The organism is Pseudomonas sp. W15Feb9B (genome assembly GCF_000828175.1).
GTDB lineage: Bacteria > Pseudomonadota > Gammaproteobacteria > Pseudomonadales > Pseudomonadaceae > Aquipseudomonas > Aquipseudomonas parakoreensis.
In genome coordinates this window covers 1-54,869 of sequence record NZ_JTKF01000062.1, presented here as the reverse complement: position 1 = coordinate 54,869, position 54,869 = coordinate 1, and the positions used below count along the sequence as shown (strand labels likewise).

The window sequence follows — 54,869 nt, the reverse complement described above, 5'->3', positions numbered from 1 at the left end:
CTATCGGCTGTATTCGCGCCTGGGGGTGAGCAAAGGCAACATCGCCAAGATTCTCGGTTTGAGCCTGGCCACCAACTGGTTCGGCTACATGACGATCGCCGGCGCGGTGTTCAGCAGTGGCCTGGTGAGCATGCCGCCGGGCTGGAAAATCAGCAGCGATGCGCTGCAGTGCATTGGCGTGCTGTTGCTGCTGCTAAGTGCCGGTTACCTCGCCGCGTGCCAGTTCTCCAAGCGCCGCGAGTGGTCGATTCGCGGGGTGGAAATCAACTTGCCGTCCCTGCGCATGGCCGTTCTGCAACTGCTGCTGGGTGCGCTGAACTGGTCGTTGATGGCGGCGGTGATTTTCACCTTGCTGCCGGGCAAGCTGGATTATCCATTGGTGCTTGGCGTGCTGTTGATCAGTGCGATTGCCGGGGTCATCACGCACATTCCGGCGGGGCTCGGGGTTCTGGAAGCGGTGTTCGTCGCGCTGCTGCAGCACGAAGTTTCGCGGGGCAGTCTGGTGGCGGGATTGCTGGCGTATCGGGCGATTTATTTTCTTTTGCCGTTGTTGATCACCGTGGTGATGTACCTGCTGGTCGAGGCCAAGGCGAAGGCGTTGCGGATCGAGAAGAAGCCCTAGTCATCCTTCGCCACAGGGGGATGTGCTCAGCCGGACTGAATGATGCTCAACCGCTCCCCGACCACCATCTCGGTAATCCAGTCCACCAGAATCGAGGTGTAGGCCTGCTGCGAAACCGGGTCGCTCAGCGCATGGTCAGCACCGTCGATTATCCGGTGCGTCAGCGAATGCGTCTGCTGACACGCGGCGCGATAACTCATGATCGTGGCGTGGGGCACGTAGTCATCGGTTTCCGATTCCACCAACAACACATCCCCGGTGAACTGCGAACAGGCGTGCAAGGCGCGGTTACTGTCGGCACGCACCAGCGTCGCCCGATAGTCGCGCAGATCAGCCTTGTCCAGATCACGCTTGGGCGTATGCCATTGTTCGTCGCGATACAGCGCCGGCACCCGCAACGCCAGCCAGCGCACCGGGCGCAATGAGGTGAGAATCGACGCGAGATAGCCGCCATAACTGGTGCCGACTACCGCAATCGCCGAGGTGTCGAGCGCCGGATGCGCCAACAGGCGATCGTAGGCCGCGAGCAAGTCACGCAGGTTGTCTTCGCGCGTGACCCGGGTCAGCGGAATGCCGGTGCCACCGGTGTGTCCGCGCAGGTCGAAGGTCAGGCACACACAACCCAGCCCGGCGATGCCCTTGGCGCGTTCCAGATCACGCTCCTGGCTGCCACCCCAGCCGTGCACAAACAACACGCCGGGGACTTTCGATTTGGGACTGAGAAACGTCCCGCTCATCTGTTCGTCATCAATGTCGATCTGAATGCTTTCGCTTCTAGCCGTCATAGGATTTGACCGTTACGTATTTGAGGAGAAAGTCGCTGTTCTCGGCCGGGCCGCGATAGATTTCGATGGCGTCCGCCGGCAGGCTTTGATCACCGTAGGTTTCTACGGTCGAGACACGGATCGCCCGCATCTGCGGAGCGTTGACGAAGCTCTGCAGCGCTGCCAGTTCAGCGCTGCTGGCACCGCCCATACGCCAGGATTGTTCGAGCACACCGCTGCGCGGTTTGCCATTGCTGTCCAGGCCTTGAGCGATGTCGTAGTTGCGCCGCGAGGCGTAGAAATCTGGATAAGCCTCATCCGCCGCCCGGTCGAAAATCTGCGCCTGCTTGATGGCCAGTCGCACGTCATCCGGCAAGTCCAGCGCCAGCAGATCTTCGTAGCCGCCCTGCACTACCAACAGATTCGAACCACCATAGACGTCTTCGCCATGGGCATCCTTGGTCAAGTATTGATCACCGCAGTAGCTCAGCACTTTGTCGCCGATGAATGACTGGCCGACGCTGTGGGTGACGACCTTGCTCAAGTCCTGCTCCAGCACCACGCCATCGCGAAACAACGCTGCTGCATCCACTCGAGCGAGGACCTCGTCGAACGCGTCGAGGCTGTTGATAACTTCCTGACCGCGACCGGCACAAGCGTGAATCGGCTTGAGGCGAATGGGGCCGCTGTACAGCAAGTGCTCGGCGGCGGGCCGCGCGTCTTTCAGGGCAAACACGGTCAAGCCATCGAGCACCACGTCGCGCACTCGCTCGCAGAACTGCGGCGCCCAGCCTTGCGGCGCGTAGGCCAGATGGCTGCGCAGGCCGTGACTGATGGCTTTGGTGCAGATGAAATCGTGTTCGACGAATCCGCCCCATAAATCATCCGCGCTTTTGATGCCCAAGGCCTGTGCCTGTCCGGCGCCGACAATGGTTTGCGTCGGCAGCCAGTACAGATCACGGCCGCGGTGTTGTTCCGGGACGTAGCTGCCAGCAAATCTGAGCCCGAGAATCTGCGCCAGCCAACGGGCCAGCGCCTTGTTGGTCTGCACTTCATGGTGTGGCGCGCCAGCGCGCACCGAGTGCGCGACGACGATTTTTCTGCCTGGCGTCGGGGTCATGCGTCCCCCTTGCAGCGGATGGGTGAATGGAGTGATGAACGGTGCAGAGATCAGGCCAATCGGGGGGCTGTGGAAAACTTCGGTGAATCAAATGCTTGCCGAAAACGTGATGGCATCAGGCCCGTTTCAATCTGCACGACCGGGCGCCAGGGCCCGGTAATTTGCACGATTTCAGCAGCCCCAGATTTCAATGTGGGTGGGGGCTTGCTCCCACTGGTCATGGCGCGTCTGGACTATCCCGAGACACCAAACCGCGCCCGATAATCACTTGGCGTCAGCCCGGTGATTTTCTTGAAGATCGCGCGAAACGCTCCCGGGTCCTGATAGCCCACCGTCCATGCAATGTGGTCGATGGTGCCATTGGTGAATTCGAGCAGTTCTCGCGCCTTGCCAACCCGCAGATGCTGGCAATATTCGGTGGGTTTCAACCCGGTCGCGGCACGGAAACGACGCAGAAACGTGCGCTCCTCCAGCCCCGCCCGCTCTGCCATCGAGGTCAGCGAAACATCAGTGGCGCCGGTGCTTTGCAGCCAATGCTGAACCTTGAGAATCGCCGCGTCACCATGACTGAGGATCGGTGCAAAATTGCTCCCGCAGGCACTGGCGCTGTCGCTGTGCTCCATCACCAGAAAGCGCGCGGTGCCGCTGGCGATGCTCGGCCCGAGCAGCCGGTCGACCAGGCGCAAACCCAGCTCCGACCAGGCCATCAGCCCGGCAGTGGTGATCAAGTCGCCGTCATCGACAATCGGCGTATCCGCCTTGAGCCGGATGTTCGGATAACGCTCGGCAAACGCCTTGGCCGAGGTCCAGTGCGTGGTGGCGCTACGCCCGTCGAGCAGGCCGCTTTCGGCCAGCAGCATCGACCCCACACAGACACCGCCGAGGGTTGCACCACGGGCATGCTGATCACGTAGCCATTGCAACCATTGCGCTGAAACGCTGGCCGCAGAAAAGCTGCCGAGGGACGGTGGAATCAGCACTGCCAGCAAATGACTGTCAGCGCCGGGATGACTGTCGTACACCCGCTGCGGCGTCTGCCCGGCGTCGGCTTTCCAGTGACTGACGCGCAGCACCGGTAACTGCGCCGCCTGACGCTCGGCAGCTATCCGGTTGGCGACCGCAAACAGATCGTTCAGCCCATGCACCGCCGCCAGTTGTACGCCGGGGTACATCAGTACGCCCAGTTCCACCGTGGCGGCCCTTTCTGCGCCCATGTCAGTTTTCCCCTGCTTATTGTCGGTCCGGCCAATCCTCGAAACGTCGGCCAGCGCCAATACTGAATCCACTTCCAGCCCATGCATCGAGGACACACCCATGACCAGACAAGCGCTCATCGTAGTCGATATCCAGAACGACTACTTCCCCCAAGGCAAGTGGCCGCTGGTGGGGGCTGAAGCCGCCGCCGACAACGCCGCACGACTGCTCGCCGCTTTCCGCGAAGCGGGCGATCCGGTGGTGCACATTCGCCACGAATTCACTTCGGCCGACGCACCGTTTTTCACCCCGGGCTCGGACGGTGCAAAACTGCATCCCAAAGTACTCAATCGCCCGGACGAACCGGTGGTGCTCAAGCACTTCGTCAATTCGTTCCGGGAGACCGATCTGCAATCGATTCTCGATGAACAAGGCATCAGGGATCTGGTGATTGTCGGCAGCATGAGCCACATGTGCATCGACGGCATCAGCCGTGCGGCGGCGGACCTGGGCTACGGCGTCACGGTAATCCACGACGCCTGCGCCTGCCGTGACCTGGAATTCAACGGGGTCACGGTGCCTGCCGCTCAGGTCCACGCGGCATTCATGTCGGCACTGGGTTTCGCTTACGCCAGCGTGGTCTCGGCCGAGGAGTTTCTGGAGCGCTGATCCATCACGAAACACTCGGTAAAAACTTGCGCCCGCCACGTTGCGGGCGTTTTTTCGTCTGTCATGAAAATCTCACGCGTGAGCCATTGATGGCACTTTGAATTGGTTGTAGTGTGGCTCACGCGTGAGATGTTCATAACGGAGTCATTGCCATGAAAAGCCGCTCCCCCACTGTTGCGTCAGAGAGCCCAAAGGGAGAGCGCTCGAAACCGTCCGCGAAAAAACCGTCGAGCTTCTACATGAAGCAGATGCGCGCGGGCCTGGCTGCCGCCGGTTATGTGAAACACGAAACTTGGGTGCTTCCGGAAAACCGAAGCTTGCTCAAGCAGATGGAGCAACAGCTACGCCAACCGATTCTGGCTGGCTCATTCATGTCGGAGAATTACATGAGCGCAGGCAACAACTGGAACATCGATAGCCTCTTCAACGCCCTCAAGGCACTGGACGAGGTGGCTTCGCACGAGATCACACTGTCTCTGATCCAGAGCTCCGAACCCAGCATCAAGCTGGAAATGAACGAATTCGGCGGTCTGCCGATTCACATCGCCGTGGCCGGTCAGCAGATCATCGTCGACACCGTGCTGGTGGACATCGATTCGATCACTGACGTGCGCGCCTTCAACGACGCAGTGCTGCGCAGCCGGGAAATGTTCCCGCTGTCGTCGATCGGCATCGAGTCGATGCCCAACGGTCAGACCGTTTACAACATGTTTGGCGCTCTCAGCGCCGACTCGAGCCTGACCAACGTCGTCACCGAGGTGAAAACTCTGGTCGACAACGTGCAGCGCGCGAGCGAAGCCTTCGAACACTTCTTCAAGTAATCAACAGGGAATATCCAATGACTCAGTCCATCTGGAGCAAGTTGTTCACCGCTCTGCGCGGCGGCGCCAATGAAGTCGGCGAAGCGATCGTCGACCAGCAGGCCCTGCGCATCCTCGATCAGGAGATCCGCGACGCTGACACCGCGCTGTCGAACGCCCGCCGCGAGCTGGTCACCATCATGGCCAAGCACAAGCTGGCCGCCGACCGCGTGAGCGAGTACGACGCGAAGATCAAGGACCTGGAAGCCAAGGCGGTTGCCGCACTGAACGCCGGCCGCGAAGACCTGGCCATGGAAGTGGCCGAAGCGATTTCGACCCTGACCAACGACCTGACCGCCGAGAAAGCCCAGAGCGACGAATTCGGCACCTACGCCGAAAACATGCGCAAGGACATCACCAAGGCCGAGTCGCGAATCAAGAGCCTGCGCCAGCAAGTGGACATGGCCAAGGCCCGTGAAAGCGTGCAGAAGGCGCAGGTCAGCGCGTCCATCGCCAGCGGCGGCGCCAACGGCAAACTGGAAACCGCCGTCGGCACCCTGAACCGTCTGCAGGCCAAGCAGCAGCAACGCGCTGCCGAGCTGAGCGCCGCCGACGAACTGGCCGACGCTTCGACCGGCAACGACCTGGAGCGCAAACTGCGCGACGCCGGCATCACGCCGAACGAAGGCAGCGCCAATGCGATTCTTGAGCGGCTGAAACAGAAGTCCGCGCAGTAAAATCGCTCTCCTGTAGGAGCTGCCGCAGGCAGCTCCTACAGTTTTTTTGCACCCAGAATATTTGCATTGTGCCTGCTCGTTCGTCGCCCGGCCCGGTACACTAGCGACGTTTTTTTACCGACGAACACCTCCACCCGCCTCAAGGAATGTACCCATGGGATGGTTAAAAGATTTGCTGGGCACCAGCAACTGGCAGCCGGCTGCGCCCGCTCCGGTAGCCGGCGGCCCACTCGGAATGGCACAGGGCAAAGGCGTGCGATTCGATTCGACCCTGGCCTTACTGCTTGATGGCAGCACCTCGGTGCAGGTTCCGGCGGCAGAGGCAATCTGGAGCGCTGGCTGGATCGACCTTGGCCAATCCAACAAATTGCATCGCTACTACCTCAACAACGAGGATTTCTGGCTGCAGATCCACGTCACCGGTGACGACCAGATCGAGTCGGTCACCCTGTTCAACTACCTCAACTACGTGACCGTCAACAGTGACGCCGAACTCCAGCGCCTGGCCGGACCTGCAAGCCCGATCGGCCTGCCGACCTACACCCACGACGGCGTCCAGTACAGCCGCGAATGGGGCACCGAGCTGGGCCAGACCGAACTGGTCCCGCTGACCGAACACGTGGTCAATCCGGACGAGAGTTACACCATCGAACACCACTCCATGCTTTATGCGCGCGAAACCGGCCTGACCGATCGCCGCGAATTGCTGCTGTTCTCCGTCGAACAAGACGAAGAAGGCACCGTCAGCCTGAGCACCTCGCTGGGTATTTCGCTGTACACGACTGATCTGAGCACCATTTAAAAAGGAAGTTTTCCATGCTGGAAGTGCTGGCCGTTTCCCTGAACAAGACCGCGCTGGTCGGTTTCGTCGTCTACCTGATCGGCGCCGTGCTGCTGTTCATGCTGTTTCAGTTCGTCTACACGCGCATCACGCCCCACAAAGAATTTGAGCTGATCCGCTCCGGCAACATCGCTGCTGCGATCGCTTTGTCCGGCGCGATCATCGGTTTTGCGATTCCGGCCAGCAATGTCATCGCGTTTTCGGTCAACGTCCTCGATTTCGTGCTGTGGGCAGTGATTGCGGCGGTGGTGCAATTGCTCGCGTTCCTCGCCACCGGCCTGGTTCTCAAAGGCACCTCCAAGCGGATCGCCAACGGTGAAATCGCTTCGGGTATCTACGTGGCCGCAGTGGCCATCAGTGTCGGCATGCTCAATGCCGCGTGCATGACCCCGTCCAACTGATCGGCAGGAAGCCTTCGATGAAACGCAGCAAGTACGTTCAACTGTCCCTCGCCGCTTCGGTGGCGCTGGCGATTTCCGGCGAGGTTGCCGCGCAGGATCAGCAACGCTTCCAATCGGTCGAGGAGTGCGTCGGCGCCGAAGTGGCCGCCGATGTCTGCTCCAACGCCTACGTCGCGGCATTGACCGAGCACCGACGCATTGCCCCGGCCTACGCCGACAAGGCCACGTGCGACGCTGACTTCGCCGCCGACTGGTGCCAGAAGAACTCCGACGGCCGCTTCGTGCCCAAACTCGGCGGTTTCAAGGTACCGCAGAACGGCGAAACCCCGCAGGACCTGAATGCGCTTGCCAACGCGCAGATGCCTGCCGGTGAAGCAGCGGCTGCGCAGAACGCGCAAAGCACTTCCCACGCCTCTGGTGGCGGCGGCAACGGCTGGCTCACGGGCTGGCTGATCGGCAATGCGATGAGCAACAACGCCAACCGCACCGTTTACCGCGATCGCGACACGCGTCAGCCCTACAACACCTCGACGCAGTACCGCAAAATCGAATCGGCGCCGCGCAGTCAACCGGACTACGAGAGCAGCAAAAGCAAACCGGTGAACGTCGCCTCGTCGACCTCCCGTGGCGGCTTCGGCAGCCAGTCTTCCGCTCGCAGCGGTTGGGGTGGCTGGGGCAGCAGTTCCGGACGCTCGAGCAGCTGACCATGAAGAAGATCCACTGCGCCGAGCGCCCAGACTGGAAACAGACAGCCGAAAGCCTCGGCTTTCTGTTTCACACCATCGACGACGAGCCGTACTGGGACGAAAGCGCCTACTACCAGTTCACGCTCGCGCAGATCGAAAACGATCTGGAGGACCCGACCACCGAACTGCACGAGATGTGCATGGATCTGGTCGACCGCGTGGTGCACAGCGAAGAGCTGCTGGATCGCCTGAGCATCCCGGCGTCGTACTACGACATGATTCGTACTTCCTGGCTGGAAGGTCATCCGCATCTGTACGGACGCATGGACTTTTCCTACAGCGGCAATGGCCCTGCCAAACTGCTGGAGCTCAACTACGACACGCCGACCAGCCTCTATGAGGCGGCGGCGTTTCAGTGGGGTTGGCTGGAGCAATGCATCGAGCGCGGAATGTTGCCGCGCCACGCCGACCAGTTCAACAGCATCGACACCAAGCTGCATCAGGCGTTTGCCGAGTTGCAGCTCAAGCGGCCGTTCTACTTTGCGTCGATGAAAGACTCGGTCGAAGACAAGGGCACCACCGACTACTTGCGCTTGATCGCGGAAAAGGTCGGCATCGAATCCCGGCACATCGACATCGAAGACATCGGCCTGACCGCCGAGGGTCGCTTCGTCGACCTTGAGGATCGCTGGATCCCGCACCTGTTCAAGCTGCATGCCTGGGAATTTATTTTCCACGAGCCATTCGGTGCAGCAATCGCCGAAAGCGATACGCAGTTCTTCGAACCGGCATGGAAAGCGATCCTGTCGAACAAAGGTGCACTCCCACTGCTATGGGAACTGCACAAGGGCCACCCGAACCTGCTGGCGGCGCACCTTGATCCGAATCCGGCCAGTGCGGTGCCCAAGGGTTGGGTACGTAAACCGTACTTCTCCCGGGAAGGCGCCAATATCGAACTGCACACGGCAGAAGGTCTGATCGTCAAAGAAGACGGGCCCTACACCGATGCGCCATTCATCCTGCAGGAATTTGCGCCATTGCCGAAGTTCGACGACAGCTACACGCTGATCGGCTCTTGGGTGATTGGTGATCAGGCGGCGGGGATCGGCGTGCGGGAGGACAATAGTCTGATTACCAAGGATTCGAGCCGGTTTCTGCCGCACCTGATCCTCGACTGAGGCACACGCATCCGCTCCCACAAAAAAGGCCCGTCGTTTTGAACGACGGGCCTTTTTTATTCAGCGTGGATGCAGCATTCAATCAGAACGGTTGTACTCACCAAAAATCGTAAACAAGCCAGATTTTCCTTGTGAGTCAACGCATTGGTGATGAGGCACGTATCATCCGCCCAAGAAATGTAAACACAACCAAGATTTGAAGCTCTGTTGTTTACACTTTTCCCAGCCGGGCGCACGCCTAAGTCAGGACCAGAATGGCCGGATCTCCCAACCTGCAACCAGGCCAAGCTCGGCCGTGGTTCGGCCTGCTTTCCCTAAGCCGACCGTAGGCAGGGTCGACATCAACTGCTTGAACCGTACCTTCCAGTCGGAGGTGGGGTCGATTTTTTCGAGCAAAGCCTGGACGACGACTGCTCGGGCAAAAATGCGCCCTCGATCATTGTGACCGGGAAACTCACCGGCAATAGCCTTGGCGTATTTCGGCGCATCTGCGGTGATCGACGCGTTCCACAGCCTGCCATGGTGGGCGCAGACATTTCGCAGGATGGTCAGGCTTTTCAGCCAAGTCACCAACACGGACTCGTCGTACCCGAATTTGGCCGCTACAGTTTTGCGATGATCCAGGTGCAGATCACTGAACAGGCGCGAAAGCTGGCCGATGGTCATCGCCTCGAGAACCGTCCACACAGGCGGCAGGGCCGGCGTGTTGTAGTTATCGTAGTAATGCTTGATGGCCGCATTTTTTTCCGGAAGGCCCAGCACCTGTTTCATGACGTCGCGATGAGCTTTGCAATCCTTGAAGTGGATGGCGTCCATGTAGAAATGACTGCCGCAGGTCTTGTCCAGGGCCAAGGTGTTGATGATCGCTGCACGGAACGCGACCTCGATGCGATCAATCGCATCCAAGAACACGAGGCGTAGCCGGCGATCGAAGTCATAAAGCTGTAGGATGTCGTCGAACTGGACGGTGGCAAAGAACCGCTTTTGAGGGTCCTGCAGCGGCCGCATGTAGATCAGCAGGCGGTGATAGCCGATGAACTCTAGGGCGTGCAAGGCTTTGTCTCGCTGTCCGCGGGTACCTAAGCCTTTGAGTCTCAGGTGGCGCAGCAGAGCGTTGGGTGGCTTCGCAGGCTTGAGGAAATAGAGGGGGGCTTGCGGCATGCCAAAGCATCCTGCGGGGGCATGGGGGCCAGAAATAACTAACCCCCTGGTGCGCAGTACGGGACAAGTCCCGCCCGAGGCGTGGGGGCTATTCTTGGGATCAATGCTAACACGGTCCTACTGGTTGATCAAATTTGATCAATCTGCCAGGCAAAGCGAAGCCAAATCAATGGCTTCGCTTCTAATGTTTACGGTTCTGAAAAAGCTGGGTTTCAGAACGGTTGTGTATAACTATCAACTGTAAACAGCCGAAAACCTTAGATAGATCAAATGGTTGGCATGCACCACGCGGAGTAGCTACGCAATACCGTAAACACAGTCGGACTTTTTACCGGATTTGTTTACACGCGGCTCTATCGCTATATGTTACCAGCAGTGATTAGCAGTGGGACAAGCAATCAGCGTCCGACCGCTCGGGCCAAATCACAATTCGAAAATCCGACGACGACAGCGAACCGCCTGCCACATTAGCTAGGCGCTGAGTGCTGAGTGCTGAGAAATAAGCTAAGCGGTTAAGCTATGGGCAACTGATCATGCAGCACCACCGCCAAGTCGCGTCAACTCCTCCTACCTTCCCCCCTGGTGCCTTCGTTATCGAGTGGCACTAATCAGCTATTCCGTTCCATCCAAGGCGCCCTTCCCAACGGATCGGCGCCTTTTTCTTGCTCGTACAGATGGTCCATCTCCCCTGCAGCGAAATGCCAGATGCTGGCTACAGCACGTGCATCTTCGCTCGATTCGAAAACCTGATTCGGAGCATCCAAAATCGAGGCATAGAAGAAGAGGAAATGCGCGAGAACATGCACGCCAGCCTGGAGAGCGGCTTGGGCAAGCATGTACTGATCGTCAATTGAGCTTGACGAGTCTCTGACCTGGATCGCGCTGATGTAGCTTGAGTGAGCATACCCGCAGTAGTGGCTGTACATGCTCTCGAAGTATTTCTTGTGAAACCCCGCGCGGACAGCTTGATCAGTCCAGCTCCAGTCTACCCGCCACTCGCCTTTCAACACCCTTTTGCGCTGCTTCTCTGTGTAGTCACAATGGAAAAATGGGGAAGCCTGAACAACCAGTATCAGCTCATCTGCCTGGGTCTGCGTTTCAGCAACTCTCTGTCGCCCTTCAACTGTTGTTGGATGCAACCCCAGGCGGTCATTAAGCCCCGCAAGTATCCAAATCCTGTGTCGAAATCTGCGGTGATCGACATCGACGCTGCCAAAGATCCAGTTCATAGCGATGTAGGACTCAACACACGCTCGAATCACAACGATGACAGCAGAATGGTCGATGAACTGGAATACCTGCTCACGCCGATTGATGAACGCCGTGGGCTCAAGCAAGCTACGCGCTGAACACAGCTGTTTGAACAGCTTTACGGAAAGGGTCTGTAGATCAGCGATCCACTCATCGCCCTCTGTTCGAGCGAGATCAACTTGGGCATCAATCATGTCTGCCATCAAGTCGATCAACGTGTTGAAATCCGCCTCGATGCTCCTTCGGCCAATCATTCCATTGCCTCCAGATGCTTACGAAGCCGATACCGAACAGCTGCTTTTGTCAGGGCGGAGTCGAACCGAAAATCTACAACATCCACTCCATTTTCAGCACACAGTTTGCGCTTCAGCTCATCCCGTTCCACTACCCGCAAGTGAGCCTCTTCCCCACCGAAAACAGGCAGCGGCCTGAAGTGCTGCTCGCCCTGATGCTCTATCGCCAATCGCAACTCTGGCAGATAAATGTCGATACGCATCCTGCCCAGCCATTCTGGCGATGCCTCACGAAGAACTTGGCTATCGGGGAAGATCTCTCTGACGATACCGTACAGCGCTGACTCGCGCTGCCATCGACTTAAGCTCAGAACATGCATAATCTCAGCCCGAGCAGTCCTACGGTCAACCCCAAGATCGAACATCACTTGGTCGATGTAAGCTTCGAAATTTGTCTCGACGCTTGTGCCGAATCGCTCGTCCTCGGGCGACCCACGAGCAACGCAAAGATGGCACAGATCCGGCCTATAATCACACCCAGCGAGGTAATCACGCATAGCGTTCCTGCCAATACCCTCGGCATCAGAACTCGCTACAGCGGCCCTGTGAAAGAACATGGAACATTCGCACAGAAGTCGCTGGTTGGTAAGCATGTGATCGAAAGCCACAACACGGTGACCATATGCTCCGGCTTCAGGATCAAAATTGGCGATCAAGGGCTGAGAAGGGGCGGCCTGAAGAAGACGGTCAAGAACAGCTTGAATCACCTCAGTGCCAAGCTTGATGTGATTAATCCGCAGCACATGATTTGTCTGCCTCTTCAGCTCCTTTTTTTTGAGCTGATGAACTCTCGACACGCCACCGCCATAGTGAATCGGCAGAAGATCGAGACACCTCGAAGTGAGATTGACCTCATCAAAGCTGTCATGTGGCTTTGTGACTAGCGTGATCTCGGGATACCACGTCTCGTACCCAGTTTTCACAAGTACAGGTAGCGATGCGTATCGCTGCTGGAAGTACATCGAGTGAAACTTGACAGATGGCGGCTTGATCAGGACGCTCGAAAAGGATTCAGCGAAGCGCTGATGCAAGTGAGCGTCAAGAACGCGCTCGATAGCCAGAACCGGCGTCATTCCAGGCGTAGCGAGATCCTGCACAACTGGATCAACTAGGTCCATTCCGTTGAGAGCAACACCCACCATAACCTCACCCATCAGCCTTTATTTCTCGTGAACTGGCTTCAAAACTGAAATTAGCTGCCAGCCTCCAAGCGGTGTCTTCCTTACCAGGCTAAGCGTCTAATCATTGCAAATATCACTACTCCTGCGATGGCTGCGATGATTGAGGCCATCCATTCTGTTTTGCAAGTTCATCTAGGGCTTGCTGTGTATGAGCTTGCGCAGCATGAATCTGATCATGAATGTGGGGATTTACTGCTTTCATGTTGCTCGGGGCCAGAGCCCTATCTGGATTATCTGCAACTCGCTCAATGTGATGCACTTCAGCATTTTTCTGAAGCGCATTTCCGGAGACACAAGTTTCTGAGTTCTTCAGCACTTCTTGTTTGACTTTTGGCATCTCTCTACGTGCCAACGATTCCAGCTTAAGTCTGCGAACTTCAAGCTCTGGAGCATCTCGAACAGCATTGATGCATTGTTCAGAATACTTCAATTGCTCCAGCTGATATCCATCACGGGTCTCTTGAATACGGCGGCTAAGCTCTTGATTGAGATGTGGCATTTTAATGTAAAGATTTTTTCCATCTTCAATCTTCTGATCGTTGGGCAGCTCCGTTACAAATTTATTTGCGCCTGCGCTATCCGTAGCGAGCAACGTTTTGATTGCCCCACGCTCGAAAGCTACTTTTGCATCGTGAGTGAAAGCGCCCTTCTTTGTAACGGCTTTTTGAGTTCTCGCAACGTCTGACAGTTTTAAAATATCGGAAGGCTCTGGCAGCTTAACATTAAGGATTTCAGCAGATATCAGGGCCGGAACGTTATCCTCACTCATCGTCTGCGCTCTCAAATGTTATGCTCTCGTAGATCTTTTGAAGCTCTTGCATCGGACGGCTATCACCACTGAGCCTGTCACTATGAACAATCTGCGCGAGCGACTTGTACCATTTTTTAGCAAGAAGCTTGTTTTCGTACATCTCGTCAGTGATGCCAAGCCGAGCACTTCTTGCTGTACCATTTAGCTCGGTCAAGCAGAAAACGATTTCCGCTTGACGACTAACAAACGGATTGCTTTTTAAGTGAACAAGCGAAGAACGGATTGCATCAACAGCAGCAAAGAGCTTTTCATACGTATCCGCCGCTAGCTCAAAGGGGTGATAAACCTCATTGAGAACCTTGCAGATCTCTGCTTCGCTGCCCAGTCCTTTTAGAATCTCGATTGATTTTGCATCGAGGATTTCGGAAATGATTCCTTTTGATGATTCCACAACTGCTCTCTTTGTGAGTGATTGGCTTGCCTGTCAGCATGAGCCCGGAGCATCTGTGCAACAAGACCGGCACTGACAATTGTTACCAAAATCCCTTGCTGTTGAAAGCCATTCCTCCCTAGGGTCTAAACACGACACCTACCATTTCTCGACAGCCTTTTGCCAATAAATCAGACGATTTCAACACGTTCGCTTAAATGGCGGCCGCGAAAACTGAGTGCAACACCTTACCCTCCGGCAAGGTGCCGCGATGTCACATACCGAGCTCAGCATCGAAGATGCGCGCGACGATTCAAGTCGGGTAGTACCAAAATATCAGCCAGCGCGAAACAGCTCGGATGCTGGGGCGTAGTCCGTACACGATCAGCCGCAAGCTTCGCCGAAATCGATCAGTCAGGCCTACGAAGCTCAGGCCTCTGTGGGTACGCTCGTTGAGCGGGCCAGCGGGTATCTGATCCTGGTAAAAATGCACGACGCCTCCGCTACTTTGGCCATCTAAGGCTTCAGCTGTAGGTTTCTGAAATTAATGAGAAGAAAACGCCAAGCCTTTTGATCAACCGAGAGTCGGGAAAGAGATCCCTACGGGTCAGCCCGTCTTGAGAATAGGGAAGAGCATACGATCGATTTGACCACCACAATATTTTTGCTCTCACCACCCCGTATCCACGAGTTGCGCTACTTACCACAACCCGTTCCCGTCGCGTCCGCTGCAACCTGGCGCACCGAGTCACCCGTACCTTTGCGAGATAAAACTGGGTGATGACAGCAAATTGCTGAAAGAGGCAGCGAAAGACCTCCTGCTGATGCAAATGCTCAAACCGCATGACCACAAACAGCAGTCCTGAGCGCGCTTAGACTGGTCGCGCTTTTTTTGGAAATCTTTCCGACATATGATGGCACAATGCACATATTCAAATCCCAAGGAGGGGAATATGACATTCCGCCATCCCGACTACCCCCCATACATCCCAATTATTAAATGGCAGCCGGCCGAGCGCCGAGCACTCGACGAGATCGATGAGGAGCTGGTTGATTCCTTCTGGCCCTGCATCGAGGTCAGAGGTGTAACTCAGCACGCGCTGTTCCTTGCTCAGCTGCACCACTCTTGGGAAGGTTCCGCCCTTGTTGACTATGCCGACCCCACCGGGCGGCTGACGAAACACCGTCTACAGGAGTTCGAAGCCTTCTTGGTGCTGATCAGCGAGAAAGGGTATCCCATCATTCCGGTGGTCGACTCACGTGATGCGGTGGAGCTCAACCGCCAATTCGTAGAGCGGCTGGCCAATCTTGAGGCGGTGGTCATCCGACTTCGTGTCGAAGGCCTAGCCGTTGGTGCAGAGCATGTTCAGTTGGCTGATGTAGCTGCCAAAACCCTGAAGGACTTTAACGTCACCTTACGCTTGCTCGTTGATTTAGGAGCAAGTCCATCTGGTTGGAGTCAGCAAGAGATCATCTCTTTCGTGGCAGCCCTGCGAGACATGAAAGGGTGTGGCTATGAAACAGTTCACCTGGCATCGGGAGCCTACCCAGCTGACGTCACTCATGTAGCTTCAAAGGGTGAGTTCAAACGGCACGACTGGATACTTTGGAATGCGCTGAAGGCTGCCGGGCCGGACTTGCTACTAGGCTATTCAGACTATGGGATCCTTGCACCGAGTTGGACGGAAGAGATCCGGAAGAAAATAGGCAAGAAGGCGACGCTTCGCTACACCCGAAACGGCGATTGGCTGATTCTACGTGCGGATGGAAAACAGAAGCAGGACTCTATCGACCTGTCCACCATTCTGGTGAACACGTATGCAGCAGATTTCGAGGGAGCAACATTCTCCCTTGGAGATCGAATTATTGCTGATCGCGCGGATCCCAAAGTTCCAGATCACAAGAAACGGTCAAGTTGGTATCACATCCTCGAAGGGTGGATTCACCACATCGCCATCGTGATCAAGAAGCAATACTGAACAAGTCCTGAGGCGCCTCAGCGGGTGCACCTCCGCGCTTGAATAGGCACTGCCGCACTACCCCTCTGAGCTCATCAACGTCGTAGATCTCGGCCAAACGAGCTTGCAGAACGTACAGGCTCTTGCTCTTCAGCCCTTTGACGAATCCGATGCTTTCGAGCACCTGAAGGCACTCTTCTCGTTTAAGTAGCGTGGCCAGAACCTCTGCCTCTTGTCGCTTGTTAGGCTTGGCCGCACGCACCTGCTTGAACCCTGCCTCTTCATGCTCAGGGACGAGTAAGATGCCCCACCATTGCGGCAATATAGGCATAGCCTTCTTCAGGTGTCGCTCCGTCGTAACCAAGGTCACATGGTCAAAAACGCGCGCGTAACGGGAGCCCTGCCCCAGTAACCGCTTGAGCGAATCGCCTTCGCTCTTGATCTCGTAGCAGTGCATGTCGTGAACGTCGACGACATCAGCTCGAATCTCGCCGTTGCTCAGCTTGAGCTCCTCAAGGAGCAAAGTAGAGACGTCACCATGAGCACCGTCCAGGTGCTGGGCCAACGCTCTTTTGATCTGCGCCTCACGCATCATCTTGCCCTGATTGCAAATTAGTCCCTGCCGGACAGCTCACAAGTGTAATCCAACGAACTGGATCTGCCTTAATGATAAGTCACTTTACGTGATTATGCAATTATGCTATTAATTTAACATGAAATGCATAAAGCCACCTAGCCAGCTTAAGAACGAACTTCGCCAGTTTTTCGGGCGAAGCGGTCTTACTACGAGCCTAAGTATCGCCAAGGCAACAGGAATAAACCAATCTCAGATCTACAGAAATTTGTTTGGTCAACCAAAGCGCGTCACTGAAACGCTGAGGGAGCTATGCAATTATGCAAATATTTCGGTATATATCGAGCACGCTGATCCTCGCGACTCGTCGATTCTCATGGAAGCATTGGGCTTGGTATGGGATGGTTCCGAAATACACGCGAGGCGCCTGGCCGAATTGCTATTTGCACATCGCAAGGCCTGCTTGTGAAAATATCGGCCGCTGCAGTTAGCGAAAGGAGGAGCCATGGATGAAGAGTCGACCCCGGTCACTGTGAAGTCTGCATTCAGCAGCCTCAAGGCTGTTGGATACCCTCGCTCCTATATCGAAAAACTCTTGCCCGAATGGTGGGACAACAGCCTGTTCAAGACCAGCGCTGGCGCTCTTCAGTTCGCACTGATCCTCAAACAGCGACTGGGCTTGGATGCCAGCTTTGGACCGAATGGGGATTTGCAGATCCAAACTGACCCGCGTAACACGCGATTCAAGCGCCGCCGGGACACTAAAGAAGCCGAGCTTGTCGTAGCAGCCGGACTAGGCGTCGCTATCGCCAAGCTGGCGTTGTTTTGCACAAGCCCGCCTTACACACCACTGACGCGCGACCCAAAAATCTTGCGGGAGGAGATCCTTGCCGCGAATGACAAGGATTATGTGGATTTCGAGGGTATTTTGAAGCTGTGCTGGGCGCACGGGATCCCAGTGCTGTTCCTCAAGGAGTTACCGCGCGCAAGTAAGCGCATGACAGGCATGGCCTTGAGCGTGGCGGGGAGGCCCGCTATCGTTCTAGGCTATAACCATGCCGAACACGCTCGGCAGCTTTTTGTGCTTGCGCATGAACTGGGCCATATCGTCCATGAGCATATCGGTGCAGACGGCATCATAATCGATGAAGACATCTCAGGCGTGAGGGACACCCTCGTCGACTTCGAGAATCAGCGCAAGGATGTCGAGGAGCGGGAAGCAGATGGGTTTGCTCTATCGCTGATTCGCAGCGGCCACCCGAACCCAGTCGCGGCGATGGGTCGGCTTGGCTCCGCAGCAGCGATAGCGGCGAAATCCGTCGTACTAGGGCGCGAGCTGGGAATCGACCCGGGCCACCTGATTCTTTCATACGGGAAGGAACACAACGATTGGGCACGAGCGAGCCAAGCACTGGACTATAGCCCCTCGCAAGCTAGTGCAATCGACGTACTGGCCGAACATTTTCGTAATGGCGTCGACTTGAATGCGTTAAGCGTGGAGAACCAGGAGTACCTGCTGGCGATTCAAGGGTTCAATGAATGACAGCTTTGGTCCTGCTCGACAGTGATGCCGCCCGAAAGCTCTGCCAGTACCAGCTCCTCTCCGAGCTCACCAGGGCTCTGCAGTGTTCCTTCCAGAACTTTGCAGTCCTTCCGCAATTGAGATTTCAGCTGCGCCTCGCAGACCGCCAAGCCGCCATCAAGAAGCTGGGATCAGAGGAGGCATTTGCCCAGGCGCTGGACCTCGTCCAGCAAGCCAAAACCGTCGAGGTCCAGATTGAGTATTCAAACAGGTTGCTGGTACTGGACAGGCCCGACATTGACTCCGGAGAGGCAGTGCTTTTTGCCGCGCTGGTACAACACAACGATGCCCAGATGATAAGTGGTGACAAACGAGCCTTCGTTGCTTTGTCGAAGATTGACGGGGAGCCACTGCTCGACATGCTATGGGTTCGTTTCATCTGTTTGGAAGAAGCACTGCTAATAATTCTGGATAGCGAAGATTTCGACCAAGTATCGATGAAGGTGCGCGCACGCGCAGACGTCGACAAGGCGCTCAACCTTGCATTCGGAAGATCAGTGGCAGCTGAGCGCGCGTCCGTGCTGAGCGCCTTGTCCAGCTACATTAACGACCTGAAGAAAGATACGGGCAGAAAATATTTGGCCCCCTCCGAGAAGCCTCTGGTGCTTTGAAGTCTCACCCATGAGGCTGAACTGCGGGCTCTCGGGCAAAATTGCCAAGCTCTCTGGAAGAGCCTTTGATCAAAGCACAGATGACTCACCTAAGAGCCAGCGATAAAAGCGTGCTGCTGATACTTTCTCAAGATGCTCAGTGGGGGCAGGATGTGCGAACGAGAGGTCATCCATACTTTCGAACGCAGCCCGCGTCACGAATCTTCTATCGCTGAGTAGCTCACTGAATTTCAACTCCATATGGATCCATGCGGAGTCAGTCCGCACTTCATCTTCCCAAAACTTACCTTGTATCAGTGAGCTTTCAGAATCAAGAAATATGAAGTTGGATGCAGAGTCCATCATACGCTGCAAGGCGGTGGTCAAAATCATGTTAACATGTGAAGATGTGCGCATGACTTTTTCATAATCATAGTTCGAGCTGCCAGGTATCTTGCAGAATCGATCGTTGATAATTTTTAAAAGTTTCGATGAGCTACCCCAAACACAAGAGTCAACGAACACACCCATGCCTTTTGTATTTGATATGTCAATGGCGAGCTGTGTAGCTAGACTAACATCCTTGTGCGAATGCGAAATAAAAACATCGGCATTAACCTCGGGAAATAAGAGATCGATTACTTTTTTGGCATCGATCGTCACTGAGTCAACAAGATAGTCGGCCAGTTCGATCACTCTTTTCTTGTTAAGACTGAGGCTGCTAGAAACTTCTTCTTCGTCAATTGCATAACCTTCATCAAAGCGGAGTACATAACCACGATCCATAATACCATTACTCGCATTCTAAAAAATAGCTGACGCTTATTTAGAGTTAAAATCCAGGGGTTCTTGGCCGTACAAAATCCGGAGAGTTTCTGACCCAGTTTTTATAGCTTCTGTAATTCGGCGCCTCAATGATATAAGTACCATTCGGCGAAGAAACGACCGGACGCACAATTTTCAGATGCCCTTCGTCGTCAAGTTCAACATAAGGATAAAGACCCAAGAACTCCCGACCACGATAGTATTCCTTACCGTCTTGAAGTATCGGAAGAACAGCAACAGGGCCTTTCCGTCCGTCGAACCATCCAAGCTCCCAGCACATCCATAGCGACTGATCGGCTCCTTCTGTGTCCAGGAAGAGCATTGAGTCACTGACCGTCATTATTGCTCTAATATATTTTGCGTTGGCAGGGGAAACCTGGCTTCGGTCATTCATTGGGTTTTGAATCCAATCACAGAAAACCTTATACCCAAGCTCGGTGAGCAGATCATAAACTCCAAGAACTAACTCAGCATCTCTGATGGTTTGTGAAAGGAATATGTCGTAGTGCGGCTGAGGCGTTTGACTTACGCGCGATAGAATGCCTGAAGCCTCAACCCCCTCTTTCCGAGTGCGGCGATGCGCACGCGAGCGAATGTCCTTTTCGAAAATGAACATGTATTTATCCCATTCCTGGACCCGGCTCTGGATCTCGACGAGGATCAGACTTACGCCACATTCTCCTCTCTAGATGGCGCGGCTGATCTTTTATGTTTCGATACCGTTTCTCTTTGTTAGAGATATCAAGATGACGATGAAGCAAGGCAACATAGTCAAGATCTAGTGCCAGGTCCTGGTTGAGTTGTTCACGGGGCAGGCGCTCAGCTACTTTTCGTGCTGCTCCACCGGATGAGGCAATAGGAATAATCTTCGCCTTTGGATGGTATTTGCTAAAAAGGTCAAACTCATCAACAATTCCTTCCATACCTCCAATGAAAACCGCTGCAGAGTAACTCTCCCGAGCAAACATCTGCTCCCGCATGTGCAGGAGACTTTGCTGCAAGTTTTCCTTGGCGGGAACGTAAACAACATTGTTGAACTTTTCGTTGTCTTCCGGGAATTCGTCTACAAAATGATTGGACTGATAAAGCTTAACCCAGTCGCCATATTCAACGCCTAGGCTTTCTGCCGCAACGAAGATCATGGGAGTGATTGCAGGATGGCCGCCCCACACTAAAGGTCTTCTTCCGAGGGTCACATGAATGAGAGCAGTGACCGCTGCAACGATCGCGACTGAATCAGCCGTCGCTGCATATTCTGGCGACCTGAGCGGATCAGGTATGCTTGCGGAAAGGAAGATTGCGTTTTTCATTTTTCCTCCCACCCCCCCAGATCCCACGCAGCTCTGTTCATCTTGATTGATCGAACCGTGCGAATATTGTCGTCTAACCACTTTAAGTGAGCGACCCATGTATCCCTAATGCCAACGTCGTCATACACCAAGACTGGCACACCGCGCACGTCGGCTCTGCGTGCTTTTTCGGCTATATCATGGAGCGTTTCGGCAGTCGGGATTCCAGTAATCGGGTAAGCCCAAATTCTTTCGCCCGCCTCAAGGACAACAGAAATAGCACGGTGTGCACCGACACCTTGAACAGTTCCGCCAACCTGTTCGACGGCAGACCTGAACCGTCCTGTCATGGACATGAATCTAGCCGCAATGCTTCTGCTACGGAGCCGCTCGATTCCGAGTGCGATTTCGTCTGCCTTGGCCGGCACAATCGATCCGTGCATAAGATCATTAGGTACGAGCTGTATAGTTTCGGAAAGATTCAGCTGGCGGTTGGATACATGTCCTGGCCATAGGATTCTGAATATGTGGATTTCTTTAGCTCTGGCTCGACCGAGCTCATTACGAGTCCACTTGCTTTCAAAGTAATTTGGCGTGTCGAGCATGACGAGCACATCGGAATCACACAGTCGATGCCACAGTACTTCCTGAAAGGGTTCCCCTGGTCGTATGTCATGAGTGTCAAGGAAAACATCAAAGCCCCGAGCGATGAGTGAGTCATGCAAGTCTAATGCTGCGATTCTGGATTCAGTTCGTCTGTAGCTGATAAAAATGCGGCGCTGACGCCTCAAGAGGCCTACGCACTCGAGCAGGCTTGTTGCCAGATCAACCATGCCAGGGTCGTCGGCCCGGCGGTATAAGCCGTTGCACTGATGCAGAAACTCAGGGATGAGTGTAAGGAAATCCTGCCCACCAGCAATCGTCGGGATGATCGGCAGACTGTTCGTGATTGCATCGCTGGCAGGCTCATGGTCTAAATCTTGGTTTCCACCGAAATAAGCCACTGCAGTGGCGGCCTTTATATTGCGCTCAGAGAAGCTGACTCCGTCATGAATGATCAGCTCAGTCCCTAAGGCGAGGCCAAACTCGCTAACCATAGAATGGATAGTGTGAGTTAAGGTTTTTCGATCTTCCGGTGATATGCAACCTAGAATTGCAAGCTCATAGATGCTCACGCTGTTCAACGCCCTGCTGCTTTGGCTGCGGCCTCAATCCATGCGGGCATATTCTGGTACCCATTGTCATGAACCCAGTCATAGGTTTTATAAATTGAGGACAAAGGCGTGTTTCTGCCGCCGATATTCACTGACAGCCCATCCAGCGGATTGCGACCTTTTACATCACTACCTAACTGGGGATCTCGAACATTATGAATATCGATCGCCAGTATTCCTTTACCTAGCTGATAACTGCGTTTGATTTCATGGATTACCCATTCGCGAGCATAGGTTTCAGCCCCAAATAAGACGACGGTTACCGAAGTCCCGCTGAGCTGATTTTCGATCCACTTTTCGATGCCACCAGACCGGACCTTGGCTTTTTCGAACTCGGCTTTGTCATAAAACGGCTGTGCCTCACCGCCAGGTCGCACTACCCAAGAGCTACGAATCTGAACCACCCGCCGAACGTCGCGAGCATAGTGAAAGCTGAAGAAAACCTTTCTAGCCATGGGACCTCCTTGCACAAGATGGGTAGTCGGATCCGAGTTTATGGCTACTAGCCACCAAAAGTATAGTGAGGCATGCGGATTCCACGCCACTTGGACACTCATTCCACCATCATGTGAACATTTGTTCCGAGTTCGTTTGTACAGACAGGCAGTCGTCGCGAAGCGACGCAGGTTTGCATTGTTAAAAGTCGGCGCCCCCAAACAATTCTTATGAGTCAGAGATCGGCACAATGTAAACGTCCGGCGAAGTCACCTACCTGGTCCCAAGTATGGGCGATGGTGCTCGCCTATTTAAGTGGACCGCATTTTTACCCTCTCAAGCAGATCACCATGCGGCAGCGAACCTTTTACATTCTCAGGTGCCAGCTTCAATGCGTTGTTGCAGCTCTCTAACAAATTCAGAGGCACGCCCATTAGTGTGGACCAGATGGATCTCGGTCTTGGCACGCGTGAGCCCTACGTAAAAAAGCCGGCGTGCTTCTGCCAGTTCTCGCTCCATGTCGCCAGCGCGCGGAAGCCTTCCAACGTCGATTCCAAACATAAAAACCAAGGCGAATTCGCGCCCCTTTGCGCTATGGAGCGAAGATAAGTTCAGGCTGCCTGGCCCTTCGCCTTGGCCAGCCAAATCACCAAGACACATGCCATGGCTATCGCCGCCAGGCGAGATGCGATCGATGAATTGCGCCAATGTCGTCAATTCGTCTCTCAGCTCGGAGCATTTCCCGCCCAAGGGCGCAAGTAGATGGGTACGAAGGTCAACAAGCCATTGCAGCAGAGATGTCGTCTCGTCCCGAGTTGCCCATAACTTGCTGATCAGCTGTCGGTGAAAGTCTGTGGTCTGCTCATCCGACTGGATGATCTCTGAAAAAAGACGCCGTCCGTCGCTTGCGAGCCGCGAGAAGAGCGGGGTACCAGCGTGCCATCCTCCGCAGCACCATTTGGCGCATTGCTCCAACCACTGCATCAGCCGACTCGAGCGAGGATAGAGAGCGTTATTATCCGTTCGTATATACGGTAAACCTGCTTGCTGAATTGCGGGAATCAAAGTGTCCCCGAGCCATGCTGCCGGGTAGAGAATGGCCACATCCCCTAGTCGAAGCTGAGGATGCCTGGCCAGCGCTTGCGGAATAAGTTCGTTGATGAGCGTCGTGGCTTGGTGTTCGTACCTGCCCCATAGAGGGTGAAAATACACCTCTCCAGGCGGTGCGCCCGACACAGCTTCATAATCGCGCGCCTCCCCGAGGATAGTCCCTGATGCAGCTACAATCCGCGTCGCACAGCGATAATTAAGTCGTAAACGGACTGTTTCGACACCGGGTCGCTCGGAAAGCCGACGAAGCAAATCCGGCCTTGCTCCATTGAAACCATAGATGGACTGATCTGGATCTCCTACCGCGAATAACCGCAATCCTGCGGTGAAGCACAAGCCGAGCACCATGCGATGGAGCGCACTACCCAAGTCTTGGTATTCATCAATGATGAGCACCGGATACTTTGCCAGAAGAGCACTTCGTAACCATTCATTTTCGCGAAGCGCTTTCAAAGCCAGGAGCGGCATATCGTCATAGTCGATCAAGTGCATGACGCGCAATTGTTCTTCATACGCCTCTGCCAAGCGCGCAAGGCCAGGATCCATTTCCAGCCAGTCACGACTATTGCGATCAAGTATTTTTCGCCGGTAGTCGTTCATGCGAAACTCCCAGGCCCCTAACGATTCAGGGTTTTCGCCAATTGCCTCTAGAGCGATGCGCAGCGCTTGAGCACGCTCGCTCTTAGCTGCGACAGTAAATTCATCCGGCAGCCCCAGCTTGGCGACTTTCGCGTACGGGAGGATAATTTGGGTCAGCGAAAATGAGTGCACAGTCCCGATGAATACCCTACCGCCTGCCTCAACCCCAAGATCGCTCAGGCGATTTTCGAGTTCCCGGGCACATTCGTTGTTGAATGTAATGCAGGCAATTCCGCGTGGTTCTGCAACATCCTCAGCAAGCAGTCGAGCCATCTTGGTAGTGAGCGTTTTTGTCTTCCCGCTTCCTGGCCCTGCAAGGACAACGCAATGGCCACGAGACTCATAAGCAGCCCATTGTCCAGGGTTAGCACGAAGCCCTTCGGCAGCACTTAGATATGCTGTGCGATCAGACACGTTGCACCACGTATTCGATCGCCGATTCTATGTAACGTGGTGGCGCTAATCCGCTGATGCGAGAGGCTAATCGCTGAGCAAACCTGCCCTTGCCAACCGCCTCAATAAGCTTGAGATAGTTCTCAATATCGAGTGTTTTTGGATCCTGTTCCCAATCATCGACCCACGTCGAACGTTCAACACTTAGGGACTGGTCGCGCAAAGTGGCGAGGATAGGGGCAACGAAATCGTCGTCGAACAGATCAACCTCAAGGGTATCGATGTTCGTGAACACTCCGTATCCGTCGCACTGGATCTCAAAATCCCCATAGCTCAAGGCCTTAAGCCCGGCGATTATGCGATTGGGCTCTCTACCGCTGCGAATGCGTAATATGGTCCTCACCAGTTCAAGCGCTCGATTGAAGCCAAGGGGGTTCTTCCCACCTCTCGGATCCCAGTCAGTTATTACTGAAAATGGGATCTCAAGCGCAGTTAAAAATTTTACGTAGGGCTGGAAATTGGTGCCCGCAACCGAGCAAATCGTGATTCCGAGATGATCAAGATCATGCCCAAGGGATTTGGCAAAAACTGGCAGCAGGAATTTTTCAGCGTCGCCTTCCACCAAAATAATTCCTCGGGCGAATAGCATCTCTGCTCGGGTAACGTCCAGGTATCGGGTGAGATCCTCCTCCTCTTTGTCACTCAGATTTATGGCGGCCGACGAACGTCCCACGGTTCCGTTATGCGGGGTTTCGCGCAACAACAGGATCGAGCGAAGTGGCGCGACGCTCGTTATGTGGGGTGAATGCGTTGTTAACAAGATCGACAGCCGATCTTCATTGCCTTCGCCTCCGAGCTCCTCGAAAAGGTGCCGATATACGGATCGCTGAAGGTGGGGGTGCAGATGTGCTTCCGGTTCTTCAATGGCAAGCAGGGAGTGATCACGGCGATTTTCATTCATCAACTGCTGCAGCTCGAGCGTTTTGAGGCTCAGGAACAGCACGTTAGCCGAGCCAAGGCTAGCTTCGCTGATGGTTCGCAAACCGCCATCGATGAGCAACTTTACGTTTCGATAGAGGCGCGTAATGTCTATGGTGCTAAAGCCCAAGCGGGGTTCGATATCCTGTTTAGGTCCGCTCATTGACGCATACATCGAGCTCAGGTTTTGCTCAAGCGCTTGAACGGAGTCAAACGCGGTTAATCCATTGGTAGCTGCCCGAATCGTCGCCTGCACCTCGGTGAGCTCGTCACGCCCCACCTCCGCGAAAGCTCGTTCGATCAGGGGGCGCAGCGGAGAACGCCGCCACATTGCTAGATCGCCTTCCGCATCTCTCAATGCTGGCAGCACGTCCATCGAAATACGCCGGCGAACATCATGGCCGAACCGTTTCCGTTCTACCTCCCCGCCGTAACAGATGAACTCGTAATCTTCGTCAGAGGCTGGGAAACGACCTAAAGTTGGAATTGGCCTGAGCTCATAGGTGAGGCGCACGGTGTCCGGATCATCGTTTAAACGAAAGTCTGTCAGAACGGCGAGTAAATCGACGTCCTGTTCAAAGCCCGTAATCTCCACGAAGACTGTGATTTTTTCGTCCTCTAGAGGCTCACCGAGCCCGTCCCAAAAATCACCTTGCCCAAGCTGGCGAGCACTGTCTGGGAGACCGGGATCGAAAATCAGCCTCAGGGCGTAGAGCAGATTACTCTTGCCGACACGGTTTTCGCCCACGACAACGAGGTTGCCGCTGAGGGGGACATCAAGATCCTTAAAGTTGCGGAAATTGCGTATAGCAACGCGCGTGAGCTGCATATCCACGTCCTTGTCAGTGATTCGATTCTTGAGGTAGCGGCTGTCGAAACACAATCGATCTCAAGCCCATGGGCCGAGAGCGACGCCTATCGACCTAGCTAGATCCGTTACTTTCTCGTCGCTTTGCCGATCATTTATACATGGGGGCGATAATTTGCAGAAGCGCCTAGCTCACCTTCTCCTACCGGTCCAGAGAATAAGCGCAGTCGACATTTCATTGATGAGGTCAGTTCATAGGCTTGCCCAGGGCTGATAGGCTAGCCGTGTGCCACCAGCGCCCAAGAGCCAAGTAATCACGCGAAGTTAGCTCATTGCTCTGAGTAACCTGTCGTTACCCCCAAGGAGGCAGCGTAGTGGCGAGTTTGATATTTCAAGACCTCTTTCATTTGAAGCGAGACCCCTTCCTCTAACCCCCATTCAAAAGCCCTTTTGTCCAGCTTGTGTTCTGCAAAAAGCCGTGCGGCATCATCAGAAGGATGCAAGGGCTTGAGCTGGGCCCACTGTTCCAAAATCCCCTTCAACCGCATTGCTCTTGATCTCCGAATACAGGGAAATCGAATTAGCCTATCTATCAGATACAACACACGCCGCTGTTCCTCAGCATTTCGTTGCGTGCTTGCTAGCACGTGCTGAAGCGGAGGAGCCAAGTCAATCTCTCCATACCAAACCTGCTTCGCAAGATCGGCCAGTGAGTCGACGCGGATCTGACTGGGGTTTTGCAAACAGACAGTCAACAGCAAGGCGACAAAAGAAGATTCATATTTTGTTTCTATGTTCACCGTTTTGCCTCCGACCGAAACCACCTCAGTCGCGCCTTTACCCTGAAGAGAAGATGACGCGCTGGCTATGCCTCTCCTCCGACTTTACATACCCTTCTTGATAGCTGCTACCGTTATCCAGTTTGTATACGTAGGCCTGGTGTTCGTCATTCGGGCCCAGGATCTCAATCAACTCAATGAGGTCTTCCATCAGCCATCCGCTACCTTGGTTCATATAGCTTGGGCTAACCAGTTGCACACTTTTAACCCTCGAAGGGCTTGTTTGCTGCTGCAGTATGCTTTCAAACAAAGGAATTTCGGACACCAATAGCATGCTGCGTATGGATATGCCGCCCTGCTGCTCAGCGCAGCAAACATATAGCCATGGAGCATGGAGAGCATGCTCAACGCACCGCCACGAGCGCGAGCCATTACCCAGCGCTATCGCGCCAGCGATCTCCGCCTGGGGGTGAGTTCTAAACATGACAAGCCTCATCCGATGAACACTATAGATTGTAGCCCTAAAGAGCTCGCAAGGGCCTTATCGTTCCTTTTGCGAGATTGGCAAAATGGAACTGAAAAAGGCCTTCGGCCAAGCGCTAAAACAGCTAAGAACCCACAAAGGATTGACTCAGGAGGATTTTTCGAACGTAAGCAGTCGAACCTATCTCAGCACTCTGGAACGGGGCCTCAAAAGCCCAACGATCGACAAGCTCGACGAAATTGCATCTGTCATGGAGGTGCACCCAGTGTCGATCCTTGTCCACAGTTACTTACTGCGGGACGGCTCGATGACCATCGAGCAACTTTTCGAGCGTGTCCAGGAAGAACTTGGCAGGCTCTGACTTAGCCCTTATCGCCCCTACGAACGTCTTTACGCGAGGCAACCTTAGTCAATTCTCTATCCACCCGCGGCAGGGGGGTATTCAGGTATTCTTTCGTCAACCCTTTCAAATATGCGTTATAGGCCCACGTCACGAACTGCTCGAGCAGACTGTCGTTCTCCACCTTCAGGCGACCGTTCTCAGCCTCTAAGCGATTAAGACGCTCTGTAAGCGCTCCAACCTCTACAGCAGATATTTTTTGATGGCGCTCCGGACTAGACACTTTGTTAAGGCGCGTCTTGTTAACCTGGTATGCGGATTTAATACGAGCATGCTTGTCGAGTGCCTGGCGCGTGTAACGAACGCCCAGACGCTTCTCAATCGCGTCACTGAGTAGATCCCAAGAAAGCTTGCCTGACCATCCATCCAACACACCCACGATGCGTTCGATGGCCAGATCATCGAGGTTTCTTGCCCGTCGCTTAGTCATTCTCGCTCCGACTCAATCGGCGAACGTTGGGTGGCACCAAGCGCTTCAGTATCGAATGACCATCCAATGCAGCTCGATCCTCCAGCGCTTGCTCACTCCCCCAAGAAACGCCTGGAACATCCGCCAGCTGAATAACAGAGCCGATCGCAACTGCGGGGTTATCGAAAATATCTGTAAGCTGGGTTAACCGCAGAACTGTCTTCTTGTGGTGCTCCATCCAGCGGTCAGCGCCATAGTATCCCTGCGCCGTTGCCGCTTCAGCACGCACTAGCAATTGCTGCGCATCCTCTAACCGACGCCTCACCCTCATGGTCTTACCTTCATCGCCCTTCACGCAGACATGCTCATTGCAGTTGATGCAGTCGGCGTGCCGCTCGCATGGCATCATCGTGTAGTCATGGATGCAGAAACCAAAGTCAGTCGTATGGGCTGTCGGAATCTTAAGCCGTGCAAACTCATCTCGTGAAATCGGAATATTCTTCGGCAACTTTTCGAGAGGGCCGAACATGTGGGTCTGGTCGCCAATGGACTCGCGAATTTTCGCCACCATTTGATCTGCGCTCACATGGTCATAAACCTGGTTCTGACGGACATCCAAGCGCCCCGACCACTTCGCAATGTCCAACTGACTCATGCCCCCTACTTGCGCCAGCGTGTTCAGGTAGTGACGAAATTGATGGGTAGACACTCGAATTTGACTGCCGTCTGGCTCAGTGAAGCCGAGACGGTCAAACATCGACTCAAAGCCACGATCACTTCTGGCACCGAGTGCCGTATTCACCTGACCGATGCTGACTGGTTCAATGACACAACCGAATGTGCCTCTTACAGAGTGCAGCTCATTACGCCGCACTACGATGAGTGCCTCCGAATATTTGAGTCCCATTTCCGCGTTTAGCATCGGAAAGCCGGATGGAAGTTGTGCTATTGCGGCCGTTTCGATATCAGCAAATCGCGCATATACACGACTTTCATTTTTAACTAGTTCCACACGGTTTGCGGAGCACCATAGCCACGCAAATGAATCCGCTCCGCCTTCCAGCAAAATCACCTGACGTACTTCATCCATTGTCAGCAGTTCTTTGCTCCTGAAGTGCTCAAAATCCTGTGGTAGATACAGCTTTTCAGGATTCAATTCGTACCATTGAGCGATACGACGGGCGTCTTTCGTCAAACGCTTGAGCTTGGCGATAGCCTCAGCGACAACAGGAACCATCGAGGGAATAATCCACTTAACCATTGGCTCCGCACCTTTAGCGGGTCGCCACCGCAAGCCATAGGCATCCTTACCGGCTGACGTTTTGTCATGAACCTCACAATTCTCGGCAAGCAGTAACACCTCATTGATGCGATCAGGAGCGGAGCAGAGAATGGCGCCAATCGACGAAAACAGTACGTCTTGGGGTTGGGTCGCAATGTGAAACGACTTAGATAGCGCTTCCAATGCCGCTGGAGATGGCATCTTTTCGGTACGGCGCTTGTCAAACTCCTGTCCAACACGAACCGAATCGAGCGGGCGCTTAATAGGGCTGCGCCATGAGAGCGGAACAGATGTCAGACGGTGTTCCGACATGAACTGAGCGATCAACTCAAGCTGAGAGCCAACGCGATAGGCCGTGGCCTCAGCCAAACGTTCAGCGATAAGTCGTGCAGCCCGATTGAAAGTGTCACCATCTATCATAACGGGGACCAAGTGACCGCTCTTCCTAAAAGCTGCATCAAGGGCGCGCAGCGCAGTGACGCGAAAAGCAGGATTCTTCGTCGGCCGCATACCCTGCATGTATCGGACGTAAGCCTTGGCAAAGGACACGAACGGCTCAGCCATTTGAGTGGGTCTCGTCTCGTCCACCGTTTCAAGGGTGGAGAAGCAGACGCGAACTCGCTTTTTCCCTTGGCCCTTCAGTTGAACGGTGTCGGTTATGTCCCAGGCCATGTCCTCAAAACGCAGGTCAGCACCGAAAATGGTGAGCTGCGACCTGCACATAGTGACGAACGCGGCTAGATTCGTGGAAGCATTCATCTCGGCTTGGGGCGAGAATAGAACCATGTCAGCAGACATCACCCTTCTCCTCGCACGCGTCCCGAATTTGTCTCACCACCTCGGCGACGGCGAGAATCGTTCGGTCATTTACGGTTGCAATTCGAGTATCCATTCCCGCCATCAACCGATCACGTTCAGAAAGGAGATACTCCAGTACTGCTTCGTGAGGCCCATCAATCCACGCTTGAAAACTCTTGCAGGTGTAGCACGCGATTGGAGCCATGAGATCGCAGGAGCCACAACGACCGCAGTTACCCATCGGCTTCATTCTTTCGTCAAAACGGGGATCAACGATTCGGCTCCTCGGATCATCACCACGTACTGCCATTGACTCGTCGTTGATGATCACGCCGGTGAACGCGTGGGCTAGAGGGGCCATGTGAAGCGCTAAAGCGCGATCAATTCGCTCAATAATTTCCGGCGTAGCCTTGACATAGACAGCAACGTTCTGCGTATCGCTGTGGTCGAGAAGTTCAGCAATAATGAGCTCCCCGTGCCCTTCACGTGCAGCGGACGTAGCTACTGTGTGACGAAGTCTTTTCGATGTAACCTTAATTGTCTCCCCTGTTCGCTCAGAGCGCACATGCAGTGCATCGAACACTGACTTGATTCTGTTCCCGATTGCCTCGGGTGACGGGTGTTCGTGAAAACTCGGGCGAACGCCACTCATCGACCTTCTTTTAGGAAAAAGAGGAGCTTGCGACGGGGCATCCGAAAACTCACTTTTTTTCTTGAATTTTTCCAGGACTCTGTTTGCGTAGGAAACAAGAAGTTTACCTATGCTCGGTGTTATTAAGCGGTCTTTGAATTGCACCCGCCGCGCCTCGGCATTGGCTTGCTTAACCCTCGGAATTCTAAGTACGTACTCATGTTGTCCATTGGATTTTTCGATCTCAACTACATCGCAAACTTTTAACATTGCGTATTGAATATTCCTTTGCCCCAAGAGCAAGCAGAGCCACACCAAAAGAAAGTCTTCGAGAGACATCTTGCCAACGGCATATGCGTCGTTTAGTGCTGTTTGCACGGCAGAGCGCTCCACATCCGTGAGAGGCCCTTTCAGCGGATCCATGGTCAGGACTGCGGCCCCCTTCCGATTTCCTTTGAGGCGAATGCTCTTAAGGAAACGAACGGCGTCACCCGTTACGCCTGGTACTTGGAGACTATTCCATTTCTTGAGGAACGCACTCAACCCACCTAACTTCCACTCGGAATCCGAGTTCAAGGACGCGCGATAAGAAGCTAGAAGCGGTGCGTCAATTACGTTTACCGGCCGCCTCTGAACAGCAGCCATCGATACCAGTAATACCCTCAGACCTTCAAATATAGCGGAAAGGGTAGATGACTTAGTATTCTCGGCATACCAAATCAGCGGGAGTTTCGCAGCCTCTACAAGCTCCTGTGTAGCACACTCACGCAATCTTTCGAAGTTCATGCATATTCGGCTGAGGCCATCGTGAAACGCCCAGCGTCTCGCACTTGGATCGAAGACGGCTCCACTTAGGGTCTTCACAATGGGCGGAAATCTCTGGCTGCCGAACAATCGAGAGGCCAATTCACCTTTTTCGGTCATCGTCTATCCTCTCGATTGTTTGTTTAGCCTGCATTTCTAAAGACACTTGCTGGGCTTTCAGTCGGACGTGACGCCGGGTGTAGTTTTCAGAAGTCTTCGAATTCGGCGACCAGCCCATCAAAAACGAGCGCATCCGTGCTTCCTCCGCTTCGGAAACCTTCGTGTTATCCATCACTTCCGAGAAACGGTCGTTCCATGTGTGGCGAAGCACATGTGGGGTCACGGTATCGAACTCGCCATTAAAGGCATCCCGAAGTTCGGCAAAAATAGCATTCACGGCACTGAGCGATAGGGGTGACCCCGTGCCCATGGCGACGAACAGAAAGGGGTGGCGCCTTGCGCCTTCAGTGTTTCGACGTGTTTTCGTAATGTATTCGTGCGTCAGTCCGCATAGGCTTGGGGATAACGGAATCTTTCGGTCACGCGTCTTGACCAATGGCTGGTTCTTCCGGGGGTCCTCCGGGTCGTCTGCTCGCCTGGCAACAATCAGTTCTTCCGACTGGAAGTTAATGTCGGAAATCTTTACGTTCAAAACTTCTCCACGACGAAGACCAAGCTCGTAGAGCCAACGAATCAGGAGAGCGTTTCGAATGCACGTGCCCGCCCCCTTCCAGGGGTTCTCAGGCGATTCAGACGACGTGACGCTGAGGAGTCTCTCTGCCACGTCTTGCTGAAGTCCTTCTCGTTGCCCAATGGTATTCCGTCCCTTATGGCGCGGTAGTCGCGCGTCCAGTGCATCCTTGCAAGACGTCCATTGACTCCAAAGTCCCTCGCCCTCAACTGCACCCAAGCGATAGCGAGCCATGCGGTATTTTACAAGCCAATCAAGATAGTTCCTGATGACTCGAATACGGTTCGCTGCGGTATGGCCAGCCACCTCAGTTGGTGCAAGTTGCCGTTGAACAAAGCGGACACTTTCAACAGCCCCTCTTCGAACGAATTGATGGGAGGGAGAAATTGAATTGCACTTCAGCTGATCCGCGACAGGCCGCCTACAGTGCCGAACAAGCTCGTCCAGCTCGCTCAAACCAAAAACACTTCCCTCTCGAATACGCTGCTCAATATCAATCTGATTCGAGCGGAGGAATAGCTGCAATACCATGATTGACCTCAAGACTTGGTCAATCGTATTGCTCGCTCTGTTGGTGGCCCGAATCTCGCTGAGCACGTAGATAGACGGCTCAAATAAGGGGGCGCCGGTAGCAAGTGCAATTAGCACAGGCAAACGCTCCCCGGAGCTCAAGACAATCGTCTTTACCGCATATGGGTTCAGAGTCATTTGTTTACACCTTCAAGAGGTGAACGCTTAACAAATGTAGCTCTTACTCCGAAAAAATCTGTAAACAATAAAAAAGCGAAGCCAAATCAATGGCTTCGCCTCATATGTTGTCACTTATTAAATAGCTGTTTTTCAGAACGGAATGTCGTCATCGAAGCTGTCGAAATCCGGAGCCGGTTGCGGTGCGGCCTGCTGTGGAGCCGGGGCTGGACGCTGTTGCGGAGCCGATTGCTGCGGACGCGGAGCCTGTTGACGTGGCGCCTGCTGCTGGTAGTTGTTGCCACCGCCTTGTTGGTCGCCCTGTTGTGGACGGCCGCCGAGCAGTTGCATGGTGCCTTGCATGTCGACCACGATTTCAGTGGTGTAACGCTTGATACCGTCTTTTTCCCACTCGCGGGTCTGCAGCTTGCCTTCGATGTACACCTGCGAACCTTTACGCAGGTATTCGCCAGCGATTTCCGCAACCTTGCCGAACATCGAAACACGGTGCCACTCGGTCTTCTCGACCTTCTGACCGGTTTGCTTGTCGGTCCACTGTTCGCTGGTTGCCAGACTCAGGTTGGTCACGGCGTTACCGTTAGGCAGGTAGCGAACTTCGGGATCCTGGCCGCAAGTGCCGACCAATATGACTTTGTTAACCCCACGGGCCATAACGTTCTCCTAGGCTTCGCAAGCAGCCTCGGCCGGGCTGTTCACCAGGCGTTCGAGGGTGTCGCGATCCACTAATTCTTTGTCCAGTTTGATGTAAACAGCTGCTTCATCAGCAACTATCACTGCATCTGTTACCCCTACGAGGGCCTTGAGGCGCTCGACCAGACCCGCTTCACGGATCGCCTCGGGCGACAACGGCAAGCGCAGGCTCGTCACGTAGGGAGGTTCGCGCATGGTAACAGCAAAGGCCAGCCAGATGGCAGCCAGCCCGGCACATCCGAGGAAGACAACCGACAGACCGCCATGCTGAAACAGCCAGCCGCCGAGTATCCCGCCGAGTGCCGAACCGAGGAACTGACTGGTGGAATACACGCCCATCGCCGTGCCCTTCCCGCCTGCCGGTGAAACCTTGCTGATCAGCGACGGCAACGAAGCCTCCAGCAGATTGAACGCGGTGAAGAACACCACCGTACCGATCACCAGCGCCCGCAAGCTGTCACCGAACTGCCAGAAGAATAGCTCAGTGAGCATCAGCGTCAGGACGGCGCCGAGCAAAATTCGTTTCATTTTGCGTTTCTTCTCGCCGTAGATGATGAACGGAATCATGGCGAAGAAAGAGATCAGCAGCGCGGTGAGATAGACCCACCAGTGCTGCTCCTTGGGCAACCCGGCTTTTTCCACCAGTGCCAGCGGCAAGGCAACGAAGCTGGACATCAACATGGCATGTAACACAAAGATGCCGAGGTCCAGGCGCAACAGATCCGGATGCTTGAGTGTCGGCATCAAGGCCTGACGCGCCACGCCGGATTCACGATGGCTCAGCGGCCCGGTGGATTTCGGCACCATGAACATAATGATCAGGATGCCGACCAGCGCCATGCCGCCGGTGGCGAGAAACAGTCCGGACAGGCCGAAGGCCCGGGTCAACAACGGCCCGACCACCATCGCCACGGCGAACGACAGACCGATAGTCATGCCAATCATGGCCATGGCTTTGGTCCGGTGTTGTTCACGGGTCAGGTCGGAAAGCAACGCCATCACCGCCGCAGAAATCGCCCCGGCGCCCTGCAGGATGCGTCCGGCAATCACGCCCCAGATCGAATCGGCCTGAGCCGCCAGCACACTGCCGAGGGCGAAGACCACCAGCCCGAGGAAAATCACCGGACGCCGGCCGATGCGGTCGGAAATGATCCCGAACGGAATCTGGAAAATCGCCTGGGTCAGGCCGTAAGCGCCAATCGCCAGCCCGATCAGGGCCGGGGTCGCTCCCGCCAGGTCCATGCCGTAGGTCGCCAGGACCGGCAACACCATGAACATGCCAAGCATACGGAAGGCGAACACCAGGGCCAGACCGCTCGCTGCGCGGGTCTCGCTGCCACTCATGCGTTCGCTGTGGGGATCGTGCATGGAAAAACCTCGTGTGAACCGGCGGCGATTCTACCAGTCCCATCGAAAGACGGGGTATATCGCGACGCTATGACGCGTATAGATGAAACTCTCTTCATGCAAGGCAAAAAACCCTTCGTTTGATAGTGTGCATCCATCCAGTATTTGCCCGTATACTCCTACGTTTTCGACGCCCGCCGAGCGAGGCCACTTTGGACAAGATCCTGATACGTGGGGCCCGTACCCACAACCTGAAGAACATCGACCTGACCCTGCCACGGGACAAACTGATCGTCATCACCGGCCTGTCCGGATCCGGCAAGTCGTCCCTGGCCTTCGACACGCTGTACGCCGAAGGTCAGCGCCGCTATGTCGAATCCCTGTCGGCCTACGCCCGACAGTTCCTGTCGATGATGGAAAAACCCGACGTCGACACCATTGAAGGTTTGTCGCCGGCCATCTCCATCGAGCAGAAGTCGACCTCGCACAACCCGCGCTCCACGGTCGGCACCATCACCGAAATCTACGACTACCTGCGTTTGCTGTATGCACGCGTCGGTACGCCACGCTGCCCGGATCATGACATTCCGCTGGAAGCGCAGACCGTCAGCCAGATGGTTGACCTGGTGCTGGCGCAGCCGGAAGGCAGCAAGCTGATGTTGCTGGCGCCGGTTATTCGCGAACGCAAAGGTGAACACCTGTCGGTTTTCGAAGAGCTGCGCGCCCAAGGCTTCGTTCGGGCGCGGGTCAATGGCCGCATCTGCGAGCTCGACGAGCTGCCGAAACTGGACAAACAGAAGAAGCACTCGATCGATGTCATCGTCGACCGTTTCAAGGTCCGTGCCGACCTGCAGCAGCGCCTGGCCGAATCGTTCGAAACCGCTCTCAAGCTGGCGGACGGCATTGCCTTGGTAGCGCCGATGGACGATGAGCCGGGCGAAGAGATGATCTTCTCCGCGCGTTTTGCCTGCCCGATCTGCGGCCACGCGATCAGCGAGCTTGAGCCGAAGCTGTTCTCCTTCAACAACCCGGCCGGCGCCTGCCCGACCTGCGATGGTCTGGGCGTGAAGCAGTTCTTCGACATCAAGCGCCTGGTCAATGGTGAACTGACCCTGGCCGAGGGCGCGATCCGCGGCTGGGACCGGCGCAACGTCTATTACTTCCAGATGCTCGGCTCACTGGCCTCGCACTACAAGTTCAGCCTGGAGAAGCCATTCAACGAACTGACCGCCGAACAGCAGAAGCACATCCTGCACGGCAGCGGCTCACAGAATGTCGACTTCAAGTACCTCAACGACCGCGGCGACATCGTCAAACGTTCGCACCCGTTCGAAGGCATCGTGCCGAACCTTGAGCGCCGCTACCGCGAAACCGAATCGGCCAGCGTCCGCGAAGAGCTGGCCAAGTTTCTCAGCACTCAGGCTTGCCCGGATTGCCGTGGCACCCGTCTGCGTCGTGAAGCGCGGCACGTTTGGGTCGGCGAGAAAACCCTGCCGGCGGTGACCAACCTGCCGATCGGCGATGCCTGCGAGTACTTCGGCGAGCTGAAAATGACCGGGCGGCGTGGCGAGATCGCCGACAAGATCCTCAAGGAAATCCGCGAACGTCTGCAGTTCCTGGTCAACGTCGGCCTGGACTATCTGTCTCTCGACCGCAGCGCTGACACTTTGTCCGGCGGCGAGGCACAGCGGATTCGTCTGGCCAGCCAGATCGGCGCCGGTCTGGTGGGAGTGCTGTACATCCTCGACGAACCGTCCATTGGCCTGCACCAGCGCGATAACGACCGCTTGCTCGGCACCCTCAAGCACCTGCGCGATATCGGCAACACGGTGATTGTGGTCGAGCACGATGAAGACGCCATTCGCCTGGCCGACTATGTGGTGGATATCGGCCCGGGTGCCGGCGTGCATGGCGGGCAGATCGTGGCGGAAGGAACGCCCGCCGAAGTCATGGCGCACCCGGACTCGCTGACCGGTAAATACCTGTCGGGCCGGGTGAAAATCGAAGTACCGGCCAAACGCACGCCGCGCAACAAGAAGCTGACGCTGTCGCTCAAAGGCGCGCGCGGCAACAACCTGCGCAATGTCGATCTGGAAATCCCGATCGGCCTGCTGACCTGCGTGACCGGCGTTTCCGGCTCCGGCAAATCCACGTTGATCAACAACACGCTGTTCCCGTTGAGCGCTACTGCACTCAACGGTGCCACTACGCTGGAAGCGGCTGCGCACGACAGCATCAAGGGCCTGGAGCATCTCGACAAGGTCGTCGATATCGACCAGAGCCCGATCGGCCGCACGCCGCGCTCCAACCCGGCGACCTACACCGGGCTGTTCACCCCCATCCGCGAATTGTTTGCCGGCGTGCCCGAGTCACGCTCCCGTGGTTACGGCCCTGGGCGTTTCTCGTTCAACGTCAAGGGCGGGCGCTGCGAGGCTTGTCAGGGCGATGGTCTGATCAAGGTCGAAATGCACTTTCTGCCGGACATCTACGTGCCGTGCGATGTGTGCAAGAGCAAGCGCTACAACCGCGAAACCCTTGAGATCAAATACAAGGGCAAGAGCATCCACGAAACCCTCGAGATGACTATCGAAGAGGCGCGGGAGTTCTTCGACGCGGTGCCTGCGCTGGCGCGCAAGCTGCAGACGTTGATGGATGTGGGGCTGTCATACATCAAGCTCGGGCAGTCTGCGACCACGCTGTCCGGTGGTGAAGCGCAGCGGGTCAAGCTGTCTCGCGAGCTGTCCAAGCGTGACACCGGCAAGACCCTGTATATCCTCGACGAGCCGACCACCGGCCTGCACTTCGCGGATATCCAGCAATTGCTCGACGTGTTGCATCGCCTGCGCGACCACGGCAACACGGTGGTGGTGATCGAACACAACCTGGACGTGATCAAGACCGCCGACTGGCTGGTGGACCTGGGGCCGGAAGGCGGCTCCAAGGGTGGGCAGATCATCGCCACCGGCACGCCGGAGGAAGTGGCCGAGATGAAGCAATCACACACCGGTCACTACCTCAAGCCATTGTTGATTCGCGATCGGGCCTGATCTGAGGGCATCAAAAAGCCCCTGTCACTTGTACAGTGACAGGGGCTTTTTTTGTGTCTGCGCAATCAGGTATGCGATTGCAGGTAATTCTCGAGACCGATGAGTTTGATCAGGCCCAACTGCTTTTCCAGCCAGTAGGTGTGATCTTCTTCGGTGTCGTTGAGCTGAACACGCAGGATCTCGCGACTGACGTAATCCTTGTGCTGCTCGCACAACTCAATGCCTTTGCACAGAGCGGCGCGAACTTTGTACTCGAGACGCAGATCGGCTTCGAGCATCTCCGGCACGGTGGTACCGACGTCGAGATCGTCCGGGCGCATGCGCGGCGTGCCTTCGAGCATCAGGATCCGGCGCATCAGTGCGTCGGCGTGACCGGCTTCTTCTTCCATCTCATGGTTGATTCGTTCGTAGAGCTTGGTGAACCCCCAGTCCTCATACATCCGCGAGTGCACAAAATATTGGTCACGCGCGGCCAGTTCGCCGGTCAGCAACGTGTTGAGGTAATCGATAACGTCTGGGTGGCCTTGCATCGCCCTACATCTCCCTGCTTGAAAGTCTGTAGTTTGAACCAAGCTGACCGGAAGGTCACCCGTTTCGCGCAATAAAAGCGAAGAAGTTCTGAGAAAAGTTGGCTAAATAACGCAAAAACCGCCCTCAATGAAGGCGGTTCTGCTTCTCGTTTAGACTTCGTTAAGCTGTACGTCGAGCAGCTTTGCGATTGCTTCTCCATACGCCGGATCGGCTTTGAAGAAATGCTGCAACTGACGGTCAACCACGTCGGGTGAAACACCGCTCATGGCGCCGGCGATGTTGCTGACCAGAAGCGCTTTCTGTTCGTCATTCATCAATCGGAACAGCGCACCGGCGTGGCTGTAGTAATCGCTGTCCTCGCGATGATCGTAACGATCTGCCGGACCGCTCAAGGCCAACGAAGGCTCAGCATAACGCGGCGCCTGCTTCGGTGATTCAACGTAGCTGTTGGGCTCATAGTTAGGCGCTGCACCACCGTTGCTGCCGAACGCCATCGAGCCGTCGCGCTGGTAGGTATTGACCGGGCTGCGCGGCGCATTCACCGGCAATTGCTGGTGGTTGGTGCCGACGCGGTAGCGGTGTGCATCGGCGTAAGCGAATACGCGACCTTGCAGCATGCGATCCGGCGACAGACCAACACCTGGCACCATATTGCTTGGACCGAATGCGGCTTGCTCGACTTCGGCGAAGTAGTTCAGCGGGTTGCGGTTCAGCTCCAGTTCGCCGACTTCGATCAGCGGGAACTCCTTCTGCGACCAGGTCTTGGTCACGTCGAACGGGTTCTCGTAGTGCGCTGCAGCCTGAGCCTCAGTCATGATCTGAATACACACGCGCCATTTCGGGAAGTCACCACGCTCGATGGCCTCGAACAGGTCGCGCTGAGCGTAATCCGGATCGGTACCCGCGAGACGCGCAGCCTCGGCCGGCGCGAGGTTCTTGATCCCTTGCTGGGTCTTGTAGTGCCATTTCACCCAGTGACGCTCACCTCGAGCGTTGATCAGGCTGTAGGTGTGGCTGCCAAAGCCATGCATATGACGATAGCCGTCGGGAATCCCACGATCCGAAAACAGAATGGTCACTTGGTGCAGCGCTTCAGGCGAATGCGACCAGAAGTCCCACATCATTTGCGCGCTTTTCAGGTTGCTCTGCGGCAGACGCTTCTGGGTGTGGATAAAGTCAGGAAACTTCAGCGGGTCACGAATGAAGAACACCGGAGTGTTGTTGCCAACGATGTCCCAGTTGCCTTCTTCGGTGTACAACTTCAGGGCGAAACCACGTGGATCACGCTCGGTATCAGCCGAGCCGCGTTCACCGCCTACAGTGGAGAAGCGCAGGAACGTCGGGGTTTGTTTACCGACGGCCTCAAACAGTTTGGCGCTGGTGTATTCAGTGATATCACGGGTCACGGTAAACGTACCGTAAGCACCCGAGCCCTTGGCGTGCACGCGGCGCTCAGGAATGTTTTCACGGTTGAAATGGGCAAGCTTCTCGATCAGATGAAAATCGTCGAGAAGCAGCGGGCCACGGGGGCCGGCAGAGCGAGAATTCTGGTTATCGGCGACAGGTGCGCCACTGGCGGTCGTAAGCGTTTTGATCTGGCTCATACGGTCTTCTTCCTCTGTCAGTCTTGAAACTGCCGGCTAATCGGCTTGCTGGGAAGTATTGATCATCGATGAGACACCTACAAATTCATTAACTTGCAGTCATCGATAGATAATTACTAATTATGTTTCCCTGCACATAGTGGCAACACAACAATGTCAGAAGCTTGTATGAACAGCGCATTTCTTGCGGGCACAAAAAACCGGGCACTAGGCCCGGTTTTTCGTTTCAGACTGACGTCTTACTCGGCGGATACAGCTTCGCCAGCAGTAGCACGATCAACCAACTCGACGTACGCCATAGGCGCGTTGTCGCCAGCGCGGAAACCGCACTTGAGGATGCGCAGGTAGCCACCCTCACGGGTAGCGTAACGCTTGCCCAGGTCGTTGAAGAGCTTACCAACGATAGCTTTCGAACGAGTACGGTCGAAAGCCAGACGGCGGTTAGCCAGGCTGTCTGTCTTGGCCAGAGTGATCAGCGGCTCGGCAACGCGGCGCAGTTCTTTGGCTTTTGGCAGAGTAGTCTTGATCAGCTCGTGCTCGAACAACGACACCGCCATGTTCTGGAACATGGCCTTGCGGTGCGAGCTGGTGCGGCTCAGGTGACGCCCACTTTTACGATGACGCATGGTTCATTCCTTACCAAACACTACGTTCGGTGATTACGACGATCAGGCAGTCGCCTTGTCGTCCTTCTTAAGACTTGCAGGCGGCCAGTTGTCGAGGCGCATGCCGAGGGACAGACCGCGGGAGGCCAGAACGTCCTTGATTTCAGTCAAGGATTTCTTGCCCAGGTTCGGAGTCTTCAACAGCTCTACTTCGGTACGCTGAATCAGGTCGCCGATGTAGTAGATGTTTTCCGCCTTAAGGCAGTTAGCCGAACGTACAGTCAGTTCCAGATCGTCAACCGGGCGAAGCAGGATCGGATCGATCTCGTCTTCCTGCTCGACAACCACTGGCTCACTGTCACCTTTGAGGTCGACGAACGCAGCCAACTGCTGTTGCAGGATGGTTGCAGCGCGGCGGATAGCCTCTTCAGGATCCAGAGTACCGTTGGTTTCCAGATCAATAACCAGCTTGTCCAGGTTGGTACGCTGCTCGACACGGGCGTTTTCCACCACGTATGCGATACGGCGAACCGGGCTGAACGAAGAGTCGAGCTGCAAGCGACCAATGCTGCGGCTTTCGTCTTCATCGCTCTGACGCGAGTCGGCTGGTTCATAACCACGACCACGAGCTACGGTGAGCTTCATGTTCAGGGCGCCGTTAGACGCCAGGTTAGCGATTACGTGATCGGGGTTAACGATCTCGACATCATGATCCAGCTGAATATCGGCAGCGGTAACCACCCCCGAACCCTTCTTCGACAAGGTCAGCGTAACTTCGTCACGACCGTGCAGCTTGATGGCCAGACCTTTAAGGTTCAACAGGATTTCAATTACGTCTTCCTGTACACCTTCGATGGCGCTGTACTCGTGGAGCACACCGTCAATCTCGGCCTCGACTACTGCGCAGCCGGGCATTGAGGACAACAGGATGCGGCGCAGCGCGTTGCCCAGGGTGTGGCCAAAACCACGCTCGAGAGGCTCGAGAGTGATCTTGGCGCGGGTTGGACTGACAACCTGCACATCAATGTGGCGGGGTGTCAGGAACTCATTTACCGAAATCTGCATGGATGCACCTATTTTCTAGCCCTTACTTGGAGTAGAGCTCGACAATCAGGCTTTCGTTGATGTCGGCGGACAGATCACTGCGAGCAGGAACGTTCTTGAAAACGCCCGACTTCTTCTCAGTGTCTACTTCTACCCATTCTACGCGGCCACGTTGGGCACACAGATCGAGAGCTTGGACAATGCGAAGTTGGTTTTTTGCTTTCTCGCGAACTGCGACCACGTCACCAGCACGAACCTGATACGACGGAACGTTTACGGTCTGACCGTTAACGCTGATCGACTTGTGCGATACCAGCTGACGGGATTCGGCACGAGTCGAACCAAAGCCCATACGGTATACAACGTTGTCCAGACGGCATTCGAGCAGTTGCAGCAGGTTTTCACCGGTTGCACCTTTCTTGCCAGCAGCTTCTTTGTAGTAGCCGCTGAACTGACGCTCGAGAACGCCGTAGATACGACGGACCTTCTGCTTTTCACGCAGTTGGGTGCCGTAGTCGGACTGGCGACCGCGGCGTTGGCCGTGGATACCAGGTGCTGCTTCAATGTTGCACTTCGATTCGATCGCGCGCACGCCGCTCTTCAGGAAGAGATCGGTGCCTTCGCGACGAGCGAGTTTGCATTTTGGACCAATGTAACGAGCCATTCTTTACAATCTCCTGGATTACACGCGGCGCTTCTTCGGCGGACGGCACCCGTTGTGCGGGATTGGCGTCACGTCGGTGATGCTGGCGATCTTGTAGCCACAGCCGTTCAAAGCGCGGACTGCGGATTCACGACCTGGACCTGGACCCTTGACGTTAACGTCGAGGTTTTTCAGGCCGTATTCCAGCGCAGCTTGACCAGCACGCTCAGCGGCTACTTGAGCAGCGAACGGGGTGGACTTGCGGGAACCGCGGAAACCCGAACCACCGGAGGTAGCCCAGGAAAGAGCGTTACCTTGACGGTCGGTAATGGTCACGATGGTGTTGTTAAAAGAAGCATGGATGTGGGCGATGCCATCAACCACTGTCTTTTTAACTTTTTTACGAGGACGAGCAGCAGGTTTTGCCATGATTAAATTCCTGTCGATTCGCTGGGGCGATTACTTGCGGATCGGCTTACGCGGACCTTTACGGGTACGCGCGTTGGTCTTGGTACGCTGACCGCGTACTGGAAGACCGCGACGATGACGCAGACCGCGATAGCAACCGAGGTCCATCAAGCGCTTGATTTTCATGTTGATTTCGCGACGCAGGTCACCTTCAGTGGTGAACTTCGCCACTTCGCCACGCAGCTGTTCAATTTGCTCGTCGCTCAGATCTTTGATCTTTGCTGCTGGGTTTACCCCAGTGTCTGCACAGATTTTCTGCGCAGTAGTGCGACCGACACCATAGATGTAGGTCAGCGAGATAACAGTATGCTTGTTATCTGGAATGTTAACGCCTGCAATACGGGCCATTCAGTGGGACTCCAATTGACAGCTACCTACGCCCCGGAAGCCAAGAAATAGGGCGCGAGATAATATCGCTGTAATAACAAATAATCAACCCGGCAGCGCACTAGCTGCCGGGCTTGAAGCACAATCACACTCAGCCTTGGCGCTGTTTGTGACGCGGTTCCGCGCTGCAAATTACTCGAACAACACCTTCGCGGCGAATAATCTTGCAGTTACGGCACAGCTTTTTCACCGATGCACGAACTTTCATCACCAACTCCTCGAACCTTATGGGTACTCAGCGCAACATGCCGCTGCCGTAACCCTTCAGGTTGGCTTTCTTCATCAGGGATTCGTACTGGTGCGAAACGAGGTGCGATTGTACTTGGGACATGAAGTCCATCACAACCACGACCACGATCAGCAACGAGGTCCCGCCAAGGTAGAACGGAACGTTTGCTGCAACCACCAGGAACTGGGGCAACAGGCACACGGCCGTCATGTAAAGAGCACCGAACATGGTCAAGCGAGTCAGAACGCCATCAATATAGCGTGCAGACTGCTCACCTGGACGGATGCCCGGAATAAAGGCACCGGACTTCTTCAGGTTTTCCGCTACGTCTTTCGGATTGAACATCAACGCCGTATAGAAGAAGCAGAAGAAAATAATCCCTGCACTAAACAGCAGAATATTCAACGGCTGACCAGGAGCGATCGACTGCGAGATGTCCTGCAACCAGCCCATACCTTCAGACTGACCAAACCAGGCACCCAACGAAGCCGGGAACAGCAGAATGCTGCTCGCGAAAATAGCCGGAATAACACCGGCCATGTTCACCTTCAGCGGCAAGTGGCTTGTCTGCGCAGCAAAAACCTTGCGGCCCTGCTGACGCTTGGCGTAGTGAACAGCGATACGACGCTGACCACGCTCAATGAACACCACGAAACCGATAATCGCTACTGCCAGCAAACCGATGGCAACCAGGGCGAAGATATTGATATCACCCTGACGCGCAGACTCGAAAGACTGCCCGATTGCTCTCGGAAGACCGGCGACGATACCCGAAAAAATCAACATCGAGATACCGTTGCCTACACCACGCTCAGTAATCTGCTCACCCAGCCACATCATGAACATCGCACCAGCCACAAAAGTGGATACCGCGACGAAATGGAAGCCAAAGTCACCAGTGAACGCAACGCCCTGCCCCGCCAAGCCAATGGACATGCCAATAGCCTGAACGAGAGCGAGAACGACGGTGCCGTAGCGGGTGTACTGGCTGATCTTGCGACGGCCAGCTTCACCTTCCTTCTTCAACTGCTCCAGCTGCGGGCTGACGGCGGTCATCAGTTGCATGATGATCGATGCCGAAATGTACGGCATGATCCCCAGTGCAAAGATGCTCATCCGTTCCAGCGCGCCGCCGGAGAACATGTTGAACAAGCTAAGAATGGTCCCCTCATTCTGTCGAAACAGGTCTGCGAGTCGGTCCGGGTTGATACCTGGAACCGGGATGTGTGCGCCTATTCGGTAGACGATAATCGCCAGGAACAGAAAACGCAGACGAGCCCAGAGTTCAGACATACCGCCTTTGCCGAGCGCAGAGAGAGCACCTTGCTTAGCCATTTATTCCTCGAACTTGCCGCCAACTGCTTCGATAGCCGCACGCGCACCTTTGGTGGCGCCGATTCCCTTGCCGATAGTGACAGCGCGAGTCACTTCACCGGACAGCATGATTTTCACACGCTGTACGTTGACGTTGATCACGTTGGCATCTTTCAGGGACTGCACGGTGACGATGTCGCCTTCCACTTTGGCCAGCTCGGACAGACGCACTTCTGCGCGGTCCATGGCTTTCAGGGAAACGAAACCGAACTTCGGCAGGCGACGATGCAGCGGCTGTTGACCGCCTTCAAAGCCTGGAGCAATAGTGCCACCGGAGCGGGAGGTTTGACCTTTGTGGCCACGGCCACCAGTCTTACCCAAACCGCTACCGATACCACGGCCCGGACGATGCTTTTCGCGACGGGAACCCGGCGCTGGACTCAGATCATTGAGTTTCATCGATTAACCCTCGACACGCAGCATGTAGTAAGCCTTGTTGATCATCCCGCGATTCTCGGGAGTATCCTGGACTTCTACAGTGTGACCGATGCGACGCAGACCCAGACCCTTAACGCACAGTTTGTGGTTAGGGATGCGGCCGGTCATGCTTTTGATCAGCGTAACTTTAACGGTAGCCATGATCAGAAGATCTCCTTGACAGTCAGGCCACGCTTGGCAGCAATGGACTCAGGAGATTGCATAGCCTTCAGACCCTTGAAAGTGGCGTGAACCACGTTTACCGGGTTAGTCGAGCCGTAGCACTTGGCCAGAACGTTCTGAACGCCAGCAACTTCGAGGACAGCACGCATAGCGCCGCCAGCGATGATACCGGTACCTTCAGAAGCAGGCTGCATGTACACCTTCGAAGCGCCGTGAGCGGACTTCATTGCGTACTGCAGGGTGGTGCCGTTCAGGTCAACTTGAATCATGTTGCGGCGAGCAGCTTCCATTGCCTTCTGGATCGCAGCAGGCACTTCACGCGACTTGCCACGGCCGAAGCCAACACGCCCTTTACCATCACCAACCACGGTCAACGCGGTGAAAGTGAAGATACGGCCGCCTTTAACGGTTTTGGCTACGCGGTTAACTTGAACCAGCTTCTCGATGTAGCCTTCGTCGCGCTTTTGGTCGTTATTTGACATAACTTAGAACTCCAGCCCAGCTTCACGAGCAGCATCAGCCAGCGCTTTAACGCGGCCATGGTACTTGAAGCCAGAGCGGTCGAAAGCCACTTGCGAGACGCCAGCGGCCTTAGCACGCGTAGCGACCAGTTGGCCAACCTTTGTGGCCGCGTCGATGTTGCCAGTGGCGCCATCACGCAGTTCTTTATCCAAAGTCGAGGCACTTGCCAGGACTTTGTTGCCGTCGGCCGAGATGACCTGGGCGTAGATGTGCTGCGACGAGCGGAACACGCAGAGACGCACGACTTCGAGTTCGTGCATTTTCAGGCGTGCTTTGCGAGCGCGACGCAGTCGAGTAACTTTTTTGTCGGTCATTTGCTATGCCCTACTTCTTCTTGGCTTCTTTACGACGGACGACTTCGTCCGCGTAGCGCACACCTTTGCCTTTGTACGGCTCTGGTGGACGGAAGTCGCGGATCTCAGCGGCCACTTGACCTACCAGCTGCTTGTCGATGCCCTTGATCAGGATATCGGTCTGGCTAGGAGTCTCAGCGGTGATGCCTTGCGGCAGTTCGTAATCCACTGGGTGCGAGAAGCCAAGAGCCAGGTTCAGCACCTGACCTTTTGCTTGCGCCTTGTAACCAACACCGACCAGCTGGAGCTTGCGCTCGAAGCCTTGGCTTACGCCTTGGACCATGTTGTTTACCAACGCACGCGTGGTACCGGCCATTGCGCGAGTCTGTTGATCGCCATTGCGAGCAGCGAAACGCAGCTCACCAGCTTCTTCAACGATCTCAACGGACGAATGGATGTTCAGTTCAAGAGTACCCTTGGCACCCTTCACCGAAAGCTGTTGGCCTGCGAATTTGACTTCGACACCGGCTGGCAGCTTAACGGGGTTCTTAGCGACGCGAGACATGCTTATCCCCCCTTAGAACACAGTGCAAAGAACTTCGCCGCCGACACCGGCAGCGCGCGCAGCACGATCCGTCATCACACCTTTGTTGGTGGAGACGATAGACACGCCAAGACCGCCACGAACTTTCGGCAGATCTTCAACGGACTTGTACTGACGCAGGCCTGGACGACTAACGCGCTTGACTTCCTCGATGACCGGACGGCCTTCGAAGTATTTCAGCGAGATGGACAACGACGGCTTAGCGTCGGTGGTGATCTGAAAATCCGCGATGTAACCTTCGTCCTTCAGGACTTTTGCTACAGCCACCTTCAACGTGGAAGACGGCATGCTTACGACAGACTTTTCAGCCATCTGGGCATTACGGATTCGAGTTAGCATGTCCGCTAACGGGTCCTGCATACTCATGGGCTAGACGCTCCTAATACAGAAAAATTAGCCTTGCGGCTACTACTTGTCGCCGAGAAATTCCGGGCACGAAAAACACGGGCTCAGGCGAGCCGGTCATTCTAGACACACCCCAGAAATGAATCAAGCCCCAAAAGGGGCTTGATTCAAATTCAAGGCCACCGATGGTCAGGTTCTTGCGACCCCGACCATCAAGGCTTTGACAGCGATTACCAGCTGGCTTTAACCAGACCTGGAACGTCACCACGCATTGCCGCTTCACGCAGTTTGTTACGGCCCAGGCCGAACTTGCGGTAAACGCCGTGCGGACGACCAGTCAGGCGGCAACGGTTACGCATGCGCGAAGCGCTTGCGTCACGTGGTTGCTTCTGCAGAGCTACGGTCGCTTCCCAACGCGCTTCTGGACTTGCGTTCAGATCAACGATGATAGCTTTCAGCGCTGCACGCTTGACGGCGTACTTGGCAACAGTGAGCTGACGCTTCAGCTCACGGTTTTTCATGCTCTTCTTGGCCATTTTCCTACTCCAATCAGTTGCGGAACGGGAATTTGAAAGCACGCAGCAGAGCGCGGCCTTCATCATCGTTCTTGGCAGTGGTGGTCAGGGTAATGTCCAGACCGCGGAGAGCATCGATCTTGTCGTAGTCGATTTCCGGGAAAATGATCTGCTCTTTCACGCCCATGCTGTAGTTGCCACGACCATCGAAGGACTTGGCATTCAGGCCGCGGAAGTCGCGAACCCGAGGCAGGGAGATCGACAGCAGACGATCCAGGAACTCGTACATACGCTCACGGCGCAGAGTCACTTTGACGCCGATCGGCCATCCTTCACGGACTTTAAAGCCAGCGATGGATTTACGAGCGTAGGTCACAACGACTTTTTGGCCGGTGATCTTTTCCAGGTCAGCAACAGCGTGCTCGATGACTTTTTTGTCGCCGATCGCTTCGCCCAGACCCATGTTCAGGGTGATTTTGGTAACGCGCGGAACTTCCATCACGTTCGAAAGCTTAAGTTCTTCCTTAAGTTTCGGAGCGATTTCCTTCCGGTAAATCTCTTTTAGTCGTGCCATGGTCTTCTACCTAGCAGTGTTCAAGCATCAACCGCTTTTTGGGTCGACTTGAAGACACGAATTTTCTTACCGTCTTCTACTTTGAAACCAACGCGGTCAGCCTTGTTGGTTTCGCCGTTGAAGATGGCGACGTTGGAAGCGTGCAGTGGCGCTTCTTTCTCGACGATACCGCCCTGTACGCCCGACATCGGGTTAGGCTTGGTATGACGCTTGACCAGGTTCAGACCACCAACAACCAGACGGTTGTCAGCAAGAACCTTCAGCACCTTACCGCGCTTACCTTTGTCTTTGCCGGCGATCACGATGATCTCGTCGTCACGACGAATCTTTTGCATGTCGGATCTCCTTACAGCACTTCTGGGGCGAGCGAGACGATCTTCATGAACTTCTCAGTACGAAGTTCACGGGTCACTGGCCCAAAGATACGGGTGCCGATCGGCTCTTGCTTGTTGTTCAGAAGAACAGCAGCGTTGCCATCAAAGCGGATAATGGAGCCATCAGCACGACGTACGCCGTGACGAGTGCGGACTACAACAGCAGTCATCACTTGGCCTTTTTTCACTTTACCGCGAGGAATTGCTTCCTTCACGGTAACTTTGATGATGTCACCGATACCAGCGTAACGACGATGGGAGCCACCCAGCACCTTGATGCACATAACACGGCGAGCGCCGCTGTTATCGGCCACATCGAGCATGGATTGAGTCTGAATCATATAATTTCTCCGACCCCTAGCCCTTAGACTTCCACAGCGCGTTCGAGAACATCAACCAGCGCCCAAGACTTGGTCTTGGCCATCGGACGAGTTTCACGAATAGTGACTTTGTCGCCGATGTGGCACTGATTGGTTTCGTCGTGCGCGTGCAGCTTAGTCGAACGCTTAACGTATTTACCGTAGATCGGGTGCTTAACGCGACGCTCGATCAGAACGGTGATGGTTTTGTCCATCTTGTCGCTGACAACACGGCCAGTCAGCGTACGGACAGTTTTTTCGGCTTCAGCCATGATCACTTACCTGCCTGCTGGTTGAGCACAGTCTTCACGCGAGCGATGTCACGCTTAACTTGCGAGAGCAGATGAGACTGCCCCAACTGGCCAGTTGCTTTCTGCATGCGCAGATTGAACTGGTCGCGCAGCAAGCCGAGCAGTTGCTCGTTCAGCTGCTGTGCGGATTTTTCACGAAGTTCATTCGCTTTCATCACATCACCGTCCGTTTAACAAAGGAGGTGGCGAGCGGCAGCTTTGCAGCAGCCAGGGCGAAAGCCTCACGCGCCAGCTCTTCAGAAACACCCTCGATTTCATACAGGACTTTGCCTGGCTGAATCTGGGCAACCCAGTATTCCACGTTACCCTTACCTTTACCCATACGAACCTCGAGAGGTTTCTTGGAGATCGGCTTGTCCGGGAATACACGGATCCAGATCTTGCCACCACGTTTTACGTGACGGGTCAGAGCACGACGCGCTGACTCGATCTGACGAGCGGTGAGACGACCACGAGCAACAGACTTCAGCGCGAACTCGCCGAAGCTGACTTTGCTACCGCGCAGTGCCAGACCACGGTTGTGGCCGGTCATCTGCTTGCGGAACTTCGTACGCTTAGGTTGCAACATTTGGCGTACCCCTTACTTAGCAGCTTTTTTACGAGGCGCTGGTGCTTGTGGCTTCAGCTCTTCTTGGCGACCACCAATTACTTCGCCTTTGAAGATCCAAACCTTTACACCGATCACACCGTAAGTGGTGTGAGCTTCGTAGTTGGCATAGTCGATGTCGGCACGCAGGGTGTGCAGTGGCACACGACCTTCGCGATACCATTCAGTACGTGCGATTTCAGCACCGCCGAGACGACCGCTCACTTGGATTTTGATGCCTTTGGCACCAATGCGCATGGCGTTCTGTACTGCGCGCTTCATAGCGCGACGGAACATTACACGACGCTCCAGCTGCTGAGCTACGCTCTGCGCAACCAGCATACCGTCGAGCTCCGGCTTGCGGATCTCTTCGATATTGATGTGCACAGGCACACCCATTTGCTTGGTCAGGTCCTGACGCAGTTTCTCAACATCTTCACCCTTCTTCCCGATAACGATACCTGGACGAGCGGTGTGGATGGTGATGCGTGCAGTTTGAGCCGGACGATGGATATCGATACGGCTTACGGACGCGCTTTTTAGTTTGTCTTGGAGATACTCACGCACCTTCAGATCTGCGAACAAGTAGTCCGCATAAGTCCGACCGTCTGCGTACCAGACGGAGGTGTGCTCCTTGACGATTCCCAGGCGAATGCCAATGGGATGTACTTTCTGACCCATCTCTTCGACTCCGTTACTTGTCAGCAACCTTGACAGTGATATGGCAAGACCGCTTGACGATGCGATCAGCACGGCCTTTGGCACGTGGCATGATGCGCTTCAGCGAACGCCCTTCGTTGACGAAAACGGTGCTGACCTTCAGGTCATCAACGTCTGCGCCTTCGTTATGCTCGGCGTTGGCTACGGCCGACTCCAGCACTTTTTTCATGATCTCGGCGGCTTTCTTACTGCTGAAAGCCAACAGGTTGAGCGCTTCGCCCACCTTCTTCCCGCGGATCTGGTCGGCGACCAAGCGGGCTTTCTGGGCGGAGATTCGAGCGCCCGACAACTTAGCGGCTACTTCCATTTCCTTACCCCTTAACGCTTGGCTTTCTTGTCAGCCACGTGCCCACGATAAGTGCGGGTACCGGCGAACTCGCCCAGTTTATGGCCAACCATGTCTTCGTTCACGAGAACTGGGACGTGCTGACGGCCGTTGTGTACAGCAATGGTCAGACCGACCATTTGTGGCAGGATCATCGAACGACGCGACCAAGTCTTAATTGGTTTGCGATCGTTCTTTTCCGCCGCCACTTCGATCTTCTTCAGTAGGTGAAGATCAATAAAAGGACCTTTTTTCAGAGAACGTGGCACTGTCGTATCCCTCTATTTACTTGCGACGACGGACGATCATTTTGTCGGTACGCTTATTACCACGAGTCTTCGCGCCCTTAGTCGGGAAGCCCCATGGCGATACCGGATGACGACCACCAGAGGTACGACCTTCACCACCACCATGTGGGTGGTCAACCGGGTTCATGGCAACACCACGAACGGTTGGGCGAACGCCACGCCAGCGCTTGGCACCAGCTTTACCCAGCGAACGCAGGCTGTGCTCGGAGTTCGAGACTTCGCCCAGGGTCGCACGGCATTCAGCCAGGACTTTACGCATTTCACCGGAACGCAGACGCAGGGTAACGTACACGCCTTCACGAGCGATCAGCTGAGCCGAAGCACCAGCGGAACGAGCGATCTGTGCGCCTTTACCTGGCTTCAGTTCGATGCCGTGTACGGTAGAACCGACTGGAATGTTGCGCAGTTGCAGAGCGTTGCCTGGCTTGATTGGAGCCAGAGCGCCTGCGATCAGCTGGTCGCCAGCACTCACGCCTTTAGGGGCGATAATGTAGCGACGCTCGCCGTCTGCGTAGCAGAGCAGTGCGATGTGAGCGGTACGGTTTGGATCGTATTCGATACGCTCGACAGTGGCGACGATGCCATCTTTGTCGTTGCGACGGAAATCGACCATACGGTAATGCTGCTTATGACCACCACCGATGTGACGAGTGGTAATACGGCCATTGTTGTTACGACCACCAGTCTTCGATTTTTTCTCGAGCAGCGGTGCGTGAGGAGCGCCTTTATGCAGCTCCTGGTTGACCACCTTGACCACAAAACGGCGGCCAGGGGAAGTCGGTTTGCATTTAACGATTGCCATGATGCACCCCTTCCTTACTCAGCACTGCTGCTGAAATCGAGATCTTGGCCTGGCTGAAGGGAGATAACTGCCTTCTTCCAGTCATTACGCTTGCCCAGACCGCGAGCAGTGCGCTTGCTCTTACCCAGAACGTTAAGGGTAGTGACGCGCTCTACTTTCACGCTGAACAGGCTTTCGACGGCCTTCTTGATTTCCAGCTTGGTTGCATCAGTAGCAACCTTGAAAACGAACTGGCCTTTCTTGTCTGCCAGAACCGTAGCCTTCTCGGAAACGTGCGGGCCAAGCAGAACTTTAAATACGCGTTCCTGGTTCATCCCAGCAGCTCCTCGAATTTCTTCACGGCCGACACGGTGATCAACACCTTGTCGTATGCGATCAGACTAACTGGATCGGAACCTTGCACGTCACGTACATCTACGTGTGGCAGGTTACGAGCAGCCAGGTACAGGTTCTGATCAACAGCGTCCGACACGATGAGAACATCGGTCAGGCTCATGTTGTTCAGCTTGCCCAGCAGATCTTTGGTTTTCGGAGTTTCAACAGCGAAATCCTGAACCACGACCAGACGATCAGTACGCACCAGCTCAGCAAGGATGGAACGCATTGCTGCGCGATACATCTTCTTGTTCAGCTTCTGGGAGTGATCCTGTGGACGAGCTGCGAAAGTGGTACCGCCGCCACGCCAGATTGGGCTACGGATAGTACCGGCACGAGCACGGCCAGTACCTTTCTGACGCCATGGGCGCTTGCCGCCACCACGAACGTCGGAACGGGTCTTTTGCTGCTTGCTACCTTGACGGCCGCCGGCCATGTAGGCCACGACTGCTTGGTGAACCAGCGTCTCGTTGAACTCGCCGCCAAATGTCAGTTCGGAAACTTCGATCGCTTGAGCGTCATTTACATTTAATTGCATGTCAGCTTCCCCTTAACCGCGAGCCTTGGCTGCTGGACGTACAACCAGGTTGCCGCCAGTAGCGCCAGGAACAGCGCCCTTGACCAACAACAGATTGCGTTCAGCGTCCACGCGCACTACTTCCAGGGACTGCACGGTCACGCGCTCAGCGCCCATATGACCGGACATTTTTTTGCCCTTGAATACACGACCAGGAGTCTGGCACTGGCCGATAGAGCCTGGGACGCGGTGGGATACGGAGTTACCGTGGGTGTTATCTTGCCCGCGGAAATTCCAACGCTTGATCGTACCCTGGAAGCCTTTACCCTTGGACTGACCGGTTACATCAACCAGTTGACCAGCGGCGAAGATTTCAGCGTTGATCAGATCGCCAGCCTGGTACTCGCCTTCTTCAAGACGGAATTCCATGGTGGTACGACCAGCGGCAACGTTCGCTTTAGCGAAGTGACCAGCTTGAGCTGCTGTTACACGCGAAGCACGACGCTCGCCGACAGTGACTTGCACTGCACGATAGCCATCGGTCTCTTCAGTTTTGAACTGGGTGACGCGATTCGGCTCGATCTCAATGACCGTGACCGGAATGGAGACACCTTCTTCGGTGAAAATACGGGTCATACCGCATTTACGACCGACTACACCAATAGTCATGTTGTAAACCTCATGAGTGTACGGGGCTTTCACCCGCTATGGCCGCCCATTTCAGAGCGTTACACGACCAAGACCGAGTCTTAGCCGAGGCTGATCTGCACTTCCACACCGGCCGCAAGATCAAGCTTCATAAGAGCATCAACGGTTTTATCCGTTGGCTGGACGATGTCCAGAACGCGCTTATGAGTGCGGATTTCGTACTGGTCACGCGCGTCTTTGTTGACGTGCGGGGAAACCAGAACGGTGAACCGCTCTTTACGGGTAGGCAGTGGAATTGGACCACGCACTTGAGCACCAGTACGTTTCGCGGTTTCCACGATTTCCTGGGTTGATTGGTCGATCAGGCGATGGTCGAAAGCCTTCAACCTGATACGGATTTGCTGATTTTGCATTGGATTTCAGACTCCGGCTGCTATTCCCACCGGGCGCAATACGCCCGTTAAAAGGAGGCGCAATTCTATAGACGCCCCAGATAGGTGTCAACCCAATAAAAAAGCCCCCGCTGAGCGGGGGCTTTTTCAATTCATCAAGCAGACTCTATAAAAGAGAATTACTCGATGATTTTGGCTACGACGCCAGCGCCGACGGTACGACCGCCTTCACGGATAGCGAAACGCAGACCATCTTCCATCGCGATGGTT

At 55.1% G+C, this 54,869-nt stretch carries 67 protein-coding genes and 2 pseudogenes (1 of these 69 running past the window's edge); 14 read left to right on the top strand and 55 right to left on the bottom strand.

All coding sequences use genetic code 11. The features are described 5' to 3' along the window. Window positions 1–622 carry the 3' portion of a lysylphosphatidylglycerol synthase domain-containing protein gene (locus tag OC71_RS25285; RefSeq protein ID WP_041074469.1) on the top strand. Its footprint begins 350 nt before the window's first position, so only the last 622 of its 972 coding nucleotides appear in the window; its start codon lies off the left edge, out of view; the stop codon is at window positions 620–622. A 26-nt stretch (window positions 623–648) separates the two neighbouring features. On the opposite strand, the gene OC71_RS25280 is transcribed toward OC71_RS25285, so the two are convergent. From OC71_RS25280 to OC71_RS25270, 3 genes are all read right to left on the bottom strand, one after another. After that, window positions 649–1,407, bottom strand: coding sequence for a S9 family peptidase (locus tag OC71_RS25280; RefSeq protein ID WP_041074467.1), 759 nt, complete (start codon window positions 1,405–1,407; stop codon window positions 649–651). Then, window positions 1,397–2,506 carry a DUF3182 family protein gene (locus tag OC71_RS25275; RefSeq protein WP_041074465.1) on the bottom strand — a complete coding sequence of 370 codons (1,110 nt, stop codon included), beginning with the start codon at window positions 2,504–2,506 and terminating at the stop codon, window positions 1,397–1,399. The genes OC71_RS25280 and OC71_RS25275 overlap by 11 nt, the downstream gene beginning before the upstream one ends. Before the next feature lie 233 nt (window positions 2,507–2,739). Further along, a complete protein-coding gene (locus OC71_RS25270) occupies window positions 2,740–3,720 on the bottom strand; it encodes a GlxA family transcriptional regulator (protein WP_041074539.1) in 981 nt (326 codons plus the stop codon). Window positions 3,721–3,820: 100 nt separating this feature from the next. On the opposite strand from OC71_RS25270, the gene OC71_RS25265 reads away from it, so the two are divergent. The 7 genes from OC71_RS25265 (at window position 3,821) to OC71_RS25235 (ending at window position 9,012) form a co-directional block, all read left to right on the top strand. Next, window positions 3,821–4,369 carry a cysteine hydrolase family protein gene (locus tag OC71_RS25265; protein WP_041074463.1) on the top strand — a complete coding sequence of 183 codons (549 nt, stop codon included), beginning with the start codon at window positions 3,821–3,823 and terminating at the stop codon, window positions 4,367–4,369. A gap of 152 nt (window positions 4,370–4,521) precedes the next feature. Then, entirely contained in the window at window positions 4,522–5,190 is a 669-nt protein-coding gene (locus OC71_RS25260) for a YjfI family protein (RefSeq protein WP_041074461.1), read from the top strand. Window positions 5,191–5,207: 17 nt separating this feature from the next. Next, window positions 5,208–5,906 (top strand): PspA/IM30 family protein, encoded by a 699-nt coding sequence (locus tag OC71_RS25255; protein WP_041074459.1) that lies wholly within the window; start codon window positions 5,208–5,210, stop codon window positions 5,904–5,906. 154 nt (window positions 5,907–6,060) lie between these two features. Beyond that, window positions 6,061–6,708 carry a DUF2491 family protein gene (locus OC71_RS25250; protein ID WP_041074457.1) on the top strand — a complete coding sequence of 216 codons (648 nt, stop codon included), beginning with the start codon at window positions 6,061–6,063 and terminating at the stop codon, window positions 6,706–6,708. A 14-nt stretch (window positions 6,709–6,722) separates the two neighbouring features. After that, window positions 6,723–7,148 carry a DUF350 domain-containing protein gene (locus tag OC71_RS25245; protein WP_041074455.1) on the top strand — a complete coding sequence of 142 codons (426 nt, stop codon included), beginning with the start codon at window positions 6,723–6,725 and terminating at the stop codon, window positions 7,146–7,148. 17 nt (window positions 7,149–7,165) lie between these two features. Then, window positions 7,166–7,852 (top strand): DUF1190 domain-containing protein, encoded by a 687-nt coding sequence (locus OC71_RS25240; RefSeq protein WP_041074453.1) that lies wholly within the window; start codon window positions 7,166–7,168, stop codon window positions 7,850–7,852. 2 nt (window positions 7,853–7,854) lie between these two features. Beyond that, window positions 7,855–9,012 carry a glutathionylspermidine synthase family protein gene (locus OC71_RS25235; protein ID WP_041074451.1) on the top strand — a complete coding sequence of 386 codons (1,158 nt, stop codon included), beginning with the start codon at window positions 7,855–7,857 and terminating at the stop codon, window positions 9,010–9,012. A gap of 243 nt (window positions 9,013–9,255) precedes the next feature. Here the strand turns inward: OC71_RS25235 and OC71_RS25230 are convergent, their stop codons facing one another. The 5 genes from OC71_RS25230 to OC71_RS25210 form a co-directional block, all read right to left on the bottom strand. Further along, complete coding sequence (locus tag OC71_RS25230) at window positions 9,256–10,173, bottom strand: Abi family protein (RefSeq protein WP_041074449.1); 918 nt, start codon at window positions 10,171–10,173, stop codon at window positions 9,256–9,258. Between the two features lie 608 nt (window positions 10,174–10,781). Continuing rightward, on the bottom strand, window positions 10,782–11,678 hold the full coding sequence (locus OC71_RS25225) for a hypothetical protein (protein ID WP_041074447.1): 897 nt from the start codon (window positions 11,676–11,678) through the stop codon (window positions 10,782–10,784). Beyond that, complete coding sequence (locus OC71_RS25220) at window positions 11,675–12,871, bottom strand: hypothetical protein (protein WP_041074446.1); 1,197 nt, start codon at window positions 12,869–12,871, stop codon at window positions 11,675–11,677. Before OC71_RS25220 ends, OC71_RS25225 begins: the two co-directional genes overlap by 4 nt. 103 nt (window positions 12,872–12,974) lie before the next feature. Further along, the gene (locus tag OC71_RS28215; protein WP_152620468.1) at window positions 12,975–13,667 is read right to left on the bottom strand and encodes a hypothetical protein; all 693 of its coding nucleotides are present in this window, start codon (window positions 13,665–13,667) and stop codon (window positions 12,975–12,977) included. Continuing rightward, window positions 13,660–14,100 carry a hypothetical protein gene (locus tag OC71_RS25210; RefSeq protein WP_041074442.1) on the bottom strand — a complete coding sequence of 147 codons (441 nt, stop codon included), beginning with the start codon at window positions 14,098–14,100 and terminating at the stop codon, window positions 13,660–13,662. Before OC71_RS25210 ends, OC71_RS28215 begins: the two co-directional genes overlap by 8 nt. 250 nt (window positions 14,101–14,350) lie before the next feature. On the opposite strand from OC71_RS25210, the pseudogene OC71_RS27300 reads away from it, so the two are divergent. Further along, a pseudogene (locus OC71_RS27300) lies at window positions 14,351–14,492 on the top strand (helix-turn-helix domain-containing protein); the annotation flags it as partial. 540 nt (window positions 14,493–15,032) lie between these two features. After that, a complete protein-coding gene (locus tag OC71_RS25205; RefSeq protein ID WP_041074440.1) occupies window positions 15,033–16,058 on the top strand; it encodes a hypothetical protein in 1,026 nt (341 codons plus the stop codon). Here the strand turns inward: OC71_RS25205 and OC71_RS25200 are convergent. Then, window positions 16,042–16,629, bottom strand: a complete 588-nt coding sequence (locus tag OC71_RS25200) for a sce7726 family protein (RefSeq protein ID WP_161794920.1) — start codon at window positions 16,627–16,629, stop codon at window positions 16,042–16,044. The genes OC71_RS25205 and OC71_RS25200 overlap by 17 nt on opposite strands. Window positions 16,630–17,116: 487 nt before the next feature. Between OC71_RS25200 and OC71_RS25195 the strand changes: the two genes are divergently transcribed. Beyond that, window positions 17,117–18,154 carry an ImmA/IrrE family metallo-endopeptidase gene (locus OC71_RS25195; protein ID WP_041074437.1) on the top strand — a complete coding sequence of 346 codons (1,038 nt, stop codon included), beginning with the start codon at window positions 17,117–17,119 and terminating at the stop codon, window positions 18,152–18,154. Further along, window positions 18,151–18,804 carry a hypothetical protein gene (locus OC71_RS25190; protein ID WP_041074435.1) on the top strand — a complete coding sequence of 218 codons (654 nt, stop codon included), beginning with the start codon at window positions 18,151–18,153 and terminating at the stop codon, window positions 18,802–18,804. Before OC71_RS25195 ends, OC71_RS25190 begins: the two co-directional genes overlap by 4 nt. Before the next feature lie 69 nt (window positions 18,805–18,873). Here the strand turns inward: OC71_RS25190 and OC71_RS26830 are convergent, their stop codons facing one another. From OC71_RS26830 to OC71_RS25145, 9 genes are all read right to left on the bottom strand, one after another. After that, window positions 18,874–19,569, bottom strand: a complete 696-nt coding sequence (locus tag OC71_RS26830) for a hypothetical protein (RefSeq protein ID WP_052510621.1) — start codon at window positions 19,567–19,569, stop codon at window positions 18,874–18,876. Between the two features lie 46 nt (window positions 19,570–19,615). Beyond that, the gene (locus OC71_RS25180) at window positions 19,616–20,224 is read right to left on the bottom strand and encodes a hypothetical protein (RefSeq protein WP_052510620.1); all 609 of its coding nucleotides are present in this window, start codon (window positions 20,222–20,224) and stop codon (window positions 19,616–19,618) included. A gap of 4 nt (window positions 20,225–20,228) precedes the next feature. Continuing rightward, window positions 20,229–20,918: a hypothetical protein gene (locus OC71_RS25175; RefSeq protein WP_052510619.1), complete on the bottom strand. Its 690-nt coding sequence runs from the start codon at window positions 20,916–20,918 to the stop codon at window positions 20,229–20,231. After that, a complete protein-coding gene (locus OC71_RS25170; protein WP_041074531.1) occupies window positions 20,915–22,072 on the bottom strand; it encodes a toll/interleukin-1 receptor domain-containing protein in 1,158 nt (385 codons plus the stop codon). The genes OC71_RS25175 and OC71_RS25170 overlap by 4 nt, the downstream gene beginning before the upstream one ends. Before the next feature lie 5 nt (window positions 22,073–22,077). Continuing rightward, a complete protein-coding gene (locus OC71_RS25165) occupies window positions 22,078–22,566 on the bottom strand; it encodes a TIR domain-containing protein (RefSeq protein ID WP_041074433.1) in 489 nt (162 codons plus the stop codon). A gap of 355 nt (window positions 22,567–22,921) precedes the next feature. Continuing rightward, window positions 22,922–24,709, bottom strand: coding sequence for an ATP-dependent helicase (locus OC71_RS25160; protein ID WP_041074431.1), 1,788 nt, complete (start codon window positions 24,707–24,709; stop codon window positions 22,922–22,924). Then, window positions 24,702–26,495, bottom strand: a complete 1,794-nt coding sequence (locus tag OC71_RS25155) for an ATP-dependent endonuclease (protein ID WP_041074529.1) — start codon at window positions 26,493–26,495, stop codon at window positions 24,702–24,704. The genes OC71_RS25160 and OC71_RS25155 overlap by 8 nt, the downstream gene beginning before the upstream one ends. A 308-nt stretch (window positions 26,496–26,803) precedes the next feature. Then, complete coding sequence (locus OC71_RS25150; protein ID WP_041074527.1) at window positions 26,804–27,274, bottom strand: hypothetical protein; 471 nt, start codon at window positions 27,272–27,274, stop codon at window positions 26,804–26,806. Window positions 27,275–27,311: 37 nt separating this feature from the next. Beyond that, the gene (locus OC71_RS25145) at window positions 27,312–27,737 is read right to left on the bottom strand and encodes a hypothetical protein (protein WP_041074429.1); all 426 of its coding nucleotides are present in this window, start codon (window positions 27,735–27,737) and stop codon (window positions 27,312–27,314) included. Between the two features lie 85 nt (window positions 27,738–27,822). On the opposite strand from OC71_RS25145, the gene OC71_RS25140 reads away from it, so the two are divergent. Then, complete coding sequence (locus OC71_RS25140) at window positions 27,823–28,098, top strand: helix-turn-helix domain-containing protein (RefSeq protein WP_041074427.1); 276 nt, start codon at window positions 27,823–27,825, stop codon at window positions 28,096–28,098. 1 nt (window position 28,099) lies between these two features. Here the strand turns inward: OC71_RS25140 and OC71_RS25135 are convergent, their stop codons facing one another. From OC71_RS25135 to OC71_RS25110, 6 genes are all read right to left on the bottom strand, one after another. Further along, window positions 28,100–28,567 (bottom strand): hypothetical protein, encoded by a 468-nt coding sequence (locus tag OC71_RS25135; protein WP_041074425.1) that lies wholly within the window; start codon window positions 28,565–28,567, stop codon window positions 28,100–28,102. Beyond that, window positions 28,560–30,626 (bottom strand): integrase, encoded by a 2,067-nt coding sequence (locus OC71_RS25130; RefSeq protein WP_041074423.1) that lies wholly within the window; start codon window positions 30,624–30,626, stop codon window positions 28,560–28,562. Before OC71_RS25130 ends, OC71_RS25135 begins: the two co-directional genes overlap by 8 nt. Further along, on the bottom strand, window positions 30,616–32,181 hold the full coding sequence (locus OC71_RS25125) for a site-specific integrase (RefSeq protein WP_041074422.1): 1,566 nt from the start codon (window positions 32,179–32,181) through the stop codon (window positions 30,616–30,618). The genes OC71_RS25130 and OC71_RS25125 overlap by 11 nt, the downstream gene beginning before the upstream one ends. Next, window positions 32,165–33,460, bottom strand: a complete 1,296-nt coding sequence (locus tag OC71_RS25120) for a site-specific integrase (RefSeq protein WP_041074420.1) — start codon at window positions 33,458–33,460, stop codon at window positions 32,165–32,167. The genes OC71_RS25125 and OC71_RS25120 overlap by 17 nt, the downstream gene beginning before the upstream one ends. Before the next feature lie 132 nt (window positions 33,461–33,592). Next, window positions 33,593–34,111 (bottom strand): single-stranded DNA-binding protein, encoded by a 519-nt coding sequence (locus tag OC71_RS25115; protein WP_007966163.1) that lies wholly within the window; start codon window positions 34,109–34,111, stop codon window positions 33,593–33,595. A 9-nt stretch (window positions 34,112–34,120) separates the two neighbouring features. Beyond that, window positions 34,121–35,518 (bottom strand): MFS transporter, encoded by a 1,398-nt coding sequence (locus OC71_RS25110; protein ID WP_041074419.1) that lies wholly within the window; start codon window positions 35,516–35,518, stop codon window positions 34,121–34,123. 191 nt (window positions 35,519–35,709) lie between these two features. Between OC71_RS25110 and uvrA the strand changes: the two genes are divergently transcribed. Then, window positions 35,710–38,544 carry an excinuclease ABC subunit UvrA gene (uvrA, locus tag OC71_RS25105; protein WP_003228713.1) on the top strand — a complete coding sequence of 945 codons (2,835 nt, stop codon included), beginning with the start codon at window positions 35,710–35,712 and terminating at the stop codon, window positions 38,542–38,544. 65 nt (window positions 38,545–38,609) lie between these two features. Here uvrA and bfr read toward each other — a convergent pair whose 3' ends face one another. The 31 genes and pseudogenes from bfr to OC71_RS27290 form a co-directional block, all read right to left on the bottom strand. After that, window positions 38,610–39,074 (bottom strand): bacterioferritin, encoded by a 465-nt coding sequence (gene bfr / locus OC71_RS25100; protein ID WP_003228714.1) that lies wholly within the window; start codon window positions 39,072–39,074, stop codon window positions 38,610–38,612. A 150-nt stretch (window positions 39,075–39,224) separates the two neighbouring features. Then, complete coding sequence (locus tag OC71_RS25095) at window positions 39,225–40,679, bottom strand: catalase (protein WP_041074417.1); 1,455 nt, start codon at window positions 40,677–40,679, stop codon at window positions 39,225–39,227. Window positions 40,680–40,918: 239 nt separating this feature from the next. Then, window positions 40,919–41,305 (bottom strand): 50S ribosomal protein L17, encoded by a 387-nt coding sequence (gene rplQ / locus OC71_RS25090; protein ID WP_003176402.1) that lies wholly within the window; start codon window positions 41,303–41,305, stop codon window positions 40,919–40,921. Between the two features lie 42 nt (window positions 41,306–41,347). Next, a complete protein-coding gene (gene rpoA / locus OC71_RS25085) occupies window positions 41,348–42,349 on the bottom strand; it encodes a DNA-directed RNA polymerase subunit alpha (RefSeq protein ID WP_003186012.1) in 1,002 nt (333 codons plus the stop codon). Window positions 42,350–42,371: 22 nt separating this feature from the next. After that, a complete protein-coding gene (gene rpsD / locus OC71_RS25080) occupies window positions 42,372–42,992 on the bottom strand; it encodes a 30S ribosomal protein S4 (protein WP_003176404.1) in 621 nt (206 codons plus the stop codon). A gap of 18 nt (window positions 42,993–43,010) precedes the next feature. Continuing rightward, on the bottom strand, window positions 43,011–43,400 hold the full coding sequence (rpsK, locus tag OC71_RS25075; RefSeq protein WP_002555466.1) for a 30S ribosomal protein S11: 390 nt from the start codon (window positions 43,398–43,400) through the stop codon (window positions 43,011–43,013). A gap of 30 nt (window positions 43,401–43,430) precedes the next feature. Further along, window positions 43,431–43,787 carry a 30S ribosomal protein S13 gene (rpsM, locus tag OC71_RS25070; RefSeq protein WP_008374135.1) on the bottom strand — a complete coding sequence of 119 codons (357 nt, stop codon included), beginning with the start codon at window positions 43,785–43,787 and terminating at the stop codon, window positions 43,431–43,433. Between the two features lie 130 nt (window positions 43,788–43,917). Continuing rightward, entirely contained in the window at window positions 43,918–44,034 is a 117-nt protein-coding gene (rpmJ, locus tag OC71_RS27295; protein WP_002555468.1) for a 50S ribosomal protein L36, read from the bottom strand. 27 nt (window positions 44,035–44,061) lie between these two features. Continuing rightward, entirely contained in the window at window positions 44,062–45,390 is a 1,329-nt protein-coding gene (gene secY, locus OC71_RS25065; RefSeq protein ID WP_003228718.1) for a preprotein translocase subunit SecY, read from the bottom strand. Next, window positions 45,391–45,828 (bottom strand): 50S ribosomal protein L15, encoded by a 438-nt coding sequence (rplO, locus tag OC71_RS25060; RefSeq protein ID WP_041074414.1) that lies wholly within the window; start codon window positions 45,826–45,828, stop codon window positions 45,391–45,393. Between the two features lie 3 nt (window positions 45,829–45,831). Next, complete coding sequence (gene rpmD / locus OC71_RS25055; protein ID WP_003176408.1) at window positions 45,832–46,008, bottom strand: 50S ribosomal protein L30; 177 nt, start codon at window positions 46,006–46,008, stop codon at window positions 45,832–45,834. Window positions 46,009–46,010: 2 nt separating this feature from the next. Next, window positions 46,011–46,511: a 30S ribosomal protein S5 gene (gene rpsE, locus OC71_RS25050; RefSeq protein ID WP_003176409.1), complete on the bottom strand. Its 501-nt coding sequence runs from the start codon at window positions 46,509–46,511 to the stop codon at window positions 46,011–46,013. A gap of 3 nt (window positions 46,512–46,514) precedes the next feature. Next, window positions 46,515–46,865 (bottom strand): 50S ribosomal protein L18, encoded by a 351-nt coding sequence (gene rplR, locus OC71_RS25045; RefSeq protein ID WP_003186037.1) that lies wholly within the window; start codon window positions 46,863–46,865, stop codon window positions 46,515–46,517. Between the two features lie 10 nt (window positions 46,866–46,875). Continuing rightward, window positions 46,876–47,409, bottom strand: coding sequence for a 50S ribosomal protein L6 (gene rplF / locus OC71_RS25040; protein ID WP_007966176.1), 534 nt, complete (start codon window positions 47,407–47,409; stop codon window positions 46,876–46,878). A 12-nt stretch (window positions 47,410–47,421) separates the two neighbouring features. Next, window positions 47,422–47,814 carry a 30S ribosomal protein S8 gene (gene rpsH / locus OC71_RS25035; protein ID WP_007966178.1) on the bottom strand — a complete coding sequence of 131 codons (393 nt, stop codon included), beginning with the start codon at window positions 47,812–47,814 and terminating at the stop codon, window positions 47,422–47,424. A 209-nt stretch (window positions 47,815–48,023) separates the two neighbouring features. After that, window positions 48,024–48,329, bottom strand: a complete 306-nt coding sequence (rpsN, locus tag OC71_RS25030; RefSeq protein WP_007955639.1) for a 30S ribosomal protein S14 — start codon at window positions 48,327–48,329, stop codon at window positions 48,024–48,026. A gap of 13 nt (window positions 48,330–48,342) precedes the next feature. Further along, window positions 48,343–48,882, bottom strand: coding sequence for a 50S ribosomal protein L5 (gene rplE, locus OC71_RS25025; protein ID WP_003210069.1), 540 nt, complete (start codon window positions 48,880–48,882; stop codon window positions 48,343–48,345). Window positions 48,883–48,902: 20 nt separating this feature from the next. Beyond that, a complete protein-coding gene (gene rplX, locus OC71_RS25020) occupies window positions 48,903–49,217 on the bottom strand; it encodes a 50S ribosomal protein L24 (RefSeq protein WP_003186046.1) in 315 nt (104 codons plus the stop codon). Between the two features lie 11 nt (window positions 49,218–49,228). Then, the gene (gene rplN, locus OC71_RS25015) at window positions 49,229–49,597 is read right to left on the bottom strand and encodes a 50S ribosomal protein L14 (protein WP_002555479.1); all 369 of its coding nucleotides are present in this window, start codon (window positions 49,595–49,597) and stop codon (window positions 49,229–49,231) included. Window positions 49,598–49,620: 23 nt separating this feature from the next. Further along, a complete protein-coding gene (rpsQ, locus tag OC71_RS25010) occupies window positions 49,621–49,887 on the bottom strand; it encodes a 30S ribosomal protein S17 (RefSeq protein WP_003194644.1) in 267 nt (88 codons plus the stop codon). Window positions 49,888–49,889: 2 nt separating this feature from the next. Then, entirely contained in the window at window positions 49,890–50,081 is a 192-nt protein-coding gene (rpmC, locus tag OC71_RS25005) for a 50S ribosomal protein L29 (RefSeq protein ID WP_002555481.1), read from the bottom strand. Continuing rightward, window positions 50,081–50,494 carry a 50S ribosomal protein L16 gene (gene rplP / locus OC71_RS25000; protein WP_003228729.1) on the bottom strand — a complete coding sequence of 138 codons (414 nt, stop codon included), beginning with the start codon at window positions 50,492–50,494 and terminating at the stop codon, window positions 50,081–50,083. The genes rpmC and rplP overlap by 1 nt, the downstream gene beginning before the upstream one ends. 12 nt (window positions 50,495–50,506) lie before the next feature. Then, entirely contained in the window at window positions 50,507–51,193 is a 687-nt protein-coding gene (rpsC, locus tag OC71_RS24995; RefSeq protein WP_003176422.1) for a 30S ribosomal protein S3, read from the bottom strand. 13 nt (window positions 51,194–51,206) lie between these two features. Continuing rightward, window positions 51,207–51,539, bottom strand: coding sequence for a 50S ribosomal protein L22 (gene rplV, locus OC71_RS24990; protein ID WP_003103908.1), 333 nt, complete (start codon window positions 51,537–51,539; stop codon window positions 51,207–51,209). Between the two features lie 11 nt (window positions 51,540–51,550). Continuing rightward, window positions 51,551–51,826 carry a 30S ribosomal protein S19 gene (gene rpsS / locus OC71_RS24985; protein WP_003228731.1) on the bottom strand — a complete coding sequence of 92 codons (276 nt, stop codon included), beginning with the start codon at window positions 51,824–51,826 and terminating at the stop codon, window positions 51,551–51,553. Between the two features lie 16 nt (window positions 51,827–51,842). Continuing rightward, window positions 51,843–52,667, bottom strand: coding sequence for a 50S ribosomal protein L2 (rplB, locus tag OC71_RS24980; RefSeq protein WP_003228734.1), 825 nt, complete (start codon window positions 52,665–52,667; stop codon window positions 51,843–51,845). Window positions 52,668–52,681: 14 nt separating this feature from the next. After that, window positions 52,682–52,981, bottom strand: coding sequence for a 50S ribosomal protein L23 (gene rplW, locus OC71_RS24975; RefSeq protein ID WP_002555488.1), 300 nt, complete (start codon window positions 52,979–52,981; stop codon window positions 52,682–52,684). Next, entirely contained in the window at window positions 52,978–53,580 is a 603-nt protein-coding gene (gene rplD / locus OC71_RS24970; RefSeq protein WP_003228735.1) for a 50S ribosomal protein L4, read from the bottom strand. The genes rplW and rplD overlap by 4 nt, the downstream gene beginning before the upstream one ends. Window positions 53,581–53,592: 12 nt before the next feature. Continuing rightward, window positions 53,593–54,228: a 50S ribosomal protein L3 gene (gene rplC / locus OC71_RS24965; RefSeq protein ID WP_003228738.1), complete on the bottom strand. Its 636-nt coding sequence runs from the start codon at window positions 54,226–54,228 to the stop codon at window positions 53,593–53,595. An 80-nt stretch (window positions 54,229–54,308) separates the two neighbouring features. Beyond that, a complete protein-coding gene (gene rpsJ, locus OC71_RS24960; RefSeq protein ID WP_003186070.1) occupies window positions 54,309–54,620 on the bottom strand; it encodes a 30S ribosomal protein S10 in 312 nt (103 codons plus the stop codon). A gap of 158 nt (window positions 54,621–54,778) precedes the next feature. After that, a pseudogene (locus OC71_RS27290) lies at window positions 54,779–54,869 on the bottom strand (elongation factor Tu); the annotation flags it as partial.

Bases quoted from the DNA above. Each gene is read 5' to 3' on its own strand.
- OC71_RS25180 (WP_052510620.1), bottom strand. From the start codon at position 20,224: ATGTTCATTTTCGAAAAGGACATTCGCTCGCGTGCGCATCGCCGCACT.
- rpsM (WP_008374135.1), bottom strand. From the start codon at position 43,787: ATGGCCCGTATTGCAGGCGTTAACATTCCAGATAACAAGCATACTGTT.
- OC71_RS25095 (WP_041074417.1), bottom strand. From the start codon at position 40,679: ATGAGCCAGATCAAAACGCTTACGACCGCCAGTGGCGCACCTGTCGCC.
- rplB (WP_003228734.1), bottom strand. From the start codon at position 52,667: ATGGCAATCGTTAAATGCAAACCGACTTCCCCTGGCCGCCGTTTTGTG.
- rplX (WP_003186046.1), bottom strand. From the start codon at position 49,217: ATGCAAAAGATTCGTCGTGACGACGAGATCATCGTGATCGCCGGCAAA.
- OC71_RS25145 (WP_041074429.1), bottom strand. From the start codon at position 27,737: ATGTTTAGAACTCACCCCCAGGCGGAGATCGCTGGCGCGATAGCGCTG.
- OC71_RS25280 (WP_041074467.1), bottom strand. From the start codon at position 1,407: ATGACGGCTAGAAGCGAAAGCATTCAGATCGACATTGATGACGAACAG.
- OC71_RS25125 (WP_041074422.1), bottom strand. From the start codon at position 32,181: ATGACCGAAAAAGGTGAATTGGCCTCTCGATTGTTCGGCAGCCAGAGA.
- OC71_RS25130 (WP_041074423.1), bottom strand. From the start codon at position 30,626: ATGTCTGCTGACATGGTTCTATTCTCGCCCCAAGCCGAGATGAATGCT.
- OC71_RS25200 (WP_161794920.1), bottom strand. From the start codon at position 16,629: ATGCGTGAGGCGCAGATCAAAAGAGCGTTGGCCCAGCACCTGGACGGT.
- OC71_RS25250 (WP_041074457.1), top strand. From the start codon at position 6,061: ATGGGATGGTTAAAAGATTTGCTGGGCACCAGCAACTGGCAGCCGGCT.
- OC71_RS25230 (WP_041074449.1), bottom strand. From the start codon at position 10,173: ATGCCGCAAGCCCCCCTCTATTTCCTCAAGCCTGCGAAGCCACCCAAC.
- OC71_RS25120 (WP_041074420.1), bottom strand. From the start codon at position 33,460: ATGACTCTGAACCCATATGCGGTAAAGACGATTGTCTTGAGCTCCGGG.
- rpmD (WP_003176408.1), bottom strand. From the start codon at position 46,008: ATGGCTACCGTTAAAGTTACGCTGATCAAAAGCATGACCGGCCGCATC.
- rpsE (WP_003176409.1), bottom strand. From the start codon at position 46,511: ATGTCAAATAACGACCAAAAGCGCGACGAAGGCTACATCGAGAAGCTG.
- rpsC (WP_003176422.1), bottom strand. From the start codon at position 51,193: ATGGGTCAGAAAGTACATCCCATTGGCATTCGCCTGGGAATCGTCAAG.
- OC71_RS25140 (WP_041074427.1), top strand. From the start codon at position 27,823: ATGGAACTGAAAAAGGCCTTCGGCCAAGCGCTAAAACAGCTAAGAACC.
- rplQ (WP_003176402.1), bottom strand. From the start codon at position 41,305: ATGCGTCATCGTAAAAGTGGGCGTCACCTGAGCCGCACCAGCTCGCAC.
- OC71_RS25220 (WP_041074446.1), bottom strand. From the start codon at position 12,871: ATGGGTGAGGTTATGGTGGGTGTTGCTCTCAACGGAATGGACCTAGTT.
- OC71_RS25175 (WP_052510619.1), bottom strand. From the start codon at position 20,918: ATGAAAAACGCAATCTTCCTTTCCGCAAGCATACCTGATCCGCTCAGG.
- rplR (WP_003186037.1), bottom strand. From the start codon at position 46,865: ATGACCGACAAAAAAGTTACTCGACTGCGTCGCGCTCGCAAAGCACGC.
- OC71_RS25235 (WP_041074451.1), top strand. From the start codon at position 7,855: ATGAAGAAGATCCACTGCGCCGAGCGCCCAGACTGGAAACAGACAGCC.
- OC71_RS25270 (WP_041074539.1), bottom strand. From the start codon at position 3,720: ATGGGCGCAGAAAGGGCCGCCACGGTGGAACTGGGCGTACTGATGTAC.
- rpsJ (WP_003186070.1), bottom strand. From the start codon at position 54,620: ATGCAAAATCAGCAAATCCGTATCAGGTTGAAGGCTTTCGACCATCGC.
- OC71_RS25265 (WP_041074463.1), top strand. From the start codon at position 3,821: ATGACCAGACAAGCGCTCATCGTAGTCGATATCCAGAACGACTACTTC.
- OC71_RS25135 (WP_041074425.1), bottom strand. From the start codon at position 28,567: ATGACTAAGCGACGGGCAAGAAACCTCGATGATCTGGCCATCGAACGC.
- rplP (WP_003228729.1), bottom strand. From the start codon at position 50,494: ATGTTGCAACCTAAGCGTACGAAGTTCCGCAAGCAGATGACCGGCCAC.
- rplN (WP_002555479.1), bottom strand. From the start codon at position 49,597: ATGATTCAGACTCAATCCATGCTCGATGTGGCCGATAACAGCGGCGCT.
- rpsK (WP_002555466.1), bottom strand. From the start codon at position 43,400: ATGGCAAAACCTGCTGCTCGTCCTCGTAAAAAAGTTAAAAAGACAGTG.
- OC71_RS25155 (WP_041074529.1), bottom strand. From the start codon at position 26,495: ATGCAGCTCACGCGCGTTGCTATACGCAATTTCCGCAACTTTAAGGAT.
- OC71_RS25115 (WP_007966163.1), bottom strand. From the start codon at position 34,111: ATGGCCCGTGGGGTTAACAAAGTCATATTGGTCGGCACTTGCGGCCAG.
- rpmC (WP_002555481.1), bottom strand. From the start codon at position 50,081: ATGAAAGCGAATGAACTTCGTGAAAAATCCGCACAGCAGCTGAACGAG.
- rplF (WP_007966176.1), bottom strand. From the start codon at position 47,409: ATGTCTCGCGTCGCTAAGAACCCCGTTAAGCTGCCAGCCGGTGTCGAA.
- OC71_RS25225 (WP_041074447.1), bottom strand. From the start codon at position 11,678: ATGATTGGCCGAAGGAGCATCGAGGCGGATTTCAACACGTTGATCGAC.
- OC71_RS25260 (WP_041074461.1), top strand. From the start codon at position 4,522: ATGAAAAGCCGCTCCCCCACTGTTGCGTCAGAGAGCCCAAAGGGAGAG.
- rplV (WP_003103908.1), bottom strand. From the start codon at position 51,539: ATGGAAGTAGCCGCTAAGTTGTCGGGCGCTCGAATCTCCGCCCAGAAA.
- rpsH (WP_007966178.1), bottom strand. From the start codon at position 47,814: ATGAGTATGCAGGACCCGTTAGCGGACATGCTAACTCGAATCCGTAAT.
- rpoA (WP_003186012.1), bottom strand. From the start codon at position 42,349: ATGCAGATTTCGGTAAATGAGTTCCTGACACCCCGCCACATTGATGTG.
- OC71_RS25195 (WP_041074437.1), top strand. From the start codon at position 17,117: ATGGATGAAGAGTCGACCCCGGTCACTGTGAAGTCTGCATTCAGCAGC.
- rpsQ (WP_003194644.1), bottom strand. From the start codon at position 49,887: ATGGCTGAAGCCGAAAAAACTGTCCGTACGCTGACTGGCCGTGTTGTC.
- OC71_RS25190 (WP_041074435.1), top strand. From the start codon at position 18,151: ATGACAGCTTTGGTCCTGCTCGACAGTGATGCCGCCCGAAAGCTCTGC.
- rplD (WP_003228735.1), bottom strand. From the start codon at position 53,580: ATGCAATTAAATGTAAATGACGCTCAAGCGATCGAAGTTTCCGAACTG.
- rplW (WP_002555488.1), bottom strand. From the start codon at position 52,981: ATGAACCAGGAACGCGTATTTAAAGTTCTGCTTGGCCCGCACGTTTCC.
- OC71_RS25275 (WP_041074465.1), bottom strand. From the start codon at position 2,506: ATGACCCCGACGCCAGGCAGAAAAATCGTCGTCGCGCACTCGGTGCGC.
- secY (WP_003228718.1), bottom strand. From the start codon at position 45,390: ATGGCTAAGCAAGGTGCTCTCTCTGCGCTCGGCAAAGGCGGTATGTCT.
- OC71_RS25205 (WP_041074440.1), top strand. From the start codon at position 15,033: ATGACATTCCGCCATCCCGACTACCCCCCATACATCCCAATTATTAAA.
- rplC (WP_003228738.1), bottom strand. From the start codon at position 54,228: ATGACTATTGGTGTAGTCGGTCGTAAATGCGGTATGACCCGTATTTTC.
- OC71_RS25110 (WP_041074419.1), bottom strand. From the start codon at position 35,518: ATGCACGATCCCCACAGCGAACGCATGAGTGGCAGCGAGACCCGCGCA.
- OC71_RS28215 (WP_152620468.1), bottom strand. From the start codon at position 13,667: ATGAGTGAGGATAACGTTCCGGCCCTGATATCTGCTGAAATCCTTAAT.
- rplE (WP_003210069.1), bottom strand. From the start codon at position 48,882: ATGGCACGACTAAAAGAGATTTACCGGAAGGAAATCGCTCCGAAACTT.
- bfr (WP_003228714.1), bottom strand. From the start codon at position 39,074: ATGCAAGGCCACCCAGACGTTATCGATTACCTCAACACGTTGCTGACC.
- OC71_RS25240 (WP_041074453.1), top strand. From the start codon at position 7,166: ATGAAACGCAGCAAGTACGTTCAACTGTCCCTCGCCGCTTCGGTGGCG.
- OC71_RS25165 (WP_041074433.1), bottom strand. From the start codon at position 22,566: ATGGCTAGAAAGGTTTTCTTCAGCTTTCACTATGCTCGCGACGTTCGG.
- rplO (WP_041074414.1), bottom strand. From the start codon at position 45,828: ATGAAACTCAATGATCTGAGTCCAGCGCCGGGTTCCCGTCGCGAAAAG.
- rpsD (WP_003176404.1), bottom strand. From the start codon at position 42,992: ATGGCTCGTTACATTGGTCCAAAATGCAAACTCGCTCGTCGCGAAGGC.
- OC71_RS25255 (WP_041074459.1), top strand. From the start codon at position 5,208: ATGACTCAGTCCATCTGGAGCAAGTTGTTCACCGCTCTGCGCGGCGGC.
- rpmJ (WP_002555468.1), bottom strand. From the start codon at position 44,034: ATGAAAGTTCGTGCATCGGTGAAAAAGCTGTGCCGTAACTGCAAGATT.
- OC71_RS26830 (WP_052510621.1), bottom strand. From the start codon at position 19,569: ATGGATCGTGGTTATGTACTCCGCTTTGATGAAGGTTATGCAATTGAC.
- OC71_RS25245 (WP_041074455.1), top strand. From the start codon at position 6,723: ATGCTGGAAGTGCTGGCCGTTTCCCTGAACAAGACCGCGCTGGTCGGT.
- rpsN (WP_007955639.1), bottom strand. From the start codon at position 48,329: ATGGCCAAGAAGAGCATGAAAAACCGTGAGCTGAAGCGTCAGCTCACT.